Annotated in this window: 45 protein-coding genes; 41 read left to right on the top strand and 4 right to left on the bottom strand. The window is 39.9% G+C overall.

The annotated features are described in order from the left end of the window. Positions 1-582: 582 nt before the first annotated feature. From N477_RS16915 to N477_RS16840, 17 genes are all read left to right on the top strand, one after another. The gene (locus N477_RS16915) at positions 583-972 is read left to right on the top strand and encodes a hypothetical protein (protein WP_063362321.1); all 390 of its coding nucleotides are present in this window, start codon (positions 583-585) and stop codon (positions 970-972) included. 452 nt (positions 973-1,424) lie between these two features. Continuing rightward, a complete protein-coding gene (locus N477_RS16910) occupies positions 1,425-1,847 on the top strand; it encodes a HEAT repeat domain-containing protein (RefSeq protein ID WP_231098110.1) in 423 nt (140 codons plus the stop codon). Between the two features lie 75 nt (positions 1,848-1,922). Then, positions 1,923-2,285 carry a hypothetical protein gene (locus N477_RS16905; protein ID WP_063362320.1) on the top strand — a complete coding sequence of 121 codons (363 nt, stop codon included), beginning with the start codon at positions 1,923-1,925 and terminating at the stop codon, positions 2,283-2,285. Between the two features lie 97 nt (positions 2,286-2,382). Beyond that, a complete protein-coding gene (locus N477_RS16900) occupies positions 2,383-2,676 on the top strand; it encodes a hypothetical protein (RefSeq protein WP_155731942.1) in 294 nt (97 codons plus the stop codon). Positions 2,677-2,782: 106 nt separating this feature from the next. Further along, on the top strand, positions 2,783-2,989 hold the full coding sequence (locus N477_RS26125) for a DUF1203 domain-containing protein (RefSeq protein WP_155731941.1): 207 nt from the start codon (positions 2,783-2,785) through the stop codon (positions 2,987-2,989). Positions 2,990-3,504: 515 nt separating this feature from the next. Next, on the top strand, positions 3,505-6,093 hold the full coding sequence (locus N477_RS26600) for a fibrinogen-like YCDxxxxGGGW domain-containing protein (RefSeq protein ID WP_063362318.1): 2,589 nt from the start codon (positions 3,505-3,507) through the stop codon (positions 6,091-6,093). A gap of 360 nt (positions 6,094-6,453) precedes the next feature. Then, a complete protein-coding gene (locus N477_RS16890; protein WP_155733168.1) occupies positions 6,454-7,035 on the top strand; it encodes a hypothetical protein in 582 nt (193 codons plus the stop codon). Between the two features lie 273 nt (positions 7,036-7,308). Beyond that, a complete protein-coding gene (locus N477_RS16885; protein WP_063362316.1) occupies positions 7,309-7,746 on the top strand; it encodes a hypothetical protein in 438 nt (145 codons plus the stop codon). Positions 7,747-7,823: 77 nt separating this feature from the next. After that, positions 7,824-8,198 carry a DUF7674 family protein gene (locus N477_RS16880; protein ID WP_063362315.1) on the top strand — a complete coding sequence of 125 codons (375 nt, stop codon included), beginning with the start codon at positions 7,824-7,826 and terminating at the stop codon, positions 8,196-8,198. A 248-nt stretch (positions 8,199-8,446) separates the two neighbouring features. After that, positions 8,447-9,133: an SDR family NAD(P)-dependent oxidoreductase gene (locus N477_RS16875; protein ID WP_063362314.1), complete on the top strand. Its 687-nt coding sequence runs from the start codon at positions 8,447-8,449 to the stop codon at positions 9,131-9,133. Positions 9,134-9,642: 509 nt separating this feature from the next. After that, entirely contained in the window at positions 9,643-12,093 is a 2,451-nt protein-coding gene (locus N477_RS16870; RefSeq protein ID WP_063362313.1) for a LodA/GoxA family CTQ-dependent oxidase, read from the top strand. 50 nt (positions 12,094-12,143) lie between these two features. Beyond that, the gene (locus N477_RS16865; RefSeq protein ID WP_063362312.1) at positions 12,144-13,256 is read left to right on the top strand and encodes a tryptophan 7-halogenase; all 1,113 of its coding nucleotides are present in this window, start codon (positions 12,144-12,146) and stop codon (positions 13,254-13,256) included. A gap of 394 nt (positions 13,257-13,650) precedes the next feature. Beyond that, positions 13,651-15,840, top strand: a complete 2,190-nt coding sequence (locus tag N477_RS16860) for a LodA/GoxA family CTQ-dependent oxidase (protein ID WP_063362311.1) — start codon at positions 13,651-13,653, stop codon at positions 15,838-15,840. 11 nt (positions 15,841-15,851) lie between these two features. After that, positions 15,852-16,952, top strand: coding sequence for an NAD(P)/FAD-dependent oxidoreductase (locus tag N477_RS16855; RefSeq protein WP_196760642.1), 1,101 nt, complete (start codon positions 15,852-15,854; stop codon positions 16,950-16,952). A gap of 139 nt (positions 16,953-17,091) precedes the next feature. Continuing rightward, complete coding sequence (locus N477_RS26120; RefSeq protein ID WP_155731939.1) at positions 17,092-17,379, top strand: hypothetical protein; 288 nt, start codon at positions 17,092-17,094, stop codon at positions 17,377-17,379. A 412-nt stretch (positions 17,380-17,791) separates the two neighbouring features. After that, positions 17,792-18,082: a YciI family protein gene (locus tag N477_RS16845; RefSeq protein WP_063362308.1), complete on the top strand. Its 291-nt coding sequence runs from the start codon at positions 17,792-17,794 to the stop codon at positions 18,080-18,082. A 4-nt stretch (positions 18,083-18,086) separates the two neighbouring features. Next, on the top strand, positions 18,087-18,692 hold the full coding sequence (locus N477_RS16840) for a DNA-3-methyladenine glycosylase I (protein WP_063362307.1): 606 nt from the start codon (positions 18,087-18,089) through the stop codon (positions 18,690-18,692). A gap of 122 nt (positions 18,693-18,814) precedes the next feature. Here N477_RS16840 and N477_RS16835 read toward each other — a convergent pair whose 3' ends face one another. Next, positions 18,815-20,086, bottom strand: coding sequence for an O-acetylhomoserine aminocarboxypropyltransferase/cysteine synthase family protein (locus N477_RS16835; protein WP_063362306.1), 1,272 nt, complete (start codon positions 20,084-20,086; stop codon positions 18,815-18,817). Positions 20,087-20,414: 328 nt separating this feature from the next. Here N477_RS16835 and N477_RS16830 point away from each other — a divergent pair, with 328 nt between their 5' ends. The 16 genes from N477_RS16830 to N477_RS16750 all read left to right on the top strand — a co-directional run bounded on the left by N477_RS16830 (position 20,415) and on the right by N477_RS16750 (position 42,412). Further along, complete coding sequence (locus N477_RS16830; RefSeq protein ID WP_063362305.1) at positions 20,415-20,828, top strand: GNAT family N-acetyltransferase; 414 nt, start codon at positions 20,415-20,417, stop codon at positions 20,826-20,828. A 352-nt stretch (positions 20,829-21,180) separates the two neighbouring features. Further along, complete coding sequence (locus N477_RS16825) at positions 21,181-26,850, top strand: leucine-rich repeat domain-containing protein (protein ID WP_063362304.1); 5,670 nt, start codon at positions 21,181-21,183, stop codon at positions 26,848-26,850. A 207-nt stretch (positions 26,851-27,057) separates the two neighbouring features. Further along, positions 27,058-27,498 carry a GNAT family N-acetyltransferase gene (locus N477_RS16820; RefSeq protein ID WP_063362303.1) on the top strand — a complete coding sequence of 147 codons (441 nt, stop codon included), beginning with the start codon at positions 27,058-27,060 and terminating at the stop codon, positions 27,496-27,498. A gap of 99 nt (positions 27,499-27,597) precedes the next feature. Further along, a complete protein-coding gene (locus N477_RS16815; RefSeq protein ID WP_063362302.1) occupies positions 27,598-28,104 on the top strand; it encodes a GNAT family N-acetyltransferase in 507 nt (168 codons plus the stop codon). A gap of 46 nt (positions 28,105-28,150) precedes the next feature. Then, entirely contained in the window at positions 28,151-28,498 is a 348-nt protein-coding gene (locus tag N477_RS16810; RefSeq protein WP_063362301.1) for a hypothetical protein, read from the top strand. Between the two features lie 110 nt (positions 28,499-28,608). Further along, positions 28,609-29,019 carry a GNAT family N-acetyltransferase gene (locus N477_RS16805; protein ID WP_063362300.1) on the top strand — a complete coding sequence of 137 codons (411 nt, stop codon included), beginning with the start codon at positions 28,609-28,611 and terminating at the stop codon, positions 29,017-29,019. 386 nt (positions 29,020-29,405) lie between these two features. After that, positions 29,406-29,858 (top strand): hypothetical protein, encoded by a 453-nt coding sequence (locus N477_RS16800; protein WP_063362299.1) that lies wholly within the window; start codon positions 29,406-29,408, stop codon positions 29,856-29,858. Then, positions 29,801-30,963 (top strand): IS3 family transposase gene (locus N477_RS16790; protein WP_155731938.1). Its coding sequence is split into 2 segments (ribosomal slippage): positions 29,801-30,056 and positions 30,056-30,963, totalling 1,164 coding nucleotides; the frame shifts between segments, so codons are not numbered across the junction. Before N477_RS16800 ends, N477_RS16790 begins: the two co-directional genes overlap by 58 nt. A gap of 76 nt (positions 30,964-31,039) precedes the next feature. Next, positions 31,040-31,975: a DUF6161 domain-containing protein gene (locus N477_RS16785; protein ID WP_063362296.1), complete on the top strand. Its 936-nt coding sequence runs from the start codon at positions 31,040-31,042 to the stop codon at positions 31,973-31,975. Positions 31,976-32,172: 197 nt separating this feature from the next. Next, entirely contained in the window at positions 32,173-33,594 is a 1,422-nt protein-coding gene (locus N477_RS16780; RefSeq protein ID WP_063362295.1) for a hypothetical protein, read from the top strand. Positions 33,595-33,690: 96 nt separating this feature from the next. Next, a complete protein-coding gene (locus N477_RS16775; RefSeq protein ID WP_063362294.1) occupies positions 33,691-33,924 on the top strand; it encodes a hypothetical protein in 234 nt (77 codons plus the stop codon). Between the two features lie 21 nt (positions 33,925-33,945). Continuing rightward, positions 33,946-35,064, top strand: coding sequence for a pentapeptide repeat-containing protein (locus N477_RS16770; RefSeq protein WP_063362293.1), 1,119 nt, complete (start codon positions 33,946-33,948; stop codon positions 35,062-35,064). A gap of 93 nt (positions 35,065-35,157) precedes the next feature. Beyond that, positions 35,158-36,819: a pentapeptide repeat-containing protein gene (locus N477_RS16765; RefSeq protein ID WP_063362292.1), complete on the top strand. Its 1,662-nt coding sequence runs from the start codon at positions 35,158-35,160 to the stop codon at positions 36,817-36,819. 226 nt (positions 36,820-37,045) lie between these two features. After that, on the top strand, positions 37,046-38,680 hold the full coding sequence (locus N477_RS16760) for a methyl-accepting chemotaxis protein (protein WP_063362291.1): 1,635 nt from the start codon (positions 37,046-37,048) through the stop codon (positions 38,678-38,680). Between the two features lie 224 nt (positions 38,681-38,904). After that, complete coding sequence (locus N477_RS16755) at positions 38,905-39,276, top strand: DUF2237 family protein (RefSeq protein ID WP_063362290.1); 372 nt, start codon at positions 38,905-38,907, stop codon at positions 39,274-39,276. 205 nt (positions 39,277-39,481) lie between these two features. Continuing rightward, on the top strand, positions 39,482-42,412 hold the full coding sequence (locus tag N477_RS16750) for a M14 family metallopeptidase (RefSeq protein WP_063362289.1): 2,931 nt from the start codon (positions 39,482-39,484) through the stop codon (positions 42,410-42,412). A 58-nt stretch (positions 42,413-42,470) separates the two neighbouring features. Here the strand turns inward: N477_RS16750 and hisC are convergent, their stop codons facing one another. Next, positions 42,471-43,568: a histidinol-phosphate transaminase gene (hisC, locus tag N477_RS16745; RefSeq protein ID WP_063362288.1), complete on the bottom strand. Its 1,098-nt coding sequence runs from the start codon at positions 43,566-43,568 to the stop codon at positions 42,471-42,473. 177 nt (positions 43,569-43,745) lie between these two features. Further along, positions 43,746-44,342, bottom strand: coding sequence for a CPBP family intramembrane glutamic endopeptidase (locus N477_RS16740; protein ID WP_063362287.1), 597 nt, complete (start codon positions 44,340-44,342; stop codon positions 43,746-43,748). Between the two features lie 514 nt (positions 44,343-44,856). Here N477_RS16740 and N477_RS16735 point away from each other — a divergent pair. From N477_RS16735 to N477_RS16700, 8 genes are all read left to right on the top strand, one after another. Then, positions 44,857-45,246, top strand: coding sequence for a MazG nucleotide pyrophosphohydrolase domain-containing protein (locus tag N477_RS16735; RefSeq protein WP_063362286.1), 390 nt, complete (start codon positions 44,857-44,859; stop codon positions 45,244-45,246). Between the two features lie 13 nt (positions 45,247-45,259). Further along, positions 45,260-45,709 carry a GNAT family N-acetyltransferase gene (locus N477_RS16730; RefSeq protein WP_063362285.1) on the top strand — a complete coding sequence of 150 codons (450 nt, stop codon included), beginning with the start codon at positions 45,260-45,262 and terminating at the stop codon, positions 45,707-45,709. A gap of 31 nt (positions 45,710-45,740) precedes the next feature. Then, complete coding sequence (locus N477_RS16725) at positions 45,741-46,085, top strand: VOC family protein (RefSeq protein WP_063362284.1); 345 nt, start codon at positions 45,741-45,743, stop codon at positions 46,083-46,085. Positions 46,086-46,126: 41 nt separating this feature from the next. Next, entirely contained in the window at positions 46,127-46,615 is a 489-nt protein-coding gene (locus tag N477_RS16720) for a hypothetical protein (RefSeq protein WP_063362283.1), read from the top strand. A gap of 55 nt (positions 46,616-46,670) precedes the next feature. Beyond that, on the top strand, positions 46,671-47,123 hold the full coding sequence (locus tag N477_RS16715; protein ID WP_063362282.1) for a pyridoxamine 5'-phosphate oxidase family protein: 453 nt from the start codon (positions 46,671-46,673) through the stop codon (positions 47,121-47,123). Positions 47,124-47,185: 62 nt separating this feature from the next. Beyond that, positions 47,186-48,079, top strand: a complete 894-nt coding sequence (locus N477_RS16710) for a PhzF family phenazine biosynthesis protein (RefSeq protein ID WP_063362281.1) — start codon at positions 47,186-47,188, stop codon at positions 48,077-48,079. A 68-nt stretch (positions 48,080-48,147) separates the two neighbouring features. Further along, the gene (locus N477_RS16705) at positions 48,148-48,489 is read left to right on the top strand and encodes a hypothetical protein (protein ID WP_063362280.1); all 342 of its coding nucleotides are present in this window, start codon (positions 48,148-48,150) and stop codon (positions 48,487-48,489) included. 622 nt (positions 48,490-49,111) lie between these two features. After that, entirely contained in the window at positions 49,112-50,680 is a 1,569-nt protein-coding gene (locus N477_RS16700) for a vanadium-dependent haloperoxidase (protein ID WP_063362279.1), read from the top strand. 182 nt (positions 50,681-50,862) lie between these two features. Here N477_RS16700 and N477_RS16695 read toward each other — a convergent pair whose 3' ends face one another. Continuing rightward, on the bottom strand, positions 50,863-51,540 hold the full coding sequence (locus N477_RS16695; RefSeq protein WP_063362278.1) for a hypothetical protein: 678 nt from the start codon (positions 51,538-51,540) through the stop codon (positions 50,863-50,865). Positions 51,541-51,611 lie beyond the last annotated feature (71 nt).

Below are 51,611 nucleotides of genomic sequence, written 5' to 3'. Positions count from 1 at the left end.
AATATTTAGGAAACAAGGCCTTTTACAGATAACAAACAGCTAAAGCAGCGTTCACAACGTTTGGGATTTTCGCTTGAATCGGTTTTAGTATTTCCTACGAAGATGTTTTTTATGGCGCTAGGTGTAATGATGTTTAGAACAATCGTTTTTATTTTTACTCTTAACTTGGTTGCTTGTTCAACTTACCAGCCCGATTCAAAGTACAGAGTCTATTCTGGAGTAAAAGTCGAATCTACAATACCTATTGATTCTACACGGGAAATAATCAATTATATCAAAAAGTGTTCAGACTTTAGTTGTATAAATAATGATGAGTATAAATGGATATTGAATTGGTCAAATGTTTATGAATACGATAAGCCTTACAGAATAAGTGTTAATTTCAGGCATAATTTTAAAGTAAGAAATAAGATCGTTTATTTAGTTGAACTAGACGTTAAAGACGACTACGTTCATTTGTCTTACTATCTTATTAAAGAAAATGGATACTTTAAAATTATTGGTATCTCGCATGGAGAAGTTGGCTACAAAACACCTTACAAGCCGATTAAGCGAGGGGCGTCAGTAAACTAGAAGGAAGTTATGAGTAAAGAACCATGGATTAATAGTGATTTTTTCGCAGGCGAACCGCTCACTGGGAATAGAGAGGGTCTAGAAAAGTTAAAGTGCGCTATTGAACAAGCTTTAAATGATTCTTGCACCGTAGAATGTCATTACTCTTGTACAGAGAACGTAATAATAAACTTGGAAAATAAAGAGTGCTATAACGAAAAGCTTAATTTAGATGAGCGTTCAAAGTTAAAAAAAGTTAGAGATGATCTAATTGCATTCCTATTTTGTGCTTGGTTTATTATTTTACCGTTTGTCGCAGTTGGCTTAATTACCTATGAAGTGTACTTTGAACCTGAACTAGAGTGTCATTGTCTTATCCCAGTCCAACCGAAACAAGTAATAAAATTACCATGGCATTAACAAAGCCAATCTCAACTGACACAAACATACTACAACGGGCATGTATAATATTGTTAGTTTGTATGTGTAAAAATACTAAGTTTTTAATATTAGCTTTTATCGTTATACCTATTTTTAGTCAAGCGTGTGATAAAGATGCGGCTGTTTGAAATGGATTTAGCGCTATTTATGAAAAGTCTCCTGAATATAAGCATCACAAAGGGATTTTCACAATTGAAGAGCACGATGGTATTTGGCTTTTTTTGAGAAAGCAGCAAGTATTTAAAGCACAGCCTAAAGAATATCCGAGAGATGTAATTGACAAAAAATCGTGCAAAGTTACGCGAGTTGTTTGGTCTAAATAAAACATAATATGCTTACAAACCAATGGCTCGAAATACTTGGCTTGTTCTCCTACGTCGTGCTAACTTAAGCCAGTTATTTTGCCAGTTTGGTGAGCTTTAGGACAGTATATGATGATAGAGTCAGCTGAAGAATTCAAAAGGCTTAGAGAAAGCGAAGCTCAAGACGAATATTTTCGCGCCGCTCATGACGAGGCGCCTATGAAAATATGGGAAGAGGTTCTCGTGAAGTATCCAGACTTAGCCGTTTGGGTAGCGCACAACAAAACTGTACCAGTTGCAATACTTGAAAAGCTGGCAGTAGAGAATGACCCAAAAGTCCGAGCAATGGTAGCTCGTAAAAGGAAAATACCCGAATCACTTATGCTGCATTTAGCAAAAGATGAAGATGAGTCTGTTAGGCATGCGCTTGTAAATAATAGAAAAGTGACCGTGGCGGTTTTGCAGGTACTAAGTAATGACTCTTGGCAAGTTGTTAGGGAATTGGCTTTGGATAAACTTAGAGCACTAACAAGCAAAAGCAGCGGGCGCTAAACAGCCAACTTGCACTCATTCTTCGCTTGGTTTAGCCTGCTATTTTGTACCATTTATGGTTAGCGATAGGTATTCATGAAATTTCTTTACAAATTTGCATGTTTTGATTGTCGAGTAGCTTTCAAAAGGCGAGCAACTAAAGAGTCAAATACGGGCTCCACTTGGCAAGCAGATTCAGAGGTTGTGCACAATTGTCCCAATTGCGGTCGTAGAATGGCTTTTTTAGGTCGCAACTTTCGCGCACCAAAACAATCGGATAAAAATAGGTGGCAGTCAGCAATGTTACTTTGGGAAGCAGGCTTTAGATACTGTGGTAGTGGTTACCATGAAGATCCTGCTCTACCTGAAAGCAAAGCTGAAGCAATAGAGTTTATAAAAAATAACCTTAGCCACACTCAAAGAATTGCAAGCGGCAGCTGTTGGGAAAAGTATATCTAGTAAACCAATCAACTCAGACGAATAACAATTTAGTTCGTTGACAATAATAGCCAACTACTTTCGACGCTTATTGGTTGGAGATAATACGGGATTGCAAGTGTTAACAAAATTATGGATGGAGTTTTCTACAATACGATTCCCTAGAGGGTACGGTGGTAAGGAAGTCAATGGTGTTTGCGTTACATACCTAGACTCCATTGCTGTCGGTTGTGTTAACAGCTATATGCGAAAAGAAGGCAATCAAATCTCAGTTGGTCATCATCAAATACTGTATGATTCGAAAGTTAAACTTGCAGATATATTGAAATATTTGGATGGAGAGGCACTAGTTTATTTCAGTAAACTTCACGATATTTGTAGCCTGATAACGGATGAGTCGACTATTACCTAGTAAGCAATTAACTCGGGTTAAAAATATCAGGCTGATTGCTCTTCTTAAAAGTGCTAGCTAACAATTTGATCAGACTCATGAAGCTTTCAGCTAGGCGAAACTACCTATACCGAAAAGGCTTGAGAATGACTATCAAACAGTTGCGTTGAAAGCGTACTTTAAAAGTGAACGTATACTGGGCGTAGTATTAACTTCTTCAGCAGACGCTAAGTCTGATTTAAAGGGATTCTCATCCAGTGAAGAAGTGAGCTTGGTGATTGTTTGGTATGCTGCTAATGGTTGCTATCTTTTCAGGGGAGAGCGCTCGGGTTAAAGTCCGGTTTGTAACCTTAGCTAGGTTTTGAATCAAATTTCATATATCAGTTACTCTTCGCCAAAGCGTAGTAGACGCTTTTTCGATATATATTAAGTAATCACGAAACCTTACACCAGCCTCGATAGTTAAATATCAAGATTGCTTGTCCTGACTGATTTTTGCGTTTTTAATTTTCACTGGTTTTAATTTAACTGTCTGAATCTATTATTTTTTGTCTTGATGATAGAAAGTAAGGGCTGATATTTCATAGGTCGTGGTTTATTTAGGTGTGATTGTTTTAAACATGGTCAACCAGACTATAAAGAAAGATAAAGTTGCACATAGCTGTTTTTTTTGAATACACAGGGACTTACATTCTGATCTCCATAGAATATTAAATTCACTCACTTCTTTAAAGTTATAAATACCTAAACACTTTGATTGCGGTGTTAAATTCGTGATTTTGTATAATTTTGTCGGAAAATCTTCTGTGTTAGGCTTGCGAAAATACCCAATAAAAATGGAAATCATAAATGAGAAAATTGAAAACAAAGTCTGTAGCCAAGTGGGTAGCAATGATGCTTGGTGTTTCTAGCTCAGTAGTACAATCCCAAGAGCTTATTTTAAATGGGGACTTTAGCGCGCAGGGGTTAATGGAATCAGAGACAAGTATGGCAGCTGATCACTGGATTTTTTCTGGTGCCGGTGACGCTGGTATTCTAAACCCTTCTCTGGCGCATTACTCAAACGAATCTGAAATCAACAATATTGGTTTTGCTGGATCTCAATCCATGATGATGCAAGACTTAGGTGTACCGTTAGATTTGAACTCAAACTATAGAGTGCGTCTAAACTTAGGTTGGCGAGAAAATGCTGATGCATTCAATTTCAAAATTGGACTTCGTGTAGATAACCACACATTGGATATTACGCCGAACACGTCGCTTACAAAGGGGACGTTTACTCAATTAGATGTAGAGTTTAAACCCGACGCCGCGACACATCAGTACTTGGCAGATTTAAATGCTAATCTATTTTTGGTACTTGAAAATAATGATACACAAGTAAGCTTTATCGATTTTGATGATGTATCTGTCACAATATCACCAAAAAACACTGATTCAGATCAGGATGGTATGCTCGATACTTGGGAGGTCAATTTTGGACTTAATCCGAATGATCCGCTTGACTCATCTTTTGATTTTGATAATGACAAAGTGTCCAATCTCGATGAATTTTTAGCAGGTACAGATCCAACTGACCCTACAAGCTTCCCTCATATATTCCAACATCGATTTACTGGCAATGTTGAAATAGAAAGTGCGCTTAGATTAGTGCCACAGAATACAGCCCCGCTGATATGCGATTCAGCACATGAAGGGTCAATGTACTATAACAGTATTGAGCGTCTCGTATTTATTTGTGATGGCACTATTTGGAATGAATTTAAAGGATCACAAGGCGAGACGGGCACAGCTGGCCCTCAGGGAATTCAAGGCCCTCAAGGGGTTCAAGGGGATAGAGGTCCAGAGGGACCAATAGGGGCGACCGGGTTAACTGGGCCACAGGGACTTCAGGGTATTCAAGGTGTTCAGGGGATTCAAGGTATACCAGGCACATCTCACTGGCAGGATAGCGCATCAGCAGTGACTACAAACGTCAACGTTGGGGTAGGCACCGTCACTCCAAATGCAGCACTTGAGGTAATTGGTAATGCAATTGCAAATGATCCAATCGAGTCAAATCACCTAGTAACAAAAGCATACTCTGATGCTCAATATATAGAATTAAAGCAAAAGTATGATCATCTACTGACTATGATAAACACACTAAATAAAGATGTTTTCCCTAGTGATGGCAGAAGTTGTACGGATGTATTGTCTAATAATCCAAATGCAAAAAGTGGTGTGTACCAAATTGACACAGATGGCCCTGGTGGTGAGGTGGCCGTAGCGTATTTTTGTGATATGCAAAACCTTGATGCGTCAAGACCAACTATACCGGGTGACACAACGGGCCAAAATGATAATATTGCGCTGATATATAGCAATGGATTACAGCCACATAGTTATACAGCCAGTGGTACGGTTAATCAATTTAGCCCGGCGGGCGCTTTTGATGGTCACCTTTACTACACAGATCCAGGTGCAAAAGTGAACCCTGACGCAGGTAATATTGTCACTAATGGTATTTGGTTGGCCCCGACAAATAGCAATGAGTGGTTGCAGGTCAACTTTGGTAAAAAAGCGGTAGTCACTGGATTTAAAACCCAAGTATCAACCCAACATGCTGAGTTTTCTCCGAGAACGCCTAAAGACGTTATACTTCAAATTTCTGATGATGGCATTAATTTCGTAGATCATGAACATATTGTAATGGAACAAGGTACTGTGCACGTCACTTTGAATAATGCCGCGTTCGCAAAACATTTTAGATTACACGTTACAAATACACATGGCTCGAGTGATTATGTTCAAATTGATGAGATGGAATATTATGGGTTCTTTGTCCAATCTGAACAGCAAGGTCCAATCGATTCTCAGGGCTCTAGTTGTCGCACAATCCAGTCTGAAAACCCGCAATCAGGTTCAGGATTTTTCCAAATAGATCCAGATGGTAGCGGTGATATTGCACCCTTTACTACGTACTGTGACATGGAAACAAAAGGTGGTGGTTGGACTTTAGTAGGGATCCGATATGTACCGAATAAACCATATGATCACATCAATAACTTTGATGTGTTGTTTACGGAAACAAACAATATCACCTCTTTTGATGACAACTACCATCTACCAGATACTCATTGGCAATATATGAAGGCGAATAGTCAGGAGTTGATGATGAGTATGCGAGATGTAGGCGTATACGCTATCGCTGACGTCGCTCAATTGCAAAACGCAAATTGCATGCCTTTAGTTGATACGTTGGGCCGTGTGCCGAATCAAACTGGAGAAAATCAATTTAGACTATTTTGGCATGAAAGTTCAGGATGTTCAGGAACTGGTTTAGACTATTCAATGCTAAATTATCATAATATTTATACCCATGATAAGAGTATCTATAAAGATACAAATATATCGACTCTTGCTGTTGAGCAAACGACCTATATTTTTGTGAGATAAATAAAAACAAAGCATAAGTTGTAACTATACAACTTGTGCTTTAACTGTTTATTTTTAATAAATAAACGTAGCCATGAACCTGTATATATATACGACTTTGACGGTGAATGACATAAATGAACAGTGTGAAAAGCATGCTGATTGATAAAGTACTGAGCTTTGTAGGTGATGTACTGAGTGAGCTAGTAAAAGCTTAACTATTTAAACTAATATTTTTCAGATTATTTATATGTTGAAAGAAAAATTCCTGACTGTTAAGTTAATATGATATTGAACAAAGTCATAAACACTTGGAGTAAAATTAAGTTGTATAAGCTTAGATATTTACGAATTAAGCCTAATATATTATCAGGCTTTAATGTGGCTCTGATCCATTCCCTTTGGTCATTATTATTGTTATTTCCACTTTCCTCTCAATCTACAGAACATCTTTACCCTTTGGGGGAGCATGGTATTTACTACTACAAAGATACAAAGCAATTAGTAGACAATATTCTGCCTGAACACTTGGATGTGTCTGCTATTTACCTAGTTTATCCAGCAGGAAAAGGTGTGAGCATGTTAACAGTGAATGAAGCATTGGAAACAGATGACTTTTCAATGACAATTGTAAAAGACATTAGTAAGCCTGAAACAGTGAGAACGATTGCGCTTGATAAGCAACTTGCACAAAGGGTGTTAAAAGCTTTTTCCACCGTGATTGCAACAATCAAGGTACCTTCTGACCCTATGGATTTGATAGTCATAGCTGGCGGAACCGACTATGTATTCTATTCATTTCCACTTGGAGGCTTTACTTGGGGAAAGCGTAATAGTGAGCCAGGCAAAGTAACTGAGCTAATTGAAGTGTTTGAGATTATATTTAATCAGTTAGATGCAGAATCTGAAATCATTATAGATAGTAATTTTGAGAACGCACTAAGAAATTTTGAAAGGCAATAATTGAAGTTAATTAATCAGAATATAAAACCATCGACTGTGTCTCTAATTAGTAAAGCTTTGTATCGGTTGTTGGGGTTTGATTTTTAAAAGAGGGAATTTGAATTTTGATGCGAGTTTAAACACAGTAGCTTGTTAATTTACAAGCTTGAAATGTGCTAACTTTATCAGTTTCTTTTTAAGCGGGATTTTTAAATAATGCCCAATGAATTTTAGAACATTAAAGTTTATAAAATGCTCAGATAAGTTGTTTCGTTAACGTGTTAAAGGAATGAAATGCGGTTTTTATTTTTATTATTTCTGATTGTTTCAAATTACAGTTTGGCATGTTCTGTTAAAGCCCAAGGGCAGGGGCCTAAAGCGTTTGCTGAGTATGAATCTGACGAGTCCTATAAAAACTTATATCAATTTCAGCTATTTATTCCTTCTGTCTTTGAAGGGGCTGGATTGGCGAGTGTTCAAATTTATGCAGAAAATGTGTTTTATCTAGAAGTAGCATCAATTGCTTCAGCACTTTACCCCAGATACCATGTAATAAGTGCACCCATGAACAGTTTACTGCTTGAAAAAGCGAAGGTTATTGCTCAATATCGCACTAAAGTCGAAGGTGGTATAGCCATGTGTGGACCTATATGGGTATTTGAGATCCCTGACTTATTGGATGCGCCTAGACCTGAAAGAGCTCCACCACCACCTATTGGTAAAAGAAACTAATAAGAAGAGTTTGTACTCTATAAGATATAGCCAATTATTACTGCTGTTTATCGCAGACATTACGTATAAGGAAAAATATGACCTCCAATCAAGTTGTTGAGTTAGTTGTATCAAAATGTTCTTTAATTGCAGATAAATGGTTGGAACATCGAGCTTTTTGGGGCGATAGTGTCGCAGGGGTTTACAATGATATTAATGTTGTCGCTCATTACCTAGTAGAGCTGTATGAGCTAGGTCAAGCAGGCGATTTTGAAGCAATATTTGATGCTGTTGAGTCGGTATTAGTGAAAGCTGAAGACGAAGTTAAAACGCTCATAATAGTAGGGTTGTTTGAGGATATACAAAATATTGCGTCGCACAAAGTATTTAGCTATGAACCTTTTGAGAAGTGGCTTGGCCCTATTTCAAGAAAGTATTGGCACGATATAGGTGTATTTTGGGAGCAGAAATAATAGGCTATCAACATCATGATTAAACTTATTTATTTGAGGTTTTTTCCTTGAGTTTACTTAGTAGGCATCAAAAAGAAGACTTCATATAACTAATTTAAGTTGTGAGTTTAGCTGACATACGTCTTTTACCAGAGCCGAAATTAAGTAATTTCTTAAGCAAACATGACCGTGAGCACTGCCATTAACTATGAAGGTAAAGGCTGTAAATTAACTGGTGTAATATTGACCAAAAATAAGGATAGAGCAGTATGAAACGAAATATACTAGTCGTGGGTGCAAGCAGAGGGATTGGCTTAGCGGTTGCACAATTCTATCACGCGCAAGGAAATAATGTGATTTCTGTTTCGCGCACGCCATCCAGTGTGGGCCAATGGATTGAAGCTGATATTTCTCATATCGCGGGTATACAAAAAGTGCTGGACGCAACATCCCACCTTAGCATTGATGCTTTGTTGTATATGGGGGGAATTTGGGAAGAGAATGCCTTTACTAAAGACTATAACTTTGAGGCAAGCCCTTATTCTGAAACACAAAATATAATCAATGTTAATCAGGTTGCACCCATAGAGCTTGTTAAGGGTCTTTTGCCGAGTTTTAGGCAATCAGAAAATCCAAGGGCCATATTCATAGGCGCTACATCTGGTCTCGATATTTCTACAACGTCTGAGGTTGCATATTCCGCATCTAAATTTGGATTACGAGGTGCTGTGCATTCACTGCGAATTGGGTATAAAAATGAAGGCATTGGATTTACAACAATAAACCCTGGCTTGGTGGGAACCGAAGAAGTGTTGGCAGATATTCATTCTGGCGAATTTGCAGGCCTTATTCCAATACCGATAGAGGATGTGGTGAGAACGGTCGACTTTGTCATGCAGTCAAATATCCACACAGACATTGGAGATGTAACGCTTACTCAAAAATATACTGGCTGACAATACATGCTCACTTAACCTTGTTGAGCCTGGCGTTGTTACTGCTTATTTCCTGAGAGCTGCGACGCTGTTAGCTCATTTTTCCATCCAGGGCCATCGATGCCCCTATAAGCACCCCTGAGTTAAAGAGTCATTTAGTTTTTATCACTTCAATGATGGCTTATCAACACAATTTACTCGCCCTCATAACAATTTACTCTCGCGTTTCGCGTAATAATCTGTAATGGATTGTTTTCAATTTGTTACTAAACTTAGTGCCTTATTATTCAATTAAAGTCTAATTGAAATCTTACAAGGAGAGGTGATGCCTAAAAATTGGGTTCGTGTTTTGCCGTGCCGGTTACTGAATGGACTGGCAGTCATACCGGGCAGTATTCGGCGTTATCCAACACTTCTTCTTTTCGTCATTCGCTTTGTAAAAACCGGGTTTGAGATAACGCGTGTTCATTGCTCGTTATGTTTTGGCTCGGTCAGTTGTGCTTCAAACTTAATTAAATTAAGGACAAACCATGTCAAATTGCCAATATAAAATTTATCCGCCATTGGGTATTGCTAGAGTAGGAAATGGTCCTGCAATCAAGTCGTTATCTATATCAACCCCTGAAGTACCTTGGGCGCATCTGTATGACACCAATGTTCAATATTTGGTGACCGAGCATGAGCTGGTTGAACTGGTAGAGTCATGTTTTGGTGATAAAACCAAACAAGCTATTAGCCAAATTCATAAAAACTTGAGTGAAGAAAATACATCCAAGCTCGCTCAAGATGATATTGAAACAGTCACAGAGCTACTTGATTTATCTCATTTAGTGCCAAAAACGCAGATTTTACGCAGCCTCGATAATCTTGTGTTAGAGAATACGAGTGACGTTTGTTCAGCTATACAGCAAATAAAAGATGCCATCTTAAAAGTGTTGAGCGATCATTACTTGCACGCAGTAAAAAAGCAGGCACAAAACTTTTATATCTATAAATGTGATGAACATGGCAACCCAATCGAAAAGCTTCAACTAGGCGAAGGAGATAAGGTTACTTGGCATGTTGAGGTGGCAAATAAAAAGTCTTTTTGGTACGACTACAACAACGCGCTTGATTTGTCTTTACAGACAGAAGGGTCTGGCAATCTGAGTAAAAATGTCAGCAAACATCGTATCGCACCAGCGCAGACAGCAAAGCGTCGAAACCCAAATGTGACCACAAATGGCTTAAGAAAGCAGTTGGTGATCTCAAGTCAAGGGTGTATTTCAAATGGACATCATGGCCAAGTTGCATTGCGTGGCAAGTTTCCGGCGAATGAACCGAATGAAAAAAATCGTCTAAGTGACTTGCTCAACTTGCAAGAGCGTCACAATGTATTACAAGGCAGTCTTGAATGTACAGAAGACGGAACACTTCGTTTTTATGGGGGTAACGGCGTATCACAAGCATTATCGCCATCATCACTAAATACAGACTTTGCTGATAATTCAAATTGGTTTGATGATATTTGCGATGGTCGTATAACCGCTTTAGTCGAGCTTAAAGAAGGTGGTTGTTTTGAGCTTAATGACGAAAGTAACAGCGCTTGGGTAGCGACGACTCCACCAGATTATGCGCCACAAATTGAGCCTTTGGTGACTATGTATGACATGGTCACAGGCGCCGCACTCAAAGAAGGCGATTTAAATACATTAACAACACAATTTAGCGATGTTTTTCCAATTTTGTACCGTTTGTACAGAATGCAGTGGGTGAATCAAGCGGATTTTACGGATAATGCCGTTAATACACAAATTCGTGAATTGAATAGCGAATTAAAATTTGCGCAGTTATTAGATACATCGACTGCGGCTAAGTCACTACGTGAGGGGATCTTTAATCAGTTTAGAAACCCACTGTTTGATGAAGGCGTGACGGACGATGATCCTAATACAAGTGGCAGTATTTGGGTGAGTGATAGCCGTATCATCCCCAGTAAGGACAAAACGAATATCGCAGAGCGCCCAGCGACTTACCCGTTAAAACTGCCTTTTTACCCTAATGACGGTGTTGATTATCCGGGTAGTCCAATGCAGTGGTTTGCTATTCCTCCTTTTATGTATCAACATCTACAAAACTGGGCAGCAGGGAAGTTTACTGTTACTCAAGCTGAAAAAGAGTGTGCAAACACAATTGAAGAGTTAGGCATTTTTTACGGTGAACAATTTAAAGCTTCTCCAAACAGTGCACTATTGTGTGCGCGCGCCGCACTAGATGCGCTATACGGGGGCGGGTTTCACCCTGGGGTTGAACTAACTTGGCCGATGCGCCATGCTTTGATTTACAGCCAAAATGAAGCTGTAAGCAGTGTCACCCCTGACATCAGTTTACTGGGCTTAAGAGAGTTTAGGCTTAAACAAGATCCGAACGGTCTTAAGTCTGAAAATATGTATCAAGACTTTGGGTACTCGATAGGGGTCGAAAACGTCACCGAGTCCGTTATTCCAAACTCTGATTCAGCATGGTTATGGCAAAATACGCCGGGCGATTTGACTAAATGGATGGGGATCCCTTGGCAGTCTGATGCCGCAAGTTGCCAAGCCGTTTACACTCCAGAAGATTTCCCAATTCCGTCGTGGTGGGCAGCCAACTTGCCAGTCCATGTATTGCCTTTGGCAAGGTATAACAAGTTTAAAGATAGCCAATCTGCAGATTTACCTGAAATTAATGGTATGGCGCATAGTATTGCGCAGGGCATGTCTGAGTCGACTTTTGAACACTTAAGGTTGGAGCAATTCTCACAACGTTTAGAGTGGCTTCATACGGCTGATCTTGGCTTTGTTGGCTACCATGCGGAAGGGGGTTACACCAATGGCTTGATACAAATGGTGAGTCAGTGGAAAAACATGGGTATGGTGATGGCGAGACCTGTCGAAAACCCAGGTTCTTCAGGTATCCCAAATGTGGTCTATGTTGCCTATAGCGAAGCAGATAAAGATTAATTTTAATGCGTGAAAAAGGCACTTCGGTGCCTTTAAACAGGAAATAATAAATGAGCGATGTTTTAGAGTGTGACTGTCTTATTATCGGGGGTGGGATAACTGGCACGGTTGCCGCAAAGCTGTTGCTTGAGCATGGTCATAAGGTGATGCTGGTGGAGGAAAGTTCCTCTTCAAAAATTCGTTTGGCCGAAAGCCTACCGGCAAGCATAGAGCCTTTATTGGCGCGCATTGGGCTTTTTGAATTGTTGACGTCAGGGCCGCATGTTCTTCATACGGGGATGGTTTCTTCGTGGGGCTCACCTTTACTGCAAACAGCTCCTTTAGTGGCGGCACATCATGGTTGGAAAATAGACAAGCAGTTTTTTATTGAACAAATACGCTCGACATTACCAAAACAATCCACCTTATTAGGCAGAGTAAAGGACGCTCGTCGTGTCGAACAAGGCTGGCAGTGCAGTATCAATTGTGCCAATACTCAAAATAAACTGGTGATCAAAGCGCGCTTTGTACTGGATGCAAGCGGGCGACAGGGCTATTTACCAAGAGTGTTGAACTTGCAACGGCATACATTTGATAAGCTCAGTGCATTTGTGACAAATATGAGTTTAAAAGCACCCATACAAAATCAGCCTGCGGTGGCGGTTGAGGCCTTTAGAGATGGGTGGACCTTGGTTTCAAAAATCAGTGATCACGAGAGTATGCTGGCAATCTTTTGCAATCAGTTCACACCTGATTTTGGTAAGCTAAAGCAATGTGAGAACTGGCATAGCATTGCCAAGCAGACACACTGGTTTAGAAAAGCCCTACCTCAAGAACCATTTGACATAAAAACACTCAATGCGAGTAGTCACATAATTAGTCAACTACATGGCGATAATTGGCTCATCGCGGGTGATGCTGCGATGTCGTTTGATCCCTTATCTTCTCATGGCATGACAACGGCAATTTATATGGCGGAAAAGTCAGCACAAGCAATACATAAAGCATTTGAAGGTGAGCAAGGTGCATTAGGCAATTACAGTGAAACTATGACGCAAATCTACAACAGTTATTTGAATGAGCTACTGGGACATTATCGTCGTGAGCAACGATTCACGGACTCTAAATTTTGGCAAAGCAAGCAACAGTTTTCAGCGCCAGAGGTGCTTAAAGTTGTAGGCTAAATTTGGCTGATAGCCAGTGGGTTAACCCTGCTTATTAATGCGTTTAAGTATAGTCGATAACATCTAAATTAGATGTGCTAGATGTCGGTTAGCCTTTCCTTGTAAGGCTTTGTAATACTTTAATTAAATTCTATCAACTAAAGTAAAGGCAGTGATTGTCTGAGCTTAAATGTAGAGGTAATTGGAGTGAGCTTATATCAATAAGGTTATTATCTTTAAGTAATGAAGGAATGTAGAAAAAGCAGTTTATTGATAAAAACTCGCCTTTTAAACTTTCCTACATGCATAAGTGCTTTAAGGTGTTAAATCATTGAGTAAACCTTGTATTTGTTCCCTCCTATTTATTTCAGCTTATGGTTCGGTATTGATTTAATTTGAAAAGTAAGGAAAGACTATGGCTAAGTACTATATTTATCCCGCCATTGGTATTGCACGGTTAGGAAATTCGAAATCAGATTTCTTTCTAGGCCCTGAAGTACCTCATCAAGATGTAAACCCAAACTATACAGGTAATAACTTAAAAGCATGTTACGAAAACTATAGTCTCACGAATCGCCCAGATGTTGAGTTAGATTACAAAGATAAAAAAGGAAGGGTAAAGCGACAAGCGGCACGTTTTAGAATTTTTGAGGTCAATGACAGTGGTCAAGTCACACGTGAGATCACTGCTGATGACGCCACAATTAAGTGGGAAGTACAGTTAGCGAACAGAAAATCAATCAACTATAAGTTCGAAGATGCAATGGACTTGGGTGATGCCTCACGGGATTGTGAGCTAAGAAACGCGTTCGTCCAAGACCTTAAAAAGCGCAAAGAACAACTGCTCATTGACCCTAAACCACGTACTATTAAAGGCAAAAACAAATCAGGCAATGAATATCATTTTGATGATGGCACCATCTTTGGCGGAACAAGCCAAGAGAAAACCGTTTACCTTGGTGAATTGAGAACTGATGAGCAGGGTCGATTGCTTGTACTTGGTGGTCGAGGGCACTCTAGTAGTTATGAGCAAAAACCGATTGAAACCTTTGCTAACAATGATTATTGGCATGACGACATCTCAGATGGTACCGTCCGCGCTAAAATCATCATTAATAGCGAAGAGGTAGAAGCTGAGCCTGCTATGGTAGCGGTTACGCCACCCAACTTTGCGCCGAATATGCCAGGTGTGGTGACCATGTATGACGTTGTCACTGACTTGATGCTCCGAAAACATGAACTTCCTTCATATTCCGAAAAAACAGAATTTTATCGTGATATTTTCCCTATCCTTAGCAGCTTAGTTGAAAATCAAGGGGTGAATTTAGGCTACTTTATGGTGTTTGGCGATGGCTCTCCAGGTAACTTCAATAACCCGGTGATCTTAGACAAGCTGAAATCAAATTGCGGTTCTAATAAGCCTATCAGGGAAGCTGTTTTTAAGCTTTTCCGCCTATCAGAGGAAGACACTAAGGCGCAAAGGAAAAAGCTTGTAAAAGAGCTGATAAAGGAAGGTGGCAACGAAGATATTGATCCTGCTTTGAAAAAAGGAATCAAAGAAAACCTAGATAAGGCCATTGAAAAGTCGCAGGCATTATTACAAGCATCTCAATTACCGCCTATTTTCGGTGATCTATATGGGGATGATAACGACTCGCCATTAAAGGGGCTTAGTCTGACGCAAACGCAATATAATCATATGCAAAAGTGGGCTGACGGCGATTTCATTGAAGGGGAAAACGCAAAAAGTAATTCAAAACCGTTGAAAAATATTACCGATCCGTTGGAGACAATTGAGCCGGTAAATCGTCGCCCATTTGCACTGACACAAACGAACCTTGAGCAATGCTTAGGTGGGCCATTCCATCCAGGCATTGAATTGACTTGGTTTATGCGCCGCTTGAGTATGTGGAATGTGAAAGACAAGTTTGATCCAATGCGCCTGAACATCTTGCCAAAAGATGAAGAGGTACAAGATTACTTTGGGCCCGTTTTAACACCACATATAGCATTGAAAGACATGTTTAATGCCAGTGGGCCTGGCACACTAACTCGTTTTATGGGCGTGCCTTGGCAATCTGATGAGGGAAGCTGCCGTTCGAATCAAGATTACGATCCGGCGCAGTATTTACCGACAATCACATATTGGTCGGCGAGGGTACCGAATCAGGTGATGAGTCAGCGATCATTTCAGCAACTTGATAACCATGAGTTGTCAGAGGTTCAGCGCTTCAAGTACTTCAGCTATCGCCAAGACTGGCTAAGGTTTTTGCGAGAAAACCAAGAAAACCCGAGAGTTAAGATGGTTGATAACTGGGATAAAATGGGAATTGTCGTTAAAAAGCCTATTAAAAGCCCTATCTCACTTGAGGATACAGAGGTCAATGAAGTTTGGGTCGAATCTCAAGTAGACGAACGCTATTTAATTAAAGATGCCAGTTATCGACAGCTTCTTAATATACAGCAACTTGCGGGGCTCGAGAATGGAAAAGGCGTCAGCGCCGAGTCAGAAGGTGCTATAAATCAACTGGATAAGGAAGAGAGTAAAGCGGCCAAGCAAAATCTTCCTCCGCGTAAAATTATCAAGCGTCAAAATCAGCGATAGTTATGACGCCAATGAATTATCAAGTAGTCATTATGGGTGCAGGTGTTGCGGGTATGACCGCAGCACTTGTGCTCGCTAAAAACGGCGTTAAAGTTGCTGTTGTGGATAAAAACTCGAGACAAAAGCAAAGCTTTGGAGAGTGTGTTCATGGAACAATACAACCGATTTTATCTGAATTAAATTTATTTGAGCAATTTTGCCGTGATGGGCATTTTGAATTGCAAGGGTACGAAGTCGATTGGGATAGAGAAGGCCGCTATGAGCGAAACCTAATTGCAAGTCCATACGGAACAGGATGGATTTTAAACAGAGAGCGTTTTGATAACAGTTTATTCAGAGCAGCTTTGGCGGCGGGTGTGGATTTTTTCTGGAATACCAGATTAATAGACATTGGCCGCGATAATAATAAGTGGCAGCTGCAATTAAAAAGCACAGAGCGGGTCTTTCCTAATACCAACCAAAAGCAGTATTTGACAGCCAGTTATATTGTGGATGCAACAGGGCGTGCTCGGGTATTAACTCGAAAGCTTAATATTGCAGAAAAAAAAGCGGACGCTTTAATGGCATGCTGTACATATTTACACCATGATGGCAGTGGGCTGATGGGGAAGCAAACTGCGGTGATCAAAAGCAGCCCTAATGGTTGGTGGTATTTGGCGCCGTTTTCACAAACAATGGCGACATTATGCTTTTTTACAGATAATGATTTAGCTATGCCTAAATCACATTCAGCATTGCTGCATCAAGCAAATGAGCTTACATATTTAAACCCTTATTTAGCCCAGTGCGACCTAGAAAAAACAACTGAATTTAAAGCGATTTCTTCTTACTCTTCCTGTGTAGCGAGTTGCGTTGGAGAAGGGTGGATAGCTATCGGTGATGCGGCTTGTAGTTATGATCCACTTTCTTCTTATGGGATCACGTCGGCGATGGGCAGTGCCTATTATGGTGCAACAGCGATAGTTCAAGCCATGACGCAGGAACAAGACTCTTTAGCGCAATATCAGCAGCTTATGCATGAGCAGTTTCTGACCTATGTGATTGATAAAAACAAAGAGTATCAACGGGTTACACACTATGATACGGATTTTTGGAAAAGACGACAATATTGAAAATATTTTTAAGTGTATTTTATTTAGATTTTTGTTAATTTTAGGTTGTGGGTTCTATTGGTATCTTGCAGCCGCTTGGCGCTTACAGCAAGCAGATCGTCTTTTAATTAAATGCGTATTTTTAGATAAGGAAATAACAATGGATTTTGATTTTGCAGTAGAGCAAATTAAATTGGTTGGCCAAGAGCAAGGCTATGAAATGTCAGAGGGTAGTCGTACTTTTGAAATATTTATTGATAATCATCATGCTGTTGCATACAAAATAATCGCAAGCAGCTCCTCTGGGTATATTCAAGTACATCAATGGGAAGCTGGAGATGCTGACTACGGAAGGGGTGTATACTCTCTACGCAATTACAGCGATGTAGCGCACTTTTGTAATATTCTCGTAGCCAGTGCTTATATTCGCGCTCGAAGAAAAGACTAAAGCACAGTTAGTTTGGTGCTGTTAAGTTTTCGCAAGCAGCTCAATTTGTAATTTAGTAAAGATATTTACCATTTTTCGGAGGTAAATATCTTTTGTGTTTTTAAGTTATAACCTAGATTAATAACCCAAGCGGATAGTCTTTAAGGTATTTCTTAAAAAGTTATATCAGCACTAATTGGAGTAGGGAGGTGTGCTATATAGAGTTAACTATTCCGTTTTTGTAACCCTACCTTTTAATTGAAATACCCTTGTCTTTTTTAGAATTCCCTTCGTGATGAAAAGCACTTTTCTTAACATCTGTCTTCGTAAATGCTTGCTTTTTTGTTTCTGTACTAATACTGTATAAATAACCAGCTTTTTTTGATTGAGCAATTCAGTCTACTCAAAATTACAAATAATATAAGGATGAAAAATGTTTGTTGTATTGCTTAAGTTTTCAGATAATAAACCTCAAGCCAGCGAGTATATGGGTGCGCATAATCAATGGATTAAGCAAGGTTTTGATGATGGTGTATTTATACTTGTGGGGAGTTTGCAACCTGGGCTTGGAGGATCTGTGATTGCGCATAATACATCCCTTGAAGACCTACAAACGCGAGTTAATGCAGACCCTTTTGTGGCTGAAAATGTCGTTACTGCAGAAATTTTAGAAATAGATCCCAAAAAGGCGGACGAAAGGCTGTCATTCTTGTTGGGTCAATGATTGTATGATTGCAATAGTAACGAGTGAAGATGGCCAAAAGCGTTGCAAGTGGGCGGCCTCTGTCACTGAGTTTATTGACTACCATGATACAGAGTGGGGCTTTCCTGTCGGTGATGATATCCGCCTATTTGAAAAACTGTGCCTTGAAAGCTTTCAATCTGGTTTAAGCTGGAGAACAATTTTAGCAAAGCGAGAGAATTTTCGACGTGCATTCATGGGGTTCGACTTTAATAAAATTGCGGATTTTACTGATGCAGACATTACACGATTACTATCGGATGAAGGCATCGTTCGCCATCGCGGAAAAATAGAGGCCACCATTAATAATGCGAAAAAAGCCCAAGAAATGGTTGCAGAGATGGGATCGCTCGCAGCCTACTTTTGGCGTTATGAACCATCGTCTGAAAGTATGAATGAGCCACAAACGCAATCGACTTCAGATGTGTCTAAAGCGATTGCGAAAGATTTGAAAAAAAGAGGTTGGAAGTTTGTAGGCCCTACAACAGTGTATGCTTTTATGCAGGCGATGGGGTTGATTAATGATCACGCTGCAGAATGTATTATCAGATCCAAGGCTGAAAAAGCGCGTCAGCAATTTAAAAGACCGTAATTACCTTGATGTGTTTCAATCTAGAAATCGTTTAGCTACTTAAAGCTGAGTTAAAAACCATTAACTCAGCTTTACATGCGATTGCACAATGAAAAATAATTAATGCTAGTTATATCAGTGTTTTACGCTTTATCTAGCGCTTGCGATACATCTGCAATGATGTCATCGATATGCTCTATACCCACTGAAATTCGAACGAGATCTTCACTCACACCAGCTGAAGCCAACTCTGCTTTATTTAACTGTCTATGTGTAGTTGACGCAGGATGACAAGCTAACGATTTTGCATCACCAATATTGACCAAACGCAGGATCATATTTAAAGCATCGATAAATCGAGTACAGGCCTCAATACCACCTTTGATGCCAAAACTTAAAATCCCAGAAGCTTTGCCGCCAGTAATTTTATGACAGGCATCATGATCTGGGCTGCTTGCAAGGGCGGCGTAATTAACCCATTCGACTTTTGGGTGCTGTTGTAAATATTCCGCTAATTTTTGCGCGTTTTCACAATGACGATCCATTCTTAGCCCAAGGGTTTCTATACCTTGAAGAATTTGAAATGCGTTCATCGGTGATAGTGCAGCGCCTGTGTTTCTCAGCGGGGCAACACGACATCGGCCAATATAAGCCGCTTCAGCAAAAGCTTCCGTGTATACCACGCCATGATAAGAAGGATCGGGCTCGTTCATGACTGCAAACCGCTCTTTATTTGCAATCCAATCAAATTTACCTGAGTCAACAATGATGCCGCCAATTGTCGTACCATGGCCGCCCATATATTTCGTTAATGAATGTACGACAATATCTGCGCCCAGCTCAAAAGGGCGGCACAAATAAGGGGTTGCTACCGTATTGTCTACAATAACTGGTACACCGTGTTTGTGCGCTATTTCTGCAATACGGCTGATATCGACGATATTGCCTGCGGGATTACCTATGGACTCACAAAAAACAGCTTTAGTGTTGCTATCAATTGCAGCTTCGAAGCCATCAAAGTCATCATAAGAAACCATCTTGACTTGAACGCCTTGTCTTGGCAATGAGTGAGCAAATAGGTTATATGTGCCTCCGTAGAGTTGGCTGGTACTAATGATATTATCGCCAACTTCAGTGAGGCATTGTATTGCGTATGTAATTGCAGCCATGCCTGATGACACCGCTAATGCGCCGATACCGCCTTCCATTGCCGCAACGCGTTTTTCTAGCACATCATTGGTTGGATTCATGATCCGTGTGTAAATATTGCCAGGTACTGCGAGGTTAAATAGGTCAGCACCATGTTCTGTGTTATCAAAAGTATATGAGGTTGTTTGATAAATGGGCACTGCCGCAGATTTGGTTGTGGGCTCGGATGTATATCCTTCATGTAAAGCGATTGATTCTAATTTCACAAAACTCTCCCTAACTTAAGTGTAATTGATATAAACGCCTGACTATTGTGATGATAATCTTGCTCTATTTAGCATTTTAAGATGTCTTCGTTATATCAACTTTAAAAAATCCAAATTGAACATAGCACACTTTTTGGACGTTGAGATAACTCAAAGAGACAGTTGAAATGAAGAGAGCGAAAATACAAATTAGTCTATGGTTTTGTATCTCTAAGGTGTGTGAGTTGGATAATTTGCTGGCATGACAATAGCTCGTTCCGATGTTGCAAGTAAGATAAGTCATGGAGCAATATTAAAATTGTTATCTATCTAAAATAGGGAAAGTGATATGAAAGTGAAAATCAACGCGATTGGGCCTTCAGCCAAAGAGTTTGTACAATTACGCACTGATGTTGGTTGGGGTGATACAGATTTAAATATGGCGGCATTGAGTTTGGAGCAGTCGCTATTTCATGTTACTGCGCGGGTAGACTCAAAGCTTGTTGGAATGGGCAGGGTTATAGGTGATGGCGCCTTATTTTTCTATATTCAAGATCTCGCAGTACATCCAAATTATCAACAAACAGGGATAGGCGGTATGTTGATGGCGCAGATTGAAAGTTGGTTGGCTGATAATGCTTCAAAAGGCGCAACGATTGGTCTTATGTCAGCGAGAGGGAAAGAGTCGTTTTACGCACGTTACGGCTATGGTCAAAGAACGGGTATGCCTTTAGGTCATGGTATGTGTAAATTCATTAAGTAGTTTTAGCAGTCATTGGTTCATATCACGTCGTTCACTGACTTAAAGCTCCCTTTAAGATCCTTGAAAGAAGCCTTTACATTGCTCACTATTGGTGATTAAGCTTCGCAAGTCCATAGGGAGTAATCTTTTCAGTGGTATAAAAGTGCAACAAATCCATCAATAGTAGGTTAATTACAGCCTGTAATAGTATATTGAATATAACTATTATCTGTCTGAAATTTATATTAAAAGAAAAGCACATGTCTGAAAAGCAAACAGACTACCATCTTACTGCTCACATCTAAATCTTGAACATTTCTTATGCTGTGTGTATCCTGCGCCTTTTTTGTAAACATTGGTGAGGAAATTGCAATTGAATAGTGCGGTAAGTAAGATTTGCCTCGCAGGCTTGATAGGAATAATTTCAGGTTGCGGTGGCGGATCTTCAGATACGAAGGAAGAAGGTATAACACAGCCAGTTGTTGTTAATAGTGTACCGGTGGTGTCTATTGAAGGGCAAATGCATTCAGATGAGATGCAAGCTATTAGTTTGGTTGCAAATGGACATGATAAAGAGAGTCAATTGCTGAGCTATACATGGTCACATGATGGAGGTTCGGCGATTGCCGTCGATGGTGAAAACAACGCCAGTATTACCGCACGCAGCAATGATTTGGCTAAGGACACACCGATAACATTTTCTGTCACCGTGTCAGACGAACAAGGTGCAACAGCAACAGCGACTCATTTGGTGACATTCATTGACACCCCTGTTTTGACAATTGAGGCACAAGAACATGCCATCGAGCAATCCTCCTTTTCTGTAAAGGCTGGTGTTTCAACGAGTAAAGAAATTACGTCTTATGAGTGGACGAGCAATGCACCAGATTATGTTGAAGTGATTGGTACAGATACCGATACACTTGTAATAAGCAGTGGTGATATCAACGAAGATATTCCGATCACTTTTAATCTGACTGTTACAGATGAGACAGGCGGTAAGGCGACATCATCTACTTCGGTTGTGATTAAAGCATTTGCACAACAATTAAAAATATCGGGCAAGGTAACAGATCAGCCTATTGAAAACGCCAATGTTAAAGCGCAGATTGGTGATAAGGCATTTACGGCAGTCGCAAATAGTCTTGGCGAATACACGCTTGCTATCAATTTAGAGCAAGGTGAAGAGGCGTATGCAAATGAATTAGTGAAGCTGAGCGCAACAGGTCAAGATAAACAAAGCTTTGTTGAGTTTGTCTCGCAGCTAGGGTCTTTGTCTCAACTTAGCTTGGCAGCTGGCGATGATGAAGTTCTTGATGCAGAAGAACAATTTGGTGTAAATGTAACCAATGTGACAACTGCTGAGTTTGTATTATTGTCTAAATTTGACGATGCATTTAATTCTAATGAGCTTCTTGAGCAACGTAAACTTAGTGTCAGTGCCAAAGAAAAGTTAGATATTGCAACTTTGCTCAAAGCCATTGTAGATAATGACACAGTAGACCTGCCTGACGGGTATGCTACAACGTTAGAATTGGTGAAGGACGAAAATGTCGCTACCCAGTACCTCGCCCAATTAAAAGAAGAGCAGCCTGAGCTCATTGAGCGCACTATCGATGCTTTGAAGTCGGACACCGATTTACTGCAGCCCGCTGAAATCATCTTAGATGAAGTTTTGTGGGTAACTGAACCTGACTTTCAATATGGTATCTATTTTGGTCTTGAGCTGAACGACGAAAATACTGGTTATTATATATCAGATGAGCGCCATGAAGTGTCTTGGGAGCGTGAAAATAATCGTGTTGTAATTACTTTTTTAGAGCCTGTTATACTTAATTACAATGCCTATATGGATGAATACAATTCTCTAGAACTAAAGCGTATCGAGTTAGATTTTTACGCGCAAAATGAGCACTTTAACTCTGCAACCGTAACCTTTGGTGGTGATGTATATGTGGACTCAAAGCTACAGGCCCATCAATTCTCTTTTCACTCACAAACATATACAAAAAGTAGCTTTACGCAATTGTCACAGCCCACATTGGAAGGAACTTGGTCATTTTATAAAATAATCAACGCCCAAGAAGATGTATATTTTGAGTATGAGTTTGATGAGAACAGTATAGCTACAAATTTACAAAGCTCAGAGCAAAGCAACTGGCAAATCTCGGGGAATGAACTTACCTTTCAGCAAGATAACAGAATACAAATATTGCAGCTTATTGCGCATAATGATTTAGGTTATCATTTTATGGGCCACACCATAGAAAATGACCAAATAACTCAATCCTATAACGCGTATATGGTTAAGCATCAAGATGTCAGTTTTGATACTTTTGATTATCAACGTACTTGGGTAAGGTTAAAAGACATTCGCAATAATGTATTTAAAATTGATGAACAGGGGTTGGTTCATTATGGTCTTAGCACTGGCAGGCAGTATGCACTTGAGTCAGGTGAACTTGTATCATATAGCTATTCATTTGACGGGAGAGGCAGTTATACGACTTGCGAAAATAGCGAGTTATGCATTGTTAACGCTGAGCGCTCTTATGAGTTATTGGCTGTTTCTGGCGACACAATCGCTGTCAATTATACAGCTAAATATGCAGACCATGATTACACTTTTGAGGTGATAAGGTTTATAGAAGTAACAGACGATCAGGCGCTTACCTGGTCTTTTGATGATGCGCTATCAGCAAATAATATCAGTCTATATAGCGAAACTGGCAGTATTATAACCAGCGTTAATTATTGCTATAACGACCAGCCTTGCAAAATATCTTTGAGACTGAGCAACCAATCAAGTTCTGACTTTTATTCATTTGAACAGCGAGAAGGTTATTATGAGCTAACATCACCGTATGATAATAGCAAACTCTATCTTGAAGTTACTGATCTTGGTGGTGAGAGCTTTGCGATATGCTTAAAATCGGAGCTTACTGCTGCATGTGATGAATCAAATACCACCGTTTATACGACAACGCTGGTCACCTTTCCTGTTACAATTAAAACCAATGGATCTGGCCGTATAGATTTACGTACAGAAAATGTTCCTCTTGGCGAGAGTATTGGCCTTCGAGTATTAGCAGATGAAGGCTACTATATTTCTGCTCTAAACATATGTGGTCAAGACTACTCTGTAGCTTTAGAAGATATTCCAACTGAATTTTCTCATACAGAAAAGTACTTCGGTGCATGTGAAATCGAAGCAACGTTTGAAGAAAAGCTACCAGTATATGGTCAACATACTTTATATGATTCGTCTTTATATCTCCCCCTGCTACACGAATTGAATTTTAACCCTAATGGAGAAGGGGTTTATAGATTTAATGAAAGCGCTGATTACACACATAGTATAAATTTCGTTTGGGATAATTTATCTGAGTATCATACTCGTGCTGAGTTTGAATACATTTTTTCAGTTAATTTCGCAAGTTACTATGCGGATGTTTTTACTGAAAGTGACCTTTATCAACCTATTAATGCCTTGGAGTTTAGCTATTTAGATGACAAGTCTTTAGTTTGGGCACTTGATGAAGGTGAAAGTCATGATGGTATAGGTTTTGAACTTGGCCCTGTTCTCCATAAAGATTTTGCAGGGGAAGAAGTTCAGGAGGTGACTAATTGGGAAGGAAATTGGGTTTTTGTATATCAAAATTCATATACATATTATGAAATTGAGATTGCAGCAGATGGTCAGGCGTTGTTAAAAGCTTTCTCAGAGCAAGGTTTTCAAACTAGCCAAGTACAATTGAGCTGGGAAGTAGATGAATTAGGGCAATTGAAATTAACTTCTCTAGATAATACTTTCGACACTTATATTTTAAAGCCTGTTAATCAGCATAATGGTTTTATTCAAATAGAGACTCGAGACTCTCATTGGTTTGATGGTAATAGCTATTTCCAAAACGGAATAGGCATCATGGCAAAAGCAATGGATGAGCCATTAACTATTGAAAAACTCGCTGGGCAGTGGCGCTTTAAGCGGAGCCCTGAGTCAAGCGTGTATCATGGCTTTGTTATAAATGAAGACGCATCAGTAAATAAGTATGCTAAGTTTGGTGATGTTCAACTGGACGAGAATGCTTTTGTTGTCAGTTATTATCTTGATTACTCTCCAGAGTGTGAGACCGACCCAACGTTTTGCATAGTAGAGCAATCAGAGCGATTTAAGGTATTGTCTAAAAATAATGGGTTGGTGTTACTAGCAAAAAGTAATGGTGAATATCATATCGCTGAACACAGCTCCGACATGCATGTTGAGCAATTTATTCCAAGTGCATTAGATAGATTTAGCTTTTACTACCTAAAAGGTGAGAGGTATGTAGCAGGAGACATATACTACAGATACTTTGATGAGGAAAAAAATAGCTGGGACACTTCATCAATCTTTAACGAAACAAGCGGGGCTGCAAAATTCATTGACGGGAAGTTTTATCAACAAACCCCGCAAGGCGCTTATTGGATTGCACCCGTTATGCATATACCTAATGGCATTAAGGTATGCGTATATCAAGACGGCCAAAGTTGTGAGCAAGGGATTGAACAAACTTGGTTATACCAAACCCCAGGTTTTGATATTACGCTGGATGTCAGTCAAGGTGGAGTGGTCAACACTGGTGCATCATTAGAAAATGTACCTTTTTATAATGATACTCACATGACACTATTGGCTGATGAAGGTTATCGCATTGCTGACTTTGATGGGTGTAATGCGCGTTTCGTATGGGAAAGTAGTATTTCTGAGATTGGTATTGTTGTACCTTCGCTTGTGTCTGATTGCACATTGAAGGTGTCGTTTGAGCAGGATAATGGGCAACCTATACTTGATTCGCTGGGTATTGAAGATCCAGCCTTTAAAGCTTGCTTAGAAAACCAAGGCAATATCTTTCCACAATATTCGAACTATTTTTATTGTTACGCACATTCTGATGAAAACCTTAAAATTGATAATTTTAATGGAATAGAGCAGTTTAAATTTTTAACGTCAATGTCTTTTAATAACGTTAGTTTATCTGGGCAGGCGCTTGCTGACCTTGAAAATTTGACGCAATTAGAAACACTGGATTTTTCAGGTGGAGATTTTACTGATTTAAATTTACGTGGTTTCGATAGTTTGAATGACTTACGATTACTTGATGGTTCGTCAGTGACAAGCATTGCACTACCCACACACAGCACATTAGAGAATTTACAGATAGAGGGTGCATTGATCAGTGAACTAGATTTGTCTAATCAGGCTAGTTTAAAAAGCTTATCAATCAGAAGTTCAACCCTAACACATTTGGATTTAACTAATAATGTTGAGCTAAGTTCATTGAATATCGAGTGGAGTAAAATAGAGCGTATTTCAGGTGTGACAACAGCACATAAAATACAAAGTATATATGCTCAACACTCTGCACTGACTGCGTTGGATTTACGTAATTTTGATGATATTGAGTTTGTCGATTTAAGCGAAACGCCAATCACTTTGCTAGAGCTTGGTGGAAATTCATTGCTGACGTCACTTGACGCGTCTAATTCACATCTAGCCCGTTTAGATGTTGAACCTGGTACCTACGCCTTGTCTTATTTGACACTCAATCATACGAAAATTGAAGCTCTAGATTTGAGCTACTTTGAGCAGTTACGTTCTTTGGAAGTTGCTTCTACTCCTTTGACGAGCTTAAGCTTAGAAAGCAATCAGAATCTATCTTCACTAAACGCTGCTGAGGCAAAACTTATTGAGGTTAAATTTGGAGAATTACAGACTTTATATAATGTTAACCTAGATGGAAACCCATTAACAAAGTTTGAGTTTAACGAGAGCATGACCTATTTGAATGATTTAAGTCTATCAAATACAAATGTGACTGAGTTGCATATACCTCAGGGAACAAACTTACAGTTTTTGCACTTCTCAAACAATACACTGGGAAATATTACCGGTGTTGAGAATATATCAACAATGAATCCAATGTTCTGGTTATTTGATACGACTATTAGCGATGAACTATTGCAGTATATTCAAAGCAATAATGTACAAGTTTATCAATAATTAATTTGGGGGCCTGTGCCCCCAATTCACTATATTCTTATTTGAAAATGTGATAAATCTGGCGTTTTCAATCATACCCACCTGCACGATACATCGTGGTTAAAACGCCTTTTTCTTTCATAGTTTCTATGCCGTTTTGTGTTATGTTGAGTAATACCTGTTTTCGCAGGCTCAATAACCAATTTAATACGCTTAAAAGGAATGAATATGCAGATTAGCGTTATTACAGATGAAAACCTTATTAAATCATACATCAGTAAACTCTATTCAGAGTTATTTGGTGAGGCAAAAGTCCCGACATCCGCTGAGTTTGATAGCATATTTGAAGCTTTACCAGCGCATCGGCACACCGCATATGAGGTAAAAATAGATGATGAGCCTGTGGCATTTTTTACCTTATCGGATTCTTTTTCATTTTTTGCCAATGGCCGTTATGGGATCATCAATGAGCTTTGGGTCAGCCCAGATCACCGTGCAACTGGGGTCGGGTCTAAAGTGATTGATGAAATAATCAGTCTTGCAAAGGAGCATGAATGGTCGCGGGTCGACGTATCAGCGCCACCAAATGCGCAATGGGACAGGACATTTGCGTTTTATCAAAAGTGTGGTTTTGAATTTACTGGCAGAAAGCTAAAGCGCTACGTGTAATGTGTGGTTTGATCAGGCTGCCTTTACTTTATGGTTATTTATAAATAACTTAGAAAGTGATAAATACAATTAGGTACACTTGTGTAGAGGTAAAGGACTATGTATAGAGAAGCAACATTACAAGACAGTGCAAACATCGCCGCACTGTCGGCGCAAGTTTGGCTCCACAATTATGCCCTTGATGGAGTAAACGATGCAATTTCAGCATATGTTTTGAGTGAGTTTACGGCTGAAAATATCGCAAATAAAATCAAGGACAATAGTTATCAATATATTCTTTGTGAAAACGCGAGCAATCTTACAGGGCTAGTGTCTTTGGACTATTCGGCCACTTGCCCCGTTACATCAAAACCCAGTCCTGAGTTAGATAGACTGTATATTCAAGAGCCGTTTACAGGTAAAGGCTTAGGCAGAAAATTGCTTGATGCTGCCATTAATACTTGCAAAAACGCTGGACACACTAAGCTTTGGTTAACTGTTTTTCACAAAAACGAGCGCGCCTTGGCTTTTTATAAACGTCATAATTTTAAAATCATTGGCGAGACGTATTTTGTGTTAAACAATGAGCGACACCTCAATTACGTATTGAGCATAGAGACGTTTTAAGCATCGCTAGCAACACAGGTTAGACTGCGCTTTATAAAGGAAAAGTATGAAATCAAAGGATATACGTCCATTTATTCCGGTAAAAGAGTTAGCTGTGTCGAAAGCCTTTTATGAGGCGTTAGGTTTTATCAGTGACGATGCCAATGAAGACATGAGTGTGATTAGCAATGGCACATGTACGTTCTTTTTGTATCAAGCTGCTGAAATAAATTTTGACGCGGGTTTGATGTTTCAACTCAGTGTGCCTGATATTCAAGCTGCTCTGAATTCCATCCAAAAAGTAAAAAACATAGATATAAGGTATGAACCTATCAAAGAAGAGAGATGGGGTAAAATCATCTACCTTTGGGGGCCATCAGGTGAAATGTGGCATATTACTGAGCTGAATAGGTAATTTATCTGGTGTGCTAAACAGCGTTTTTCATCCCGTAGTTAAATAAATTGTTATACTGTTTATTTATACAGGTGCATGTATAATCACATCAGTTTTACCTAGGAGTGATTATGAGTTATACAATTGAAGAACATGTACCTACGCCCCAAGAATACTGTGATATGCGCGTGACGGCTGGCTTGTCAGCGAAATCTTTAAAAGCAGCTGAAATTGGCTTGCCGAATACGTTATATGGTGTGTCTATTCGCCACGATGGCAAGCTCATCGGTATGGGCCGAGTTGTGGGCGATGGCGCATGTAATTTTGAAATTGTAGATGTCGCCGTTGACCCACAATACCAAGGACAAGGCTTAGGCCGACAAGTGATGGAATACATTGATAGATACCTAACATCGGTTGCACTTGAAGGCTCGTATGTATCCATGATCGCCGATGAACCAAAATTTTATGAAAAACTAGGCTATCGCTTAGTGGCACCAAAAAGCCAAGGTATGACTAAAAAGTTTTATCAACCGAAATGATTTGTGGGGAGTATGTGCTTCCCTTTGAAGAATTCGTAAATTTCACAGTCTAGAGCCATCGAAACCTGAATTAAGAGAATGTTGGACAGTATTGATCAACATATGGTTAGTCAGTGTTTAGAGCTAGAACTTAGTTTATTCATATAACAAAGATGGATGAACGGGTTGAAAGACTCAGTGATAACTGTCGAAAAGCTATCACTTGTAAGTATATAAAAGTACTGAACAAAGGGGGTTTTATAACACGTGCCAAGTTGCCCGCGGTTCAAAGTGTTGATTTTTGGGTGGTGAAAGCAGAGTGCGCCTTACTAAATTAAGTATTAAATTTACTGTTAATACTATGTTGCTATATAATTGGGGCTTCAGTCGTAAATAAGGAAAGTTAAATGTCATACCTTCCCGTGACTCTTCATTTTATTGGAAAATCTATAGAGTTTAAAACCCTTGATGAGCTATCTAAATTTATTAATGATGAGAAAGCTAGTTTTGATTGGCTTCGCTTAAATAAAGGGGTGTTCTCAAACTTTTCTAAGTTTTTTTTGCAGAACTGCATCAACGAAGTATTTAATTGGTTCACCCCGTTGTTAAATAACTGGACAGATGAAAGCACTCCCTCTGATGATGCAATCGATAAAATCAATAGGTGTTTAGCTGCTGTGAACTTTCCATTTACGCATACTGCTGAGCGCAATTTAATTGAGGAAAAGGTCGAAGTGTTGTGGTTCAATAAACCCGGACACAACTTTAGGTGGTATGATTACCACTTAACTAGAGGTGTCAAATGGCCAGAAAACGTCGAACATTTAGTAAAGAGTTTAAACTTGAAGCAGCTTGCTTAGTTTTAGATAAAGGTTACTCATTTCCAGATGCATGTCGCTCCTTGGATGTGGGTGAAACGACTCTAAGACGGTGGGTTCAGCAACTTGAGGTTGAAAGGAACGGTGAAACACCGAAGTCGAAAGCTTTGACGCCCGAACAACAGAAGATCCAAGAACTTGAAGCCCGTATCAATCGCTTAGAACGAGAGAAATCGATACTAAAAAAGGCTACAGCTCTCTTAATGTCAGAAGAAACAAACAGTATTCTCTAATAGACCAGTTAAGTGAGGAAGATTCGGTTGAGTTGGTCTGTAATGTCTTTGATGTCGCTCGTTCAAGTTTCTATGACTACAAGCGCCGTCTTAATGTCATTGATACTAACGAGGTGTTCCTTCGAGCTAAGCTCCAAGAGTGCTTTAAATTAAGCCGTGGCTCCGCAGGAAGCCGAACACTCTCGGCAATGCTGGCCGAGTATGATATTGATGTTGGCCTTTTCAAAATCAGGCGGATCATGCGTGATATGCAACTTGTATCGAAACAGCCAGGGCCTCACGCATATAAAAGAGCAGTGAATGAGCGTCCAGACATACCCAACCGACTAAATCGTGAGTTCGGTGCTCACAAACCAAATCAAGCATGGTGCGGAGATATTACTTATATTTGGACAGGTCAGAAGTGGGCATATTTAGCTGTAGTGATTGATTTATATGCCAGAAGAGTGGTTAGCTGGGCAATGTCAGATAAACCAGATGCAGCGTTGGCTGTCAAAGCGTTAGATAGGGCCTATGAACAAAGAGGCCGACCTAGAGGGCTCATGTTTCACTCGGACCAAGGCTGTCAGTATAGCTCAATCAAATATAGGCAGAGGTTATGGCGCTATCAAATAACACAAAGTATGAGTCGCAGAGGTAACTGTTGGGATAATTCTCCAATGGAACGTTTATTTAGAAGTCTGAAAACAGAGTGGATTCCGAGCACGGGCTATAAATCAATTAAAGAAGCAGAACAAGATATAAGCTTTTATTTGATGAGTTACTACAACTGGAAAAGACCGCACAGTCACAACGATATGACAGCACCAGCTGTAATGGAAGAACAACTTAAATCATTGTCCGGAATTAGTTGACCACAACAAAGAGGGCTCCTCAGCTTTAGCTATAAGCATCCTTTATTTATGCTGCGCCCCAATCAAAGATGCAGGTATGTCTGGCTATAGCAGAAATTATTATGAAAAATATGCAAAGTTATCCAAAGCCCGGGCAAATCCTGCAAGCTATGATGAGTGGTCTGAATTGGCTCCTTATCGAGTTTTGGCAATAGCTGAACTTTACAAAATAAGTGGTTTGAAAATAAGATCGCAATTAGAAGAAGAAGTTAATACTTCTATTGATGAATTTAAAATCAAACAAGAGGAAATCTCTTCCAGGTTATTAAAATTACATGAAGAGGTTAATGCTGGAACATCTAAAATGAGTAGCCATATTGAACATGGTGAAAAATTGCTAGCTTCTGCTGGGGGTCGAGCCCTCCAAAAATACAAAGGCTACATCAAGGAGCTAAGAAGCAAGGTAAAAAGCATGGAATCTGATGCCAGTGAGACCGTGCAAAAAGCTCAAGATGTTTACTTATCTCAAGTAGAGTTGGATGTATCTGTAAAGTACTGGGGAGATAAGCAAGCTGCCCACAAAAAGTCTAGGAACATGTGGCTTTTGGTGTTAATTGGGCTTTCAATTATCACGGTTACAATCCCATTTACTCTTCCAAAATTCGTAACGTGGTTTTATGAAGATCAACCGGATGTAACTTTAATACTTGGAGTTTTTAACCCAATATCAATTCTTGCTACAGTCATTTTTATTTCCTTATTAAGTTTTACGATTAGATTCTGCTCACGACAATACTCGACTGATCAACACCTATACCTTGAAGCAGAAGAACGAAAAACAATGCTTAAAACCTACTTGGCCCTAATGAATGAAGGAAAGCTTGTAGAGCAAGAAGACAGAAAAGTGGCTTTAGATGCTTTATTTAGGCCAGCTCAAACAGGAATTGTAGCCGATCATGGTGCTGTAGTACCTACCGATTCAGTGGTTAGGATTATCGAAAAACATGCAAAAGCACCAAGCACGAAAGCGTAATTATCAAATGCAGCATATTTGTACTATCCATTCGGCCAAATTTTGACATAATTTGAATACACTCGCGAGAGCTATACACAAACCACTTCTAAAACTAACCTCGCTATTCTGTGAGGTTTTGTTCCCAAATTTAGATCTATTGCGCTCCCTTACTCGATGATAACATCAATAAAACATCTGATTAGCAAGGTAGCATTATGGATATCAAGGTAGTTAAAGCAAAAAGCGCCCATTTAATTAGACTCTGGTTGGAAGGGAAAGGTGCTTGGAATGACTATATGGAGAAAACACCTGAAGAGGTTGACTTCAGAGGGATAGATTTTAGTGATGAAATGCTGACTAAAAATTATTCCGAGGATGCAAGGGTTGCGGTTTTGCTTAGTGAGAGAACCAGCATTACCGAAGTCAGTTTTAAAGGCTATATTTTCCCTAAAAAGGCCTCCTTTCATAGGGCTAAATTCCCGGGCTCGCTATCAATTGATAAAGCGACATTTAAGGATGATTGTGAGCTGGGTGAGATAGAGGTTTCTGGCTCATTAATGATTGGCTCCACCACCTTTGAGGAAAGTTTTAAGTTAGATCACGCAAGTATAGGTGGAGATGTGGAAATCCAAGGCTGCGTGTTTAATAAAGCACTCGAGTGTTCGGGGGGGAGTTTTTCAGGTGATTTCAATATAAGAAATTGCTCTGTGTACAGGATATCTTCATTTCAAAACTCTAAATTCTCAGAGAGCTTTGAATTAAGTGGCTGCACATTTCGTGGAGCAATCCAGTTTAGAACGATGGATGTTAAAGGTGCTTTTTCAGTCTATCACTCTGCATTTAATTCATCTTTGGTCTTTAGAGGTTCGCGATTTCATAAAGATGTGGTGTTTTTTTCGTGTGACTTTGAGGGGGTTAGCGCATCCTTCAAAAAGTGTCGCTTTGAATCTTCATTTGAACTAATACTCAGAGAGAATAAGCGCAATTTTCAGAAGTTACTGTTTAACGGAGCTCATTTTAAGCTCGACGTAAATGTATCAGCTTTATTGGCTTGTGTTCCTGACTTTCGCCAAACTAAAATAGATCACCATTTTGACGTTGAGCACCTTAAGGTTCAGTTAAATCGCAAGAAAAATGACGGAGCAATATTAGAAAGCGCTATAGACCCAGAAGATGCCGAGCGATTTTGTAGACTCAAGGAAATAGCTGACTCAAATAAAAACCACGATAAGGCTCTCTTGTTTTTAGCTGATGAAATGAGAGCAAGACGATGGAATAGCATTAGTACATTCGAGTCTATTTTAGATGGCTTTTACTCTTTGGCAAGTAATTATGGGCAGAGTGTGAAAAGGCCGGTTATCTTATTAATGTTTAATATATTTCTTTTTGCGCAGTTCACCTGTAGTTACGGTGAGCGAGAGGCAAGAGGGAAGTTTGAATCAGCTCTTGTTGTATCTGTAGCCACTATAACCCCCTTTATGGCCATATCAAGAGAGGCTAGGAAGAGCAGCCTAGATAAAATTTTTAACAATGGCGTGCCAGAAAGGTATTACTTGTATAGTTATTTGTATTCTTTTTCCGCATTCATATTGATATTCCTTGTAGGCTTAGGCCTTCGAAATAGGTTCAGGATTTAAGCAAGCAAAGCCCCATATTGAATTGGGGCATTTCTATTTCATATCCCCTCTAAATCAGTATCATAGAATCCATATACCACTACGAGATATTTAAGTATGGAAAAGGAATTAGAAGTAGAGGCAACTACTGAGCCTGAGGAGCACCCGAAAAAGGTCGCAAAGTTAGATGGTGATGATGCACTCCTTTTATGGCTTAAAGGAAAAGATGTTTGGAATAAGTGGATGGAGCAGAACCCAAAAGCTGAAGTTAGTTTTGAAGGTGTTAAGTTTAATTACGCATGGCTAAAAAACCAGCTCGTTGACCAAGAACACATAAAAAGTCAGCTATAAGAGCTTGATAGCAAGAAACGAGTGAAATTTTTAGGCTATGTTTTCGGTGGGAAGACTAGCTTCAAAGGTGCGGAGTTTAGTTATGTAGCTGTTTTTGATCATGCTGAGTTTCGTGCCGAGGTGAATTTTTCCCATTCAAAGTTTCATAAATATGCACGGATGTCATACGTAAATTTTGAGAAAGATGCTTTCTTTAGGTACGTTGAATTTAGGAATAAATCTTTCTTCGAAGGAGCTAAATTTAAAGGTAATGCTCTTTTTCAGCATACTTGTTTTGATTGGCACTCAAGCTTTAGGAAGGCTAAGTTCTTAGAGCAGGCTTCTTTCTCTATGTCAGAGTTTAAAAGTGGTGCTGAATTTTCATTTACGACCTTTAAAAATGGGAGTTTTTTTTCTACCTTTATAGCGAAGGGAATAATGGGTTTTGAAAACGTTTGTTTTGAGTCCGTTTTTCGCTTCGAGCCCCGTGACATAGGAAGTTTCGTATTTCCCAATTTTCAAGGAGCAATATTTGAAAAACAGTTTTCAATATCAGGTAACTACAATTGCATACCTGATTTTAGGCAAACCAAAACCAACCACCATGTAGATCTAAGTAAATTAAATGTTCATCTGAGAAGGTCTATTACTGAATATGGAGCTCTCCGTGAAAAAGCTGTTGACTCAGATGACGCTGAACGCCTTTGTAGGTTAAAGGAAATAGCTGAGTCTAACAAAAATCATAAAAGAGCTTTAGCATTTCATGCTGATGAGCAAAGAGCTAGTAGGTGGGGAGCATTAAATCCGTGGCAATCAATGTTAGATATGCTTTACTCAGCAACAAGCAACTATGGACAAAGCATAGCAAGGCCAGTTTTTTATCTAGCTTTATCAATAATAATGTTCGCTACATACAGCCTTAAACAACCAGAAAACATACACAAAGAAGAAGGTCAGTTTAAAACTGCTATTACAGTATCAATAGCGACTGTAACTCCATTTATATCGATATCAAAAACAGAACGCGAGGCTGGCTTAGCGAAACTTTATGGAGATAGTCCTCCTGAAGACTACGGCCTATATAGCTATGCACACGCAGGTATCTCATTTGTTTTTATCTTCTTGATAGGCTTAGGTCTTCGAAATAGGTTTAGGGTTTAAACAAACAAAGCTCCATATTGAATTGGGGAGGTATTCAATAACCCATCTAAATCAGTATCATAGAATCCATATACCACTACGAGATATATAAGTATGGAAAAGGCATTTGAAATAGAAGGGATCATCAGCCAAGAAACGGAACAAGATGAGCAAATAATTCTTGAAGGTGATGAGGCTATTCTTCTCTGGCTTGAAGGAAAAGATGCCTGGAACAAGTGGATGGAAGAAAACCCAAAAGCAGAAGTAAGTTTTGAAGGGGTGGAGTTTAGCTATAAGGCATTAAAAGAGCACTTTCCTGACAACGAAAATATAACGAGCTTAATAGACTACAGCTTTTTTGGTCGTGAATATTTTAGTTTTGAGGGTTACCGATTCAATGGTTGCACGAGCTTTCGCAAAGCAACTTTCAGCGGCGAGGCGCGCTTTGATGAAGCAGTTTTCAGCGGCTCAGCAGACTTTAAAAATACAATCTTCAGAGGTGAAGCATCCTTTACCACTGCAAACTTTCATGATAAAGCGGACTTTGCCGAAGCGAACTTCAGCTACACCTACTTTAACAGCGCAACCTTCAGCGTCGAAGCGCAATTTTATAACGCAACCTTTGATGGTATGGCTTGCTTTCACGGAGCAATCTTCAGTGGCGAGGCCGGCTTCTTCAAAGCTAAATTTAGCCACGAAACGGACTTTAATAAAGCAACCTTTAGTCGTGAAGCGGACTTTTGCAGGGTAACCTTTAGCAAAAATGCAAACTTTCGCAACACGGCTTTTAGTATTGATGCTGACTTTGGCGAAGCAATCTTCGCTCATGAAGTATACTTTAATAGCGCTGCATTCAGCGGCGCGGCGCACTTTTATAGTGCGCAATTCAGGAGCTTGGCGAACTTTTACGATGCAACCTTCGTCGATGTGAACTTTCACAAAACAACCCTCAGCGGTGAAGCGTGCTTTGTTAATGCAGTCTTTAGCGGAGTACCAGTCTTTTCCGAAGCAGTCTTCAGTCGTAATGTAGATATTTCGGGCGCCTCCTTTGGTGATGTTGTGGAATTTAATGGAGCTGTGTTTGAATCCTCACTCACATTCATACCTGATGAAGCAGAGAATATCACATCACTTGACTTTAAAGGCTCTGTATTCGAAAAGCAGCTTATTATGTCTGGTAATTTCGGGTGCGTACCAGACTTAAGGCAAACAAAAGCTAATCTCCACGTAGATATGAGCCAATTAGGCGTTCATCTCAGGAGAACAAAAAATGAGCTTGGTGCATTGCGTGAAAAGGCAATAGACCCAGATGATGCTGAACGTCTTTGCAGATTAAAAGAAATAGCTGAATCAAATAAAAGCCAAAAAAGGGCTTTAGCATTTCATGCTGATGAGCAAAGAGCTAGCAGGTGGGGTATATTAAATCCATGGCAATCAATATTGGACTCTCTTTACTCGCTAACTAGTAACTATGGCCAAAGTGTATTAAGGCCATTTGTGTTTTTGATGATGAGTATTTTTGTATTTTCACACATCACTCTAAGCTATGCAGATTCTAAACAGGATGCTCAGTTTAAAACAGCGTTAGTCATATCTGTGGCCACTGTTACTCCTTTTATGGCTATCTCTAAAGATGCACGAAATAACAGTATTAAAAAGATATTTAGCGACGAAATACCAGAGAGCTACTATATCTATGGCTACTTACATTCTTTCTTCTCATTTATATTTATATTCCTTATAGGTCTAGGCCTAAGAAACCGATTTAGAATCTAATCAAACAAGCCCTGCAAATGCGGGGTTTTTATTTCCCCCATCCATAATAAAGACGGTGTCTAATTTGAAAAGCTCGAACAGCTAAGTGCATACGAGCTGCTAATGCATTCCGAATGTGTTTTGTGCTGTCGGCGTTAAAGAAAGCTTAGCTCAACACCAATTTCCCCTGAAAACTCGCTATTTCTAACTATATTTGTAATAAGTAACAAGCAAATAGTGAATTTAGATGAACTTCAAAAGCCTGCAAGTCAAATACTCATCATTGTTTTTTGCCATCTCTGTGTTTTTTATCGCAGTTGTATCTATCAATCTATTTCTTATATCTAAAACAGAAAAAAGCCTCAATGAAGTTGGTAACAAGTTTAACCCCGCAATATCTGCTGTTATCAATGCGGATAGAGATTTATACCAAGCGTTATCAGCAGAGCAGCACACCTTGTACAGCACCAACTTGGATAGCAGCTACAACAGCTTATATGCTGATTATCAAGAAAATGCCCAGCAAGCGCTTGATCGCATGAACAAATACCGTGAGTTAATGCAAGATTACCCCAGTGCGCTCTCACCGCTTCGGGGTTTTGATAACCAGTACAGGACTTGGCTCAGTGACTCTCAAAAGGTGTTTGATTTAATTCGCCAAGGTGATAAAAGCGCAGCCATAATCCAAAGTGAAGGGGTAGCAACACAAAGCTTTAACAGCCTTAGGGAGTATTTTAATTTGGCAGGTGAGGCCGCCGATAGGATAAGTGGCGAGGTGAGTAACCAATCTATCAGTGAAGTAAACAGCACTTTGACCGTGATTTGGGTGATCAGTGTCATAGTCGTTGCGATTATTATTGCCATTGGGGTGATAGCGCCTAAAAAAATGGCTAATGCGCTCAATGATTTGGCAAAGCAGCTAAAAGAGATGAGTCATGGTGACGGGGACTTAACCAAGCGCATTAACTCAGACCGCGATGATGAATTAGGCGATGTGGCTAATGAATTTGATAAGTTTGTTGCAGGTCTATCAGAGCTAATACGCACCATTGTTGATGAGTCTATGTCAGTTGTTAAAGGGGTGGAGTCTCTGGAGCGGGGTTCTAAAGATATTCACGATACGTGCTCTAATCAACTACAAGCCATTGAAGTGATTGTTACTGCTGTGAATGAAATGTCTTATGCAATTAAAGAGGTGGCAAAAAATGCCAGCCTGACTGCGCAAGATTTATCACATGTGAATGAGCTAACAGACGAAGGAACAAGCGTGACTAACCAGACGGTGAGTCAAATAACCCAGTTATCAGAGGTAGTTGCACATGCGTCAGACACAATCTCTAAAGTTGCCGAAGATTCAACAAATATAACGTCGGTTTTAGATGTTATACGCGGTATTGCAGAGCAAACCAATCTACTGGCGTTAAATGCGGCCATTGAGGCTGCAAGAGCGGGGGAACAGGGCCGAGGCTTTGCAGTGGTTGCTGATGAAGTACGCACGCTTGCCAGTAAAACACAGCAATCAACTGAAAATATTCAAGAAATGATCTCGAACTTACAACAGGGCGTCGAGCAGGCGGTATCGTCGATTGAAAAAGGCAATGAGTCAACGAGTTCAACGGTGGAGTGCTCTTCTCAGACTTTGGAGTCCTTGGATAAAATTGCCCAAGCATCAGCACGTGTATCGGATGTTGCAGTGCAAACAGCCACGGCAACAGAGCAGCAGAGTAAGGTAACAGAGGACATAAGTGGTAATCTGACGCAAATGTCAGAAGGCACACGCCATAACTTTGATACAGCTGTGGAAAACGAAGAGGTAGCTGATAAAACCATGGCCAGTGCTAAAAAGCTGCGCGAGGCAGTCGGCGGTTTTAAGTTGGGGTAGTGTGTTGCTTTAAACTTTTGAAGAGAGCGCATGCATAATAAATGCTTGTGCTCTCTTGCTCCATTCCTATCAAAACACTGCTCAATAACGACATTAGATTTAGCGTACTATTTATATTGAACAAAGCAGGTTTTAATCCCAGAAAAAGTAATCCCTATTTAGTTGTACCTCGTACCACCATTTATTTTTCATGATTGATCATCGAATTAAATGGAGTCGAAATAATGGTGCTAGAGAAAGCGAAAAATGTATTGGGTGGAGACCTTGAGGTATGCTGTATTGATCCGTTAACCGGATTTATGCGAGATGGGTTTTGTAATACGAATGACATGGACCATGGTACACATGTGGTGTGTGCAATCGTCACTGCAGAGTTTTTGGCATTTACCAAAGCAAGAGGCAATGATTTAAGTACGCCAGCGCCTCAGTATCAGTTTCCGGGTTTAAAGCCAGGTGACGGCTGGTGTTTATGTGCCCTTAGATGGAAAGAAGCGTATATAGCGGGGTTTGCACCACCAGTTAAGCTCAGTGCAACGCATGAAAAAGTCTTGGAGTATGTGGATTTAGACGTATTGAAAGAGTTTAGCGTTGACTAAATCCATCCACCGCAAATGATGGTTTGAACTGGTAGGTATGTACCAGTTCTTAAAACGCTTGCTATCAAGACCGAGTTTTGTCTTATATTTCTTCGCTTTATCGTCCACTGTTTGACCGCAAAAATAGCCAGTGATAGTGTCTAAAAAGCTGACAGTTTAAAAATAGGTCAGCCGCTTTTTTATTACAATAATAAGGAAATCAACAATGTATATGCGCAATTCATATAAGGCATTGTCTATTGCCATTGCAAGCACTTTGGCAATGAGTGCCATCGCAGCTGATGGCGTCACGCGCTTACCAACCGAGCTACAAGGGCTTAATTACAACAAACCCTTAGTTGAAGGCAAGTTGAGCTCGTCTATTCCCACACCCGAAAGTATATTAGGTTTCCCTGTTGGGCAACGGGCTGCAACACCGGCTCAAATTACAGAGGCACTGGCGGCATGGCAAAAAGTCAGTGACAGAATGCAAGTCGTTGAATATGCGCAATCTCATGAAGGGCGACCTTTACATTATGTGGTTATCTCGTCAGCAAAAAACTTGGCTAACACTGATCAAATCAAGTCAGACTTAGCGCGACTTGCAAACCCGGTCAATCTATCCAGCTCTGAAGAAAAGCGTATTATTGATCGTCTACCTGCGGTATCGTGGTTGGCTTATACCATTCATGGCAATGAGGCATCGGGCAGTGACGCGGCACTTGCCGCCATATATCAACTCATTGCATCGCAAGAGCAAGATATTGAAACGTTACTAGATAAAAGCGTGATCATTATTGACCCCTTGATGAACCCAGACGGTCGTGCACGCTTTACCAAGCAGCTTCAACAGCGTCGTGGCGTTGCCCCGAATGTTGACACGCAGTCCACATTACATACAGATGCATGGGCAACTGGCAGAAGCAATCACTACTTTTTTGATTTAAACCGTGACTTTACACTGGGTGTGCACCCAGAGACGCAGGGTATTGTTCGCTCTATCAATGAATGGAATCCGCAGTTAATGATAGATGCCCATGAAATGGGATCGATGGATTCATATTTATTTGGTTTGGCAAGAGAGCCGGTAAACAAAAATCTTTCATCACATATCAGAAAATGGGGCACAGTGTTTGAACAAGACCAAGCTGATGCGCTAGATAAAGAAAACTGGCCTTATTATATGGGTGAGTGGCTAGAAAACTTATATCCAGGCTATTCGAGTTATGCTGCTTTTAGAGGCACCATTCATATTCTTTACGAGCAAGCACGGATCAAAGAAGACGGCGTGATGCAGCCTAATGGTCGTATAGTGAGTTATGCAGAAGGGGTTGATAAGCAACTGGTTAGTAGCATTGCTAACATTAAAACCTTAGCAAAACACTCCAAAGATATTTATCGAGATTTTGTCAAAGACAAGCGTCAACTCATTTCAAAAGACAGCCCGTTTGCAGATCAAACTTTTGCTATTTTACCAACTAAAAACCATCAGCGTATGGCCAAGTTTGTCAATTTAATGCAGCTGCAAGGGTTTGAACTTCACCAAAGCACTAAGCCGATTAAAGTGAGCAAGGCTAAAAACCAGCTCGGTGAGCAAGTTAAAACAGAACTGCCAGTTGGCACGCTACTGATCCGTAATCGCCAATCGCAAGGTCGGTTGGTGTCAGCCATGCTGGAGTTTGACGCAAAAATTACAGATGAGGTATTAGTTGAAGAGCGTCAGCGCTTATTGCGAAATGGTTCAAGCTTGATGTATGACGCGACAGCGTGGAATATCTCCATGATGTACGGCCTTGAAGCACTGACTGTTAAAGAAGACATTAGCGAAGATATTCGCCCTTATGAAGCCCCTGAGCAGCGCCCGCCAATCATTAAAAAAGAGAACGCTTTGGCGTACGTCATTGACGGTCAAGATGATGCATCTGTTGGCTTTGCAGCACGGCTGATGGAGCGCGGCGTGACAACACGCATTATTGATAAAGAAACTGTGCTGGATGATGTGAATATCAGCCGTGGTTCCATTATTGTTTCGCGTTATGACAATGAGTTTTTCACAGGTGATTTAGATGCGGTAGTCGAAAAAACAGCCAAAGAAATGCATGTTACTGCGCACGCAGTTGCTGGTGGGCACGGAGAAGGTGATTTACCTGATTTTGGTGGCTCTCACTTTAAAGTATTGGCGCAACCGAGAATTGCGATTTTACATGGCAGCGGCGTAAGCTCACTGGACTTTGGTGCAATTTGGCACAGCATAGACAGCAACTTAGGTATTCGCCACTCACATATTGATAGTAATCACTTTAATTGGACAGATTTAAGGCGATACAACACGCTCGTTTTACCTTCAACTTGGCGCAGTAAATTAGGAAAGAGCGAATTATCTGCTATCAACAATTGGGTTGAGTCCGGCGGCACACTCATTGCGATTGATGGCTCTGTTCCTCAGTTGACCAACCCGAAAGCAAAGTTAAGCCAAGTGCGGGAGATAAAAGACGCATTTAAAGAGATTGAGCAATACGACATCGCATTGCAAAGAGAATGGTTGGCACAGCAAGACAGCTACCCAGAAATCAGCAATATTTGGCAGCATAACGCGGTAGATACAGTCAATTATCCTTGGGATGTTAAAGCAAAGCCGCTGTCGGAAAAGCAGCTGAAAAAGCAAGATGAGTGGCTTGCTCAATTTAGAACGTCTGGCGCGATTGTCGCTGCAAGAACGGATCAAAAACATTGGCTTACTTTTGGTGCGCCGCCTGTGATCCCTGTTTTAACAGCAAGAGATCCTATCTTGATGAGTAAAGGACGCGTTGAAACCGCGGTAAGGTTTGGTAGCTATCAAGAAATGGATGCCAGTGCGTGGAAAAAACACGTCAAAGAGGCAAAAGATAAACCCGTTTCGCGTAAAGTGGGCTGGGCGACGTTACCCCAAAAGCAAGAGCTGACACTACGTATGAGTGGCTTGTTATGGCCTGAGGCCAGTAAACGCCTTGCTAACTCAGCCTATTTGACTCGTGAGCGAAAAGGCAACGGGCAAATCATTTTATTCTCTGGTCAACCGGTATTTAGGGGCTCTACACTTGCCACTAATCGATTGCTGCTGAATGCCATTGTTTATGGCTCGGGACTTGGTGCGCACACGCCAATAACTAAGCTTTAAACGTACAGACTCAACCATGAAGGTGTTTGCCCCTTCATGGTTGTTTTTTGAGTATCAGCTATGGATTGAGTAGTGTTTTGAGCGCGCTGAGTAACTTGGTGTTTTCTTCGTTATTCCCAACAGAAATACGGATGAGATCTGGCCGCTTGTATACTTGCATTTGGCGCGTGATATAGCCCATCTCCAATAACTGTTGATACGTGTTACCTGCGTTTTCGCCAAATTCGACCAATACAAAATTTGAATGGCTAGGGTAGCACTTTAACCCAAGCTGATTGAGTCCGTCAGCCAGTGATTTACGGCCTTGTTTAACGCTGTTAATCACCATGTCACTGTATGCTTTGTCCTGCAATGAGGCAATGGCGGCAGCAATGCCTAAGTTTGATACTGGGAAAGGCTGTTGTCCTCGATTTAACCAGTCTATTATTTCCGAGTTAGCAAGTGCATAACCAATACGCAGCGCTGCCAAGCTATATGCTTTGGAAAATGTCCGCGTCACAATTAGGTTTGGGTGTTCTGTAAACGTTTGGCTTTTAATGGATAAGGGGGATGCATCAGTAAACTCTTCATATGCTTGATCAAGCACAACCAAAGTATGCTTTGGGACATTGCCAAGGATGTATTCTAACTCTTTTGCATCGAGCGCACTGCCGGAAAAATTACTTGGGTTGTCAATCATCAATAAGCTGGTGTTTTCGTCGCACTGAGCTAACAAATTGTGTGCGACATGGCCTAGGTTTTCGTCAGTGTGTGCAAGTTTTACGTCAATGCCTGATTTTTGTGCAAGTAGTGGGTATGCGAAGTAGCTACATGTTGTAAAAACAGCGTTGCTGCCTTTTCTGTTAAAAGCGTGAAAAATGATATCGAGAATATTGATTGAACCACACCCAAGTATCACGTTGCTTGTAGAAAGCTGAAATTGCTCGCCAATAACCAAACGAAGCTTTTGATAATCAGGGTAGCGATTACTAGCATGCATTGCCTCAGCGACTGCTTGCATTGCCAATTCTGAAGGCGGAAATGGGGATTCATTACTGGCAAACTTGTGTACTTGTTCAAGGCCATATTGTTCTTGTATCGCTTCGGTTGTTAAGCCAGCTTTGTAGGGTTGTAATTGACTAAATTGCTCAGAAAAGAGGGTACTGATACTTTGCATAAAAATTCCTTAAGTCCTTGGCATTTGTAATGATTAAGCATATGCAGCTGCCATCATAGCGGGAATTGAAAATCTAGGGTAGCGTGTTGGGTAGGTTATTATAAATTTAATGTTGAGCGCTGTGGAGCTAGATAGAGACTAGCTCCAACCAGATTATTTTGTATGTAGTTTCTCTCATTAATTTGTTTGCTGTAGAGGCGTTTTATGCAAAGAGCGAGTACGCTTTTTAAACTTGCTTTTAGGGATGTCGCGAAGGACATAATAACAATATGTGCCAATAATCAGCGTGGCAATACTGAGCAATATCGTAATGGTTGCGATATTGGGGTCGCTCTCTAAGCCAGAGATGATTGGAATGCAGCTTAAACTCACAAAATAAGAGGTGAAAATAAGGCAGTATACAATCAAGTTATGCAGCATATGGATAAAAATAGGGGCGGCAAGTGTTCGATACTTAAACCTAATTAGGCATAAAACAATACCCAAAATGAGACTGCCAATAAAATTATTATAGATAGAAGCAAATAAGAGCGAGCTTAAAGCAATGGCCCACAGCGGGGAAAGCTTTATATACAGCCTGTCTAGCAATACACCTCGATATACGACTTCTGCAAAAATAGGTACCACGATCACTAAGCTGACGAATAGTACACACATGTAGAAAATAAAATGATCGTCTTGCGGTGAGATGTTGGTATCTACCAAATTGTCGTTAACCAACTTAAAGTCGATGTGCGAATACAATTGCAAGATGTCTGCAGTGGCAAAATGCATACAGAGTAGCCCCAAGGCGAATACTATCATATAGGCGTACTCAGTTCTTGATGCTGTACTTGAAAAGGCTATGCGCCTTTGCTTAGGTGTAAGAAAACGCATAATTAGCGTGAGTATAAGCACACACGATGTTATATCGAGAAGCACTTTGGTATGGGCATTGGGTAGGGTCAAGAATGAATCGGACGTGTTTGAATAAACTAATAACGCTAATGGCAATGACATTAGAATCATTGACAGAAAATAGTAGGCAATAAGCCGAATGAGAGAAAAATGTGTAAACATAATTATAAATTCAGGTTTTTATGTCCTTATTTGTTTTAATTTTTTTGTATTTTACCTAAAATAGAAAAATTGCCAATATGTAAATAATGGCAAAGTTAGGTTAAATCAAATGGTCGGGTGGTATGTTTCTAAGCAATAAGCATAGGTATGGTCGTCCATTCAATGCCGATTTAGCTTTTAGTCGCCAAACATCATACGCTTAAAGTTCAAAGCCTGAGGTGAGATAAAGATGCCAGATTTAGAAAACTTACTAGCAATTGCACAGCGAAAGTTCATTTTTGACCAAACGAATAGCTGGTATTCAGGTTCAAATACGTATTTATCCGCCTTACAAGATGAAGTCGCTGAAGTACTGGTAGAAATTCCAAAAGAAAGAAAATGCCATTTAGAAGATGAATTAGGCGACATTCTTTGGAACTACTTAAACATCATCCTCGCCCTCGAAAAAGAGGCTGGGATAGATATGGACTCTATAGTTAAGCGTGCCGTGAATAAATATGAGCAACGAGTATCAGCGATTGAGCAAGGGGGTAGTTGGGCAGAAGTAAAAGAAAAACAAAAACGTGCACTTGAAAAAGAACAAAGTGAATGTGTAAAGCCTCGTCTTCTTCATAAATAGTAAGGTGTGTAAATTGGAGTATAAGGAAGTTAAAAGTAGTGATGTGCCTATTGAATTGCTGCTTGAAGCCGATCCGAGCAAAGACAACATATTGTCCTATTTACAAGATGCGTGGTGTTTTGTGGCCGTCGACGCGCAACAGATTGTTGGGGCATGTGTGGTTAGTGAAGTGAATTGCAGGCACACTGAAATTTATAATATGTCAGTAGTGCTCAATCGGCAGGGCAAGGGGCTTGGAACTCAATTATTAAGATATGTGATTGCTCAATTGAAGTCTAAAAAAATTGAACGTGTTGAGCTTGGTACAGGGACTTTTGGCTATCAACTCACCTATTATCAAAGATTGGGGTTTAGAGTTGATTGTGTAGTTAAAAACCATTTTTTACAAAATTACGCTAAGCCAATTTTTGAAAACGGTATACAGCATAAAGATATGTTGAGGCTTTATCTAAACTTAACTTAAATACTCAAGTAAAAATGCTTGGAGGAAGCTCATGAAAGTACATTACTTAGAAATCGTTTCTGAAGATGTTGATTCCGTGGTGAAAGTTTACGAAACAACATACCAAAAAACCTTCTCTGATCCAGAACCGCTGCTAGGTGGTGCAAAAACTTGCCAGCTTGATGACGGCAGTTTAGTGGGGGTACGAGCGCCACTTCGAGAGACTGAGTCTCCAATAATTCGCCCGTATTGGTTGGTGGACGACATTAATGAAGCGGTGAGTAAAGTGCAGGCGTTAGGGGCAAAAATTGCAATGCCACCGATGGAAATACCTGGTAAAGGTCAGTTTGCCATATACATTTTAGGTGCAAATGAGCACGGTTTATGGCAGCTTTAGATAAGTAAGTCTTCTAATAATAACAAGAATAGAGTAACAAAATGCTGAACATCACAAGACACAATAAGCTTTTACTTGTACTGGCATCATCTGTCATATTTGCGGTATTTATCATTGTGTGGGCAAAGCAAGACAACCCCGCATTTAGGCCACTTGTTCAAGATATGCGTTTGGTTGATACGGTACTGATTGCTGATGTACTTGACCAAGAGCGAATTGCATATTATGCCGACGTTAAAAATCATATCCTGTATGTTGACCAAGCAAACACTGAGCTGGCGCGTGTCTCATTGGCTCAAGCGGGCATAGTCATTAATTATCCAAAAATCACTCAGTACAGTGACTTAGATGAAGCTTATCAAGCCTTAATAGAACAAAAAACACGTGAACAAGCCAATGTAAATATATGGGAGCAACCTTGGTTTTTGAAAGTTGTAAGGCTTGCTATGGGCGCAGTGGTGATAATTGTATTGATTTTGAGTGTTGTTAGGCCTGCGGTACGTGCAATTATATTAGAGCAGGACAAGTAGTAAGATAAGTTTACGAGATTTGCTGTGTAACTCATTTTTATTTAAAGGAATGATCATGTTTACAGAAGAAGTTAAGTCATCAATTCACCAGAGCGTATTATGTTGGTTGGCAACTGTTGACAAAGACGGGGCTCCAAGTGTGTCTCCCAAAGAAGTGTTTGTTAGCTATAAAGACAATGAACTGCTCATAGCCAATATTGCATCAGCAAATAGTGTGCGCAATATAAAACATAACGATAATGTGTGCGTAAGCTGTGTGGATGTGTTTACGCAAAAGGGCTTTCAATTCTATGGTAAAGCAAACTATGTCGCTAAATCTGACAGCCATTTTCCTGTACTCTTTAAAGAAATAATGCCTATAACAGGGGATAAATATCCGGTTGCGGGCATTATTCATATTACGGTGAATAAGGTTAAGCCCATCGTAGCACCCAGCTACAAGCTGTTTCCTAGTATTACTGAAGCCGAGCAAATTGAAAGCGCAAAAGTCACATACGGTGTCAAATAATGAGTGTGCTCATTTTACAAAAACACATAAAATCAATGACATAAATCTTGGAGTGGTCTAGTTTGAAGCAAGTAGAGACGTTTTTGGTCAATTCATTTGTGTTAGAGGGGTCGGGTGGTAATCCCGCTGGCGTGGTATTGAATGCTGAGCATTTATCAGGTGCAGAAAAATTACAGATAGCCCAAGTTGTTGGCTTTTCAGAAACAGCTTTTGTTACCCGCGATAAAGAGGTGGATTTTGAACTGACGTTTTACACAACAACCGAAGAAGTCGATTTTTGCGGGCATGCGACATTGGCTGCATTTTCAGTGATGTTTGAGCAGGGCATGATTAGCGCTGGAAAATACGTACAAAGAACCAAGGCCGGTATACTCGAAGTGCATATTGCACCTAATGGACAAGTCGTCATGCAGCAGCGATTACCTGACTTTTTAGGCAGCTTTTCATACCAAGTAATTTCGCCCTTAATCGGTTTGGATGATGACGTGTTGGCATCTACAGACTTGCCCATCGAAGTTGTCACGACAGGGCTTGCAGATATGATAGTACCAGTACCAAGTGGTTATCTAGATAAAGTGAAGCTCAACGAAGATTTGATGAGTGAATTTTGCAAAAAACATAACTTGGTTGGCGCGCATGTATTTGAATTGAATGATTCAAGGTCTAATTACACTGCCAGTTGCAGAAATTTCGCGCCACTTTTTGGTATCCCTGAGGAGTCTGCAACAGGCAGCGCCAGTGGTGCCCTTGCGTGTTATTTAACTAAGCACATTAACTCTGACTCAAACACAACAATTGACTATCTATTTGAGCAAGGCCGTGCCATGGAATGCGCGTCTGAAATTTCAGCGACTATCAAATTAGACAACGGGCAGGTGAGTGAGGTCAAGGTCGGTGGCTATGCCAAGGTGTTTGATAATCAGGAAGTCGCATTAGAAACGCAGTTTAGTCCCTAGCTCGGTTCTTAATGCTTGCTTGTTTTCTGCATTATCCTTTTATCAGAACGATTTAATCGGTGCTCAATATGTTTGATATCATCGCTGTCTGTATTTTAGTGATACTCGCGGCTGTTATTGCTTTGAACTATTATTTTTGTAAGGTTTTTTATCGAGCTTGGTTAGAGCAGGAAAAAGCAAACTGGATTTCTTGGGGAAAGCCATCTTTTCAAGCGTTTTATGAGGCTCAACTTGACGATTTTTACCCAATGATTTTCGGTAAAGAGTGCGTCAAGCTAAAGAATAAGGCGTTAATTAAGGCAAGCTCAGATATTAAGTTCTCATGGTATGCAGCTTTGATTTTAATCGTTACAGGCTGTGGACTTGTTGGTTTTGAAGCTAATTTAACTGCTCGTCGGGCGATTGATTAAATAAAGTCACCCCAGACCTAAATCTGTATAAAATTGTGATATTTCGATAATCGCTAACCTCATTTTTTACTCTCGACACTAATCAATCACCTCAATAGAAACTCCAAATCTGTAAATGCGAATTGAACTTTGGAACCTTATGTCTATGTTGCTTTCCATTTATCCATAACGATAAACCTAGGCTTCCATCTGTATTCTAGCCATTTGCTAAATTACTTGTCATTTCAAGGTATTTCCTTCGATTTATTCGATGACTTTAGATTACCGTCGACTGGCAGGTGCGTTCTTTTCACTGAGTAACCATGAGTTGAGTCTTTTATTAAACATTTGTTTCGTCGAGTGCTGTGATTTTAGGCTCACAGGTTATGAATTAATTTTTACGGTAATTACGTTGTGAGTTGTTTTCTCTCATAAGAGTAGGTGCCATAGCTTAGAGGGTACGCTGCTTTTAATAGAGTTTTTTTTGATTTAAGTTGTATCGGAATATGTTTGAAAGCAGGCATTAGTTTAGAAAATTCTGAGCGGGTACTTTTGTGAAACAAGCAGTTTATAACCAGTGAAGTCAAAGCAAGCAGTATTGCTTTGCTCTTTGCATATACACCAACAAAAGGAACTTTTAAAAATGAATAAATATCTTTCGAAGATAAGTTTACTTCATCAAATACGAAAATTGATGAAGCTGCGCAATATCAGCGTGTTTTTACTCTCACTCATTTGTGTTACACATGTACAAGCAAATCATCTTGATGAGTTTGACTTTGATAAAGACAATGGCGCTTTGGATGTCGTTGGTTGGGGCAGTCTTGATGAATTAAAAGAGCATGTATCGGCAAATTACGGTGATGCCTCTTTGCTCTTTCGCTTTGGCGTCTTAATTACGAATGCGTGGTATGACGCAAGCGCCCCTTATCACCCAACAGCGGTCGGTGTGTATTCCCATTTAGGACGCAGGCCAGCAGAAGAGGCAACCAACCGAAATATTAATACCGCGGTTATTTATGCCTCTTATCGAGTTTTAAATAGCTTTATGCCAACTTATAAAGCGTCTTGGCGTAAAATGTTATTGGACATTGGGCTGGATCCCGACAACAACAGTACTGACTTAAATACCCCGATAGGGATAGGTAATGCGGCAGGTTTTGCGGTTGTAGCTGGGAGACAGTTTGACGGTATGAACCAAGAGGGTGATACAAATAAACAGTATAATCCGATGCCATACGCCGATTATACTCAATATAAGCCGCTTAATACTGCATATAAATTGAAAAGTCCTTCGCATTGGCAGCCAGATATGCAACGTAAAGGGCTAGGTTTATATAAAATTCAGCAGTTTGTCACACCACAGTTTGCGCTTGCAGAACCTTATTCATATGATGATCCAAATGATTTTGAAGTACCTCCGCCTTACAACAGTAATTTCAAAAATAAGCGTGCATACCGTAAACAAGCCAAAGAAGTATTGGCCGCCTCTGCGAATTTAACGGATGAGCAAAAAATTAAAGCTGAGTTGTTTGATGATAAATTCCGTTCTTTATCATATTCACTTTCGAGCAATATTGGACCGAGAAATCTATCCTTACTTGAATTCATCCAAATCGGTTTTATGACAAATTTAGCGGCATTTGATGCAGGTATTTTTGTTTGGCAAGAAAAGTATCGTTTTGATGCTGTTAGGCCATTTAGTGCGATTAGAAAGCTATACAAAGACGAATCTGTGCAAGCCTGGGGTGGTCCAGGAAAGGGCACTGTCAGTATGCAAGGTGAAGAATGGCATAGCTATTTGGAAGAAGCAGACCATCCAGAATACCCTTCAGCGACAGCATGTTTTTGTAATGCCCATGCGCAATCTTTAAGAAAACATTTTGGTGATGACAATATGGTTTATTACCTGCCAATTCCTGCTGGTTCATCAAGAGTAGAACCTGGCGTCACACCTAAAAATGACATTGTAATCTCTTATAATAATTGGACTGATTTTGCAAAAGAGTGCGGTCAGAGCCGTGTTTGGGGTGGCGTGCATTTTCAGGCTGCAGTAGATCAAAGTGCTGAAGTATGTCCAGTATTTGGTGATCTTGCTTATGAATACGTGAGCTCTTTGGTTGATGGTAGTGCAAAGCTTAGAGCGCCAAGCCAAGGACGACCATTAAGTGAATTACCAGAGCGTTTCAGTTTTGAAAATGATGATGATTGATATGTAAATCTTTTCAATTTTATCTAATATCAATTGATTCTCTCAGAGACATGATTGTTTGGATCGTGTCTCTTTAATTTATTTCCCTATACTTTTGTCCTTAAAGTCACTTCGTCTCTAATGTTAAGTTGATAGATATATTGCTTTATTTTTATTGAGAGTAAGGTAGGTTGTTCGCATGATTAACACATTGCCAAATAGGCACTTTTTACTTCGAAAGAGTCTTCATTTATTAATGTGTAGATTGTTAGGTGAGTGCATGTGTCGTTTCCGATATTGATCTTGTAATAATAATTAGTTATGTCTCGTTCCACACCAATTGATATTATTGGATGTTTCTTAAAGCTGAGAATTTTCTCTTTTTTTAAATTGGTTTCAACATTACTTTTGGTCGTTGCATTTAATAGTGAGTCTAAATTAGACAATATCTTATATAATGTAGGGTCAACGATTGGAGAAGATAAAAATGGCACGTCACTCCATTTCTTTTGTGAGCAATTTTTTTCACTTTCTAACCACACTAATTCACCAATATACTCACTGTTTGCAACGGGCTCGATATAAGTAATATCTGTAGGGGATGTTCCTGAAAAGGTAGCACCTACAGATCTTGACCTATAAATATTATAAGAGGACTTTATCGGCTCAAATAAAGCGCGAACTTGGCTTAGCCACTGAGTTGCTCTTAGTGATTGGAACTTAGCGCCATCAATAATATATGGCTTTTGAAAAGAGTTGAAGTATGCCTCAAGCAATTTTGCTTTGTCGGTTTCAGTTAATTGGGTGCTTTTTGCATATGAACTGAAAGAAACAATACTAAGTATTAAAAGTAGAGTCTTTATCATAAGTTTTGCAATCATTCATATCTTTAATGGCCTTGTTGATCAAATAGGCCTTTACTGAGGCCTTATTATTTTTACCTATATTCAGG

The sequence above is a fragment of the Pseudoalteromonas luteoviolacea H33-S genome (genome assembly GCF_001625695.1).
Taxonomy (GTDB): Bacteria; Pseudomonadota; Gammaproteobacteria; order Enterobacterales; family Alteromonadaceae; genus Pseudoalteromonas; species Pseudoalteromonas luteoviolacea_B.
The sequence above is the reverse complement of the archived record's forward strand: the minus strand, read 5'-3'. Positions and strand labels throughout refer to the sequence as shown.

Excerpts from the sequence above, each read along its gene's own strand:
- N477_RS16915 (WP_063362321.1), top strand. The coding sequence starts at position 583 with ATGAGTAAAGAACCATGGATTAATAGTGATTTTTTCGCAGGCGAACCG.
- N477_RS16910 (WP_231098110.1), top strand. The coding sequence starts at position 1,425 with ATGATGATAGAGTCAGCTGAAGAATTCAAAAGGCTTAGAGAAAGCGAA.
- N477_RS16905 (WP_063362320.1), top strand. The coding sequence starts at position 1,923 with ATGAAATTTCTTTACAAATTTGCATGTTTTGATTGTCGAGTAGCTTTC.
- N477_RS26600 (WP_063362318.1), top strand. The coding sequence starts at position 3,505 with ATGAGAAAATTGAAAACAAAGTCTGTAGCCAAGTGGGTAGCAATGATG.
- N477_RS16885 (WP_063362316.1), top strand. The coding sequence starts at position 7,309 with ATGCGGTTTTTATTTTTATTATTTCTGATTGTTTCAAATTACAGTTTG.
- N477_RS16880 (WP_063362315.1), top strand. The coding sequence starts at position 7,824 with ATGACCTCCAATCAAGTTGTTGAGTTAGTTGTATCAAAATGTTCTTTA.
- N477_RS16875 (WP_063362314.1), top strand. The coding sequence starts at position 8,447 with ATGAAACGAAATATACTAGTCGTGGGTGCAAGCAGAGGGATTGGCTTA.
- N477_RS16870 (WP_063362313.1), top strand. The coding sequence starts at position 9,643 with ATGTCAAATTGCCAATATAAAATTTATCCGCCATTGGGTATTGCTAGA.
- N477_RS16865 (WP_063362312.1), top strand. The coding sequence starts at position 12,144 with ATGAGCGATGTTTTAGAGTGTGACTGTCTTATTATCGGGGGTGGGATA.
- N477_RS16860 (WP_063362311.1), top strand. The coding sequence starts at position 13,651 with ATGGCTAAGTACTATATTTATCCCGCCATTGGTATTGCACGGTTAGGA.
- N477_RS16855 (WP_196760642.1), top strand. The coding sequence starts at position 15,852 with ATGAATTATCAAGTAGTCATTATGGGTGCAGGTGTTGCGGGTATGACC.
- N477_RS26120 (WP_155731939.1), top strand. The coding sequence starts at position 17,092 with ATGGATTTTGATTTTGCAGTAGAGCAAATTAAATTGGTTGGCCAAGAG.
- N477_RS16845 (WP_063362308.1), top strand. The coding sequence starts at position 17,792 with ATGTTTGTTGTATTGCTTAAGTTTTCAGATAATAAACCTCAAGCCAGC.
- N477_RS16840 (WP_063362307.1), top strand. The coding sequence starts at position 18,087 with ATGATTGCAATAGTAACGAGTGAAGATGGCCAAAAGCGTTGCAAGTGG.
- N477_RS16830 (WP_063362305.1), top strand. The coding sequence starts at position 20,415 with ATGAAAGTGAAAATCAACGCGATTGGGCCTTCAGCCAAAGAGTTTGTA.
- N477_RS16820 (WP_063362303.1), top strand. The coding sequence starts at position 27,058 with ATGCAGATTAGCGTTATTACAGATGAAAACCTTATTAAATCATACATC.
- N477_RS16815 (WP_063362302.1), top strand. The coding sequence starts at position 27,598 with ATGTATAGAGAAGCAACATTACAAGACAGTGCAAACATCGCCGCACTG.
- N477_RS16810 (WP_063362301.1), top strand. The coding sequence starts at position 28,151 with ATGAAATCAAAGGATATACGTCCATTTATTCCGGTAAAAGAGTTAGCT.
- N477_RS16805 (WP_063362300.1), top strand. The coding sequence starts at position 28,609 with ATGAGTTATACAATTGAAGAACATGTACCTACGCCCCAAGAATACTGT.
- N477_RS16800 (WP_063362299.1), top strand. The coding sequence starts at position 29,406 with ATGTCATACCTTCCCGTGACTCTTCATTTTATTGGAAAATCTATAGAG.
- N477_RS16785 (WP_063362296.1), top strand. The coding sequence starts at position 31,040 with ATGTCTGGCTATAGCAGAAATTATTATGAAAAATATGCAAAGTTATCC.
- N477_RS16780 (WP_063362295.1), top strand. The coding sequence starts at position 32,173 with ATGGATATCAAGGTAGTTAAAGCAAAAAGCGCCCATTTAATTAGACTC.
- N477_RS16775 (WP_063362294.1), top strand. The coding sequence starts at position 33,691 with ATGGAAAAGGAATTAGAAGTAGAGGCAACTACTGAGCCTGAGGAGCAC.
- N477_RS16765 (WP_063362292.1), top strand. The coding sequence starts at position 35,158 with ATGGAAAAGGCATTTGAAATAGAAGGGATCATCAGCCAAGAAACGGAA.
- N477_RS16760 (WP_063362291.1), top strand. The coding sequence starts at position 37,046 with ATGAACTTCAAAAGCCTGCAAGTCAAATACTCATCATTGTTTTTTGCC.
- N477_RS16755 (WP_063362290.1), top strand. The coding sequence starts at position 38,905 with ATGGTGCTAGAGAAAGCGAAAAATGTATTGGGTGGAGACCTTGAGGTA.
- N477_RS16750 (WP_063362289.1), top strand. The coding sequence starts at position 39,482 with ATGTATATGCGCAATTCATATAAGGCATTGTCTATTGCCATTGCAAGC.
- hisC (WP_063362288.1), bottom strand. The coding sequence starts at position 43,568 with ATGCAAAGTATCAGTACCCTCTTTTCTGAGCAATTTAGTCAATTACAA.
- N477_RS16740 (WP_063362287.1), bottom strand. The coding sequence starts at position 44,342 with ATGCATTTTGCCACTGCAGACATCTTGCAATTGTATTCGCACATCGAC.
- N477_RS16735 (WP_063362286.1), top strand. The coding sequence starts at position 44,857 with ATGCCAGATTTAGAAAACTTACTAGCAATTGCACAGCGAAAGTTCATT.
- N477_RS16725 (WP_063362284.1), top strand. The coding sequence starts at position 45,741 with ATGAAAGTACATTACTTAGAAATCGTTTCTGAAGATGTTGATTCCGTG.
- N477_RS16720 (WP_063362283.1), top strand. The coding sequence starts at position 46,127 with ATGCTGAACATCACAAGACACAATAAGCTTTTACTTGTACTGGCATCA.
- N477_RS16715 (WP_063362282.1), top strand. The coding sequence starts at position 46,671 with ATGTTTACAGAAGAAGTTAAGTCATCAATTCACCAGAGCGTATTATGT.
- N477_RS16705 (WP_063362280.1), top strand. The coding sequence starts at position 48,148 with ATGTTTGATATCATCGCTGTCTGTATTTTAGTGATACTCGCGGCTGTT.
- N477_RS16700 (WP_063362279.1), top strand. The coding sequence starts at position 49,112 with ATGAATAAATATCTTTCGAAGATAAGTTTACTTCATCAAATACGAAAA.
- N477_RS16695 (WP_063362278.1), bottom strand. The coding sequence starts at position 51,540 with ATGATTGCAAAACTTATGATAAAGACTCTACTTTTAATACTTAGTATT.